Below are 57671 nucleotides of genomic sequence, written 5' to 3' on the forward strand. Positions count from 1 at the left end.
TATTAGCCCCAGTTTCCCAGGGTTATCCCCACGCCCAGGGCAGGTTACTCACGTGTTACTCACCCGTCCGCCGCTCTGCACACCGATCCGAAAACCGGCGCCATCGCTCGACTTGCATGTGTGAAGCGCGCCGTCAGCGTTCGTCCTGAGCCAGGATCAAACTCTCCAACAATGCATGGAAAAAATCAAACCCCAGCACAACCCACACCACACCCCACAACAGAGGCACAATGCGAGTTGATACTCAAAGCAAAAAAGACAAGAAACAAACACACACACGCGTGCACAAACACTGTTGAATTCTCAAAGAACACACCCACCACCCACGCGGCAGGTCATTGCTCCGAAGTCCGGCGAATGCTTGTTCACTCACCGACCAAGCGGAACATCGATCACTCTAGCATCGGAACAAACCGGCGTTTCAGGGGGGTCCCTTTTTAACATCCGGAAGACCGGCGCCATACCGATCGAGTCTAGATTGTACAAGCAACCACGGAGCTCGAATCAATCAGCCTCGAGCCCCCGTAAGGATGTCTGCCTTCGCATTCTAGCAGCCGGAAAACATCCCGGATCAACGGGGCCCGCACCCGGGCCCGATCGATCGGAAAGGTCAACGCTCAAGGATTAACGAACACTCCCGCAGCGCTGACGGGATTGAATCTACCCCACGACACAGCCGACGTCAAATCGGCCGCACTTACCACCCGCTGAAACGAACCAGCTGGTCAAACGCCTCACCGTTACGAGGAGAAGCTTATTAGACCAACTCGACTCCCGCAGTGTGACGCTTGCCACGACGAACCACCAACCAGGTGCCGTGCAGCAGGTCCGCCATGCCCGGTGCCCAGGTGTCGTCGAGTACCTTGGCGTTGTTGACGTAGGCCCCGCCCTCGGCGATGGTACGTCTGGCCGCCTTGCGTCCCGTGACCAGACCGCTCTCCACGAGCACATCGACGATCGTCGGCTCGTCGCTCAGTCTGAGTCGCGCGGTTGGTATCTCGGCCATCGCCGATTCCAGGGTGTCGGCGTTCAGCAGGTTCAGGTCCCCACCTCCGAACAACGCACGGCTGGCGGCAGCCACCTGCTCGGTAGCCGTGGCCCCGTGCACCAGGGTGGTCAGTTCCTCGGCAAGCCTGCGCTGCCCGAGACGTTGCCGCGGGCGCTCCACCGTGGCGAGTTCCAGCTCCTCGATCTCCGCACGGTCCAGGAAGGTGAACAACCGCAGGTACTTGCCCACATCGGCATCGGCGGTGTTGATGAAGTACTGGTACCAGGCGTACGGAGAAGTCAGCGCCGGGTCGAGCCAGAGATTGCCACCGCCGGTGGACTTGCCGAACTTGTTCCCCTCCGCGTCGGTGACCAGTGGTGTGGTCAGTGCGTGCGCACTCGCACCGTCCTGTCGGCGCAGCAGGTCGACACCGGCGATGATGTTTCCCCACTGGTCCGATCCGCCCAGCTGCAGGGCCGTGCCGTAACGACGGTTGAGCTGTACGTAGTCGTTGGCCTGCAGCAGCATGTAACTGAACTCGGTGTAGGACATCCCGTCGGATTCCAACCGTCGCTTGACGGTTTCGCGTGAAAGCATCGAGTTGAGCGAGAAATGCTTGCCCACGTCCCGCAGGAACGTCGTTACGGGCAGGTTCGCGGTCCAGTGGGCGTTGTTCTCCATGACGGCCCCGGTCTCCGAGTCGTCGAAGTCGACGAAGAGCCTGAGCTGTTCGCGGATGCCCTCGGTCCATTCGGAGATGACGTTCTCGTCGTGCAGACTGCGTTCGCCCACGTCACGTGGATCACCGATCAAACCGGTCGCACCGCCTGCCAGTGCGAGCGGACGGTGTCCGGCGAGCTGAAAACGACGCAGGGTCAGCAGCGGAATCAGATGACCAGCGTGCAGGCTCGGTCCGGTCGGATCGAAACCGGCATACAGTGTGAGTGGCGGTGAATCGAGATCACGACGCAACGAATCGAGATCGGTGGACTGCGCGATGAGACCGCGCCAGGAAAGTTCGTCAAGGATGTGCTCACTCACGCTGCCAGTTTGGCTCACGCGGACGACACGATGTCGACGACCCCCTGGAATTCGAGTCAGGAGTCACGGGACGACCGCCTCGTGCCGGGCGAGGATTCGCGTCAGGCGACGAAGAGCCGGTGGAGTCGGCACATTCCGCTCAGCTCCCGCTCGTGACCCTACGCCGACCACCACGTCGATAGGAACTCACGGCGGGCGAACCGTGCACCCAGGAACGCCAGGGCAGCTCCGTGGCAGTGGAAACCCCGACTCTGGGACCACTGCGCACGTCCTCGTCCTCCACGGCACACCCCCGCAGCAACCGGATCGGCGAGTCGGGACGTGTCAGATCCGCGCCGTTGCACTCACGAGTGATTCCCAGCACCCCCGCGAGTCGAGCCGGCCCGCTGGCCAGTGCGCTCTCCTTGCGAGCCGCGGGACGACGACTGCGTGCCAGTTCCGCCCCCTCGATGATCTCACCGGCCCGTAGGAGCACCGCCGCGGGCTGCCCGTCGGTCAGGCAAACCACGTTGACGCAGAAGTGCATCCCGTAGACGAAGTACACGTAGAGATGACCCGCCGGCCCGAACATGACCGCGTTCCGTTCGGTACGCCCGCGATAGCAGTGTGATGCCGGATCGTCCTGGCCGCGGTATGCCTCCACCTCGACGAGCCGGACGCGAACCACACCCTGGGGCGAGTTCGAAACCAACTCACAACCGAGCAGGAAACGCGCCACGCGGAGCGGGTCACGTGCTGTCTCGGAGCGTGTCACCTCAATCACGACGAGCACACTACCGGGTGCCGCGCGGCGGAGAACGAACCGGAGCCGTGCCGGACCGGGGAATCCCCGACTCCGATCCGGCACGGCGGGAGGTTCACCCGGGGTAGCGGGAGGATTCGCTGTCCAGCCACGCGCGGTGTCGTGCCACGTGCTCATCGACCCGCCGAGCCTGCTCGGCGACGCGATCGGGAGCCGTGCCACCGCGTGAGTCACGTGCCGAGACCGCTCCTCGAACCGTCAGCACCTCACGAACGGCCGGCGTGAGCTCGGGATGTGCCCGGGAGAGCTCCTGCTCGGTCAATTCGTCGAGCCCGACACCACGCGACTCCGCGAGCCGTACGCACTCGCCGGAGGCCTCGTGCGCGACGCGGAACGGGACACCACGCCGCACCAGCCACTCGGCGATGTCGGTGGCCAGCGTGAATCCCGCGGGTGCCATCTCGGCCATCCGCTCGGTGTGGAAGGTCAACGTGCCGAGCATGCCCGCCATGGCGGGCAGTACCAGTCGCAGCTGGTGAACCGAGTCGAACAGGGGTTCCTTGTCCTCCTGCAGATCCCGGTTGTACGCCAGTGGCTGTGCCTTGAGGCTGGTCAGCAGACCGGTGAGGTTTCCGATCAGTCTGCCCGACTTGGCGCGAGCCAGTTCGGCCACGTCGGGATTCTTCTTCTGCGGCATGATCGAACTGCCGGTGGCCCAGGCATCGTCCAGTGTGATGTAGCCGAACTCCGCCGTGTTCCAGACGACGATCTCCTCGGCGATGCGCGAGAGGTTCACGCCGAGCATGGCCAGATCGAAGGCCGCCTCCGCGGCGAAATCGCGCGACGAGGTGCCGTCCATCGAGTTGTCCACCCCGTGCTCGAACCCGAGCTCGCTCGCTACCGCGTCGGGATCCAGGCCCAGTGAGGATCCGGCCAGAGCACCGGAGCCGTAGGGCGAGACGGCGGTGCGCTCGTCCCAGTCACGCAGTCGGGCGACATCGCGCAGCAGAGCCTGGGAGTGCGCGAGCAGGTGATGAGCCAACAGCACGGGCTGGGCGTGCTGGAGATGAGTACGCCCGGCGAGCACCGCGCTCGGGTGGGCGGCCGCCTGCTCGCCGAGGGCATCTATCACATCGAGTACGGCCGAGACGATGCCGCGCACCGCGTCACGCAGCCACATCCGGAACTGAGTGGCCACCTGGTCGTTGCGGGAACGCCCGGCGCGGAGTTTACCGCCCAGTTCGGTCCCGACACGTTCGAGCAGCCCGCGCTCCAGGGCGGTGTGCACGTCCTCGTCATCCGGCTCGGGCAGAAACCGTCCGGTACGCACCTCGGTGGCGAGCGTGTCCAGCCCCGCCAACATGTCTTCCAGCTCGGACTCGGTGAGCAGTCCCGCACCGTGCAGCACTCTGGCATGGGCTTTCGAACCCGCGATGTCGTAGGGCGCGAGCGACCAGTCGAAATGTGTGGACAGACTGAGCGCGGCCATGGTTTCGGAGGGGCCGGAGGTGAACCGTCCTCCCCAGAGCATGGTCGGATCCGACCGATCGCTGTCGGTGGCGGAATCGTCTTGTCGGGACATGCGGTTCTTCCTCGGGAAACGCGAAGCGGCACGGACAGGGCTGGACGGGCACCGGGGCGATGCCCGTCACGGCGGGGACGTTCAGTGGTACTGCTCGCGCTTGGCGGCGATCTTGCTGGGCAGACCCCACAGCTGCACGAAGCCCTTCGCCAGTTCCTGGTCGAAGCTGTCGCCCTCGTCGTAGGTGGCCAGGTTGAAGTCGTACAGCGACTGCTCACTGCTGCGACCGGTCACCACCGCGCTGCCCGCGTGCAGGGTCATCCGGATCTGACCGGAGACGTGGCGCTGCGTGTCCGCGATGAAGGAGTCCAGCGAGGTCTTCAGCGGCGAGAACCACAGGCCGTCGTAAACGAGCTCGCCCCAACGCTGCTGAACCGTGCGCTTGAACCGCGCGAGATCGCGCTCCAGGGTGACGGCCTCGAGCTCGCGGTGAGCAGTGATCAGCGCCAACGCGCCGGGCGCCTCGTAGATCTCCCGGCTCTTGATGCCGACGAGCCGGTCCTCGACCATGTCGAGCCTGCCCACGCCTTGGGCGCCCGCACGGCGGTTCAGCTCGGTGACCGCCTGCAGCGGGGTGACGGCTGTCCCGTCGATCGCCACGGGAACACCCTGGTCGAAGGTGATGACCACCTCGTCGGGGTCGCGCGACTGCGTCGGATCGGCGGTGTACGAGTAGACGTCCTCGATGGGCGCGTTCCAGATGTCCTCGAGGAATCCGGTCTCGACGGCCCTCCCCCACACGTTCTGGTCGATCGAGTAGGGGGACTTGTTGCTGACGTCGATCGGCAGGCCGTGCCGTTCGGCCCAGTCGATGGCCTTTTCCCTGGTCCAGGCGAAGTCACGAACCGGAGCGAGTACCTTCATCTCGGGGGCGAGCGCTCCGATGCCGACCTCGAAACGGACCTGATCGTTGCCCTTGCCGGTGCAGCCGTGCGCGACGGTGTCCGCACCGTGTTGCCGAGCCGCGTCGGTCAGGTACTTGGCGATCAACGGCCTCGAAAGCGCCGAGACCAGCGGATACTGGTCCATGTACATCGCGTTGGCCTGCAGTGCGGGCAGGCAGTACTGCTCCGCGAACTCGGCGCGCGCGTCGGCGACCACGGCTTCGGCCGCGCCGCAGGCCAGCGCTCGCTTGCGCACCGTCTCCAAGTCCTCGCCGCCCTGGCCGACATCGACGGCCACGGCGACGACCTCGGCGTTGGTCTCCTCGGCGATCCAGCCGATGGCGACTGAGGTGTCCAGTCCGCCGGAGTAGGCGAGTACGACCCGGTCGCTCATGATCATGCTCCTAGTACCTGTTGTGCTGGCTGTTGTCGGGTGCCTGTTCGACCGCGGTGTCCGTTCAGTCCGTCGTGGCGGCCGACTCGGGCTGTTGTGCGCCGAGCTCGCGTAACCGCTCGGCGAGTTGTTCACCGGTGAGTGGTTCACGGGCCACGACCAGCAGGGTGTCGTCACCCGCGATAGTGCCCGCCACCTCGTCCATCGACGATCTGTCGATGGCGCTGGCCAGGAACTGGGCGGCGCCGGGCGGAGTTCGCAGCACCGTCAGGTTCCCCGATCCCTCCGCGCTGACGAGCAGTTCGCCGAGCAGCCTGCTCAACCGTGCGGTTCCGCCCTGCACCCCCTGGATCGGGCTGCCGTCCTCGGGAATGACGTAAACGGGTTGTCCCCCGTCGGGTGCCCGGAGTTTCACCGCGCCCAACTCGTCGAGGTCACGTGACAGGGTGGCCTGCGTGACGTCGATGCCGTCGGCCGCGAGCAGCCTCACCAGTTCGGTCTGGCTGCGGATCTCGGAGCCGGTGACGAGTTCGACGATGCGCGCCTGCCGCGCCACTCGTGTGCTCATCGTCGCTGCACCAACCAAGTCAACAGCGCCTTCTGGGTGTGCAACCGGTTCTCCGCCTCGTCGAACACCGCACTGGCGGGGCCGTCCAGTACTTCGTCGGTGATTTCCCATCCCCGGTGAGCGGGCAGGCAGTGCAGCACCGTGGTGTCGGATTTGCCGGTGGCCTCCAACAGAGCGGAGTCGAGCCGGAACGGCCGGAAGGGCCCGACCCGATCCTTGCCGTCGTTCTCCTGCCCCATGGAGGTCCAGGAGTCGGTCGCGACCACGTCGGCCCCGGCGACGGCTTCCCGCGGGGTGCTCAGCACGCGGCTGGAGCCTCCGGTCTCGACGGCACGCTTGTGCGCCGCTTCGAGCACCCACTGCTCGGGTTCGAAACCCTCGGGTGCGGCGATCCGGATGTGCATCCCGGCGGTCGCTCCACCGATGAGCAGTGAGTGGGCCATGTTGTTGGCGCCGTCGCCGAGGTAGGTCAGGGTCAGCCCGGCGAGGGTGCCGTGCCGTTCCCGGACGGTCTGCAGGTCGGCGAGCACCTGGCACGGGTGGAACTCGTTGGTGAGCGCGTTGACGACCGGGATGTCGGATGCCGAGCTCATCGCGTCGATGCGTGCCTGTGCGAAGGTGCGCCACACCACGACATCGACATAGCGGCTCAGCACTCGTGCGGTGTCCTCTATCGTCTCTTCGCGGCCGAGTTGCATCGTGCGTGCGTCGATCACGACCGGATGGCCGCCGAGTTGGACGATCCCGGTTTCGAGGGAGAGGCGCGTCCTGGTGGATGTCTTCTCGAAGATGACCGCTACCGACTTCGGGCCCGCCAGGGGTGTGTTGTCGGTTCGGCGGTGTTTGAACTCGTCGGCCAGGTCGAGGATCTCGCGCTGCTCGACGGGTGTGAGATCGTCGTCACGCAGAAAATGACGCGGCATCAGTTCTTCCCTTCTCCGCGGGATGCTTCGGAGAGCACCTCGGCGAGATCGCGGACGAAATCGTTGGCCCGCTGGCCGTCCAGGATCAGCGGGGGCGCCAGCCGCAGGGTGTCCGGACGGACGGGATTGATCAGGTAGCCGCGCTCACGGGCGCTTTCCACCGCCGCGGGAGCGATGTCGTCGTTGAGCTCGACGGCCAGCAGCAACCCGGCGCCGCGCACCTCGCTCACCGCGGGATGCTCGAGACGCTCGACGGCGGCGATGATTTCCTTGCCCAGCCGGGCGACGTGCTTCAGCAGCCCTTCGGACTCGATGGTGTCGATCACCGCCAGCGCGGCGGCGCAACAGACCGGGTTCCCGCCGAAGGTGGTGGCGTGCTGGCCGGGTTCCAGCAGGAAGGCCGCTCGCCCCACTCCGATGCAGGCGCCGAGTGGCAACCCGCCGCCCAGCCCCTTGGCCAGGGTGATCACGTCCGGCACGATGCCGCAGCGCTGGAAGGCGAACCAGTATCCGGTGCGTCCGATTCCGGTCTGCACCTCGTCGAGGACCAACAGTGCGCCGTTGCGGTCGGCGATCTCCCGCGCGGATCGCAGGTATCCCTCGGGAGGGACGATCACGCCGGCCTCGCCCTGAATCGGTTCGAGCACGATCGCGGCGGTGTGCTCGTCGACCGCCTCATCGAGAGCGGTGACGTCCCCGAAGGGCACGTGTGAGACTCCGGTGGGCAGCGGTTCGAAGGGCCGCTGTTTGGCCGGTTGTCCGGTCAGCGCCAACGATCCCATGGTACGGCCGTGGAAACCGCCGTCCGCGGCCACGATGTTGGGACGACCGGTGCGCCGGGCGATCTTGAAGGCGGCTTCGTTGGCCTCCGAACCCGAGTTGCAGAAGAAAACCCTGCCGTTGTCGCCGACCCACGCCAGTTGGAGCAACCGCTCCGCCAGTCGCAGTTCCGGCTCGTGGCTGTAGAAGTTGGAGACGTGTCCGAGTTTCGCGATCTGCTCGGAAACTGCCGAGGTGACGGCGGAGTGGGCGTGGCCGAGGGCGGCCACGGCGATACCACCGAGCAGGTCCAGGTAGGTGTTCCCCTCGGCATCGGTAACCGTGCATCCCGAACCGCTGACCAGCTCCACCGCCGGCGTGCCGTAGGTGGGCATGATCGCTTCCCGCCAACGATGCGCGGCAGCGGAATTGCCCTGTTCCTGGGAAGACATCAGGCATCGTCCTTTCGTTGGGTCGGCTCGCCGGGAACGACCATCGTGCCGATACCCTCGCTGGTGAACACTTCGAGCAGCACCGAGTGAGCGAGTCGCCCGTCGATCACGTGAGCCCGGGGGACGCCACCGGTCACCGCCTGTAGGCAGGCCTCCATCTTGGGAACCATTCCGGAGGACAGGTTCGGCAGCAGTTCCGTCAGTCGCGCGGTGTCCAGTCGCGAGACCAGTGAATCCCGGTCGGGCCAGTCGGTGTAGAGCCCCTCGACGTCGGTGAGCACGACGAGCTTCTCCGCTTCGAGCGCGACGGCCAGGGCTCCGGCGGCGGTGTCGGCGTTGACGTTGTGCACCACACCGTCGGCGTCGGGAGCGACTGTGGAGATCACCGGAATGCGGCCGGTCTCGATCAGATCGAGCACGGCGGTCGGCTCGACCGATTCGACGTCGCCGACCAGCCCGATGTCCACCGGTTCGCCGTCCACCACGGCGTTGCGCCTGCGGGCGGTGAGCAGGTGCGCGTCCTCACCCGACATGCCCACCGCGTGCGGACCGTGCTGGTTGATCAGTCCGACGAGCTCACGACCGACCTGGCCGACGAGGACCATCCGGACCACATCCATCGTTTCCGGTGAGGTGACCCGCAGTCCGCCCCGGAACTCACCGGGCATGCCGAGCCGGTCGAGCATCTCGGTGATCTGCGGACCACCGCCGTGAACGACCACGGGGCGCAGTCCGGCCAGCCGCAGGAAAACCATGTCCTCGGCGAATGCCCGCTTGAGCTTTTCGTCGGTCATGGCGTTGCCGCCGTACTTGACCACCACGGTGGCACCGCGGAACCGCTCCAACCAGGGCAGTGCTTCGGTCAGCACACCGGCCTTCGCGGCGGCCGTGCTCAACCGTTCGTCGTGGCTCGTGCTGCTCATGTGGAATACGCGCTGTTCTCTTCGACGTAGTCGTGGGAAAGATCCGTGGTCAGCACGGTGGCGCCGTGGTCACCGAGATGCAGGTCGACCACGATCTCGATGTCTCGTCCGGAGAGATCCACCGTGTCGCGGTCGGCGACCGGGGTCCCCCGGGAGTAAAGCGTCACGCCGTTGGCGATGATCTCCATGGCCGAGGCGTCGATCGTGACCGCGGAGCGCCCCACGGCCATGGCGATGCGTCCCCAGTTGGGGTCGGAACCGAACAGCGCGGCCGAGACCAGGTTGTCCTCGGCCACCAACCGGGCGATGCTCACCGCGTCCTCCTCCGACGCCGCTCCGCGGACCGTTATGTCGATCGCCTTGGTGGCGCCTTCGGCGTCGTGTTGCAGTTGTCGGACGAGATCGCCGCAGACTCGGGTCAGCAGCTCGGTGAACTCGGCCTCGGCAGGAGCGAGTTCGGAGGCTCCCGAGGACAGCAGCAGCACGGTGTCGTTGGTGGAGGTGCCACCGTCGACGTCGAGCCGTTCGAAAGTGCCGCCGCAGGCCTGCCGAAGGGCTCGTTGCAACGTCTCGCCTTCGACACCGGCGTCGGTGGTGACGACCGCGAGCATGGTCGCGAGGTTCGGTGCGAGCATTCCCGCCCCTTTGACCATGCCGCCGATCGACCAGCCGTCGGGGTGGGTGAGGCAGACCTGTTTCGGATGGGTGTCCGTGGTCAGTACGGCGCTCGCGGCATCGGTGCTCGCCAGTTCGGTGTCGTCCAGTCCGGTCACCGCGGTGTCGAGGCCCTCCAGCAGGGCGGGCATCGGCAGTCGTTGCCCGATGAGGCCGGTGGAGCAGACACCGATCTCGATCGCACCAGTACCGAGCAGTTCAGCGGCGCGTTCGGCGGTGGCATGGGTGTCCTGGAACCCCTCCGGGCCGGTACAGGCGTTGGCACCACCGGAATTGAGCACCACGGCACGCAACTTCCGCTCTCGCAGCACCTGTTCGGACCACAGCACGGGAGCCGCTTTGACCTGGTTGGTGGTGAACACCCCGGCGGCCTGCTGCCCGGGACCGTCGTTGACGATCAGCGCGAGGTCGAGGGCGGCGCCGGACTTGATACCGGCGGCAACACCGCAAGCCCGGAAACCGCGCGGACCGGTGACACCGTTTCGCCTGTCCGCGGCCATGTCGTGCACGCCGACGTCGGTCGTCTCGTGACTCGTACTCAATGTTCTCCCTCGAAGTGCTCGACCACGGTGTGCCCGGCTCGGCGCAGCGTGTCCACGGCGTCCGGAAGTGCGTTCTCCCCGACGAGGATCCAGTCGGTGTCGAAGGTCGACAGCGTGAACACGCTGATCTCGCGTTCCGCCAGCGGGGACAGCACAGCGGCCAGGACACCGGTCAACGAGAAGTCCAACGGCCCGGCTATCTCCAACGCCCGGAAGGGGCCCTGGACGATCAAGGCCTCGGAGAGCTCGGCGACATCCCGGTAGGCGAACACCAGCGTACGGTCGTTTCCGGTGACGAGCTCGGCGTTGACGGGTCCGGAGGCGGGAAGTTCGGGAACGGTTCCCGGTTCGGGCGTGGCCACGGCGAGGGGCTGTTCGTGCGCTCGCAGGGTTAGTGCCGTCACGGCGCCATCCCCGCTGTGGGAAGACCAGTGGTCTCGGGAAGCCCCAGGGCGAGGTTCATGCACTGCACCGCACCGCCTGCCGTGCCCTTCGTGAGGTTGTCCTCGGCACCGACGGCGATCAGGCTTCCGGCGTCGTCATCGACGGCGACCTGCAGGTGCACGGTGTTGGCCCCGAGCGTGGCCGAGGTCTGTGGCCACTGCCCTTCGGGCAGCACCCGCACGAAGGGTTCCGCCTCGTAGAGGCGTGTGTAGCTCTGCCGCACCCGAGCGGGCTCGACCCCTTCCCGGAGTCGCGCGTTGCAGGTGGCCAGGATGCCCCGCGACATGGGGGCCAACATCGGGGTGAAGGAGACACGCACGGCTTCGCCTGCCGCCGCTCCCAGATTCTGGATCATCTCCGGGGTGTGCCGGTGCGCCCCACCGACGCCGTAGACGCTGGCCGATCCCATGACCTCCGCCGAGAGCAGATGAGGTTTGAGCGCTCGCCCCGCCCCGGAGGTCCCGGTCGCTGCCACGACCACCAGGTCGGGCTCGACCAGCCCGTCGAGCAGGGCGGGCAACAACGCGAGCGTGGTCACCGTCGGGAAACATCCGGGTACGGCTATCCGGTCCGCCTTGGTGATTCGTTCCCTCGCCCAGGGCAGTTCGGGCAGACCATAGGGCCAGCTGCCGGGATGTTCCCCGCCGTACCAGCGCTGCCACGCCGCCGGATCCTCGAGTCGGTGATCCGCTCCGCAATCGATCACCAGGGTGTCGTGGAGCTGACCGGCCAACACGTCGGAGTGCCCGTGCGGCAACGCGAGGAAGACCACGTCATGACCGGCGAGCACCTCGGCGTCGGTCTCACGGAGCGTCCTGTCGGACAGCTCGGTGAGGTTGGGGTGATGTTCCCCGAGCGTACTGCCGACGTTTCCCCCCGCTGTGAGAGCGCCGATCTCGACCTCTGGGTGTGCCAGCAACAGACGCAACAGCTCCCCGCCCGCATAGCCGCTGGCACCGGCGACCGCCACTCGTACAACCATGCGAATGATTATGCACTCTTATGCAAAATCAATCAACAGGGGGTCCCCGAAGTACGAACGAGGGGCGGAGAGACGAAAAGCTCGGGGTGGGTGGCCGCCGTAGCGACCACCCACCCCGAGCTGAGTCACAGTCGGCCGTTCGAAGCCGACGTCGCGGGTATTTCCCGCGCCGAGGTGAGCCGACTCGGCACGAGTCCGCTGTGGTTAACCGCGCAGCACCGCTCCGAACCGCTGGTCGGCGGCGGCCACCGCGGCGTCCCGCACCTCGGTCGCCTCCTCCTGGGTCAACGTTCGGTCGGAAGCACGCAGCCGCAACGCGAACGCCAACGACTTCTTCTCGGCACCGAGCTTTTCACCGGTGAAAACGTCGAACAACCGGATGTCCTCGATGAGCTCGCCACCACCGTCGCGAAGCACTTCCCCGAGCTCGGCGGCCGGAACACCCTCGTCGACCACCAACGCCACGTCCAGCCGCACCGGTGGATAGGCCGAGATGTTCGGCGCGGGACGCCCGTCCGTCATCGGCAGCGCGTCGAGATCCAGCTCCATCGCACAGGTGCGTTTGGGCAGTTCGAGAGCCTCCACCACCTTGGGGTGCAACTCACCGGCATATCCGATGACCGTGCCGTCCACCTCGAGCGCGGCACAGCGCCCCGGATGCCACGGCGCCCTGTCCGCGGCGGAGACGGTCAACGACACTCCGGCCGTCTCGGCGACGAGTCTGGCCGCCGCCACGGCGTCCGACCAGTCCGCCTCCCGGCCGGAACCCCACCAGCCGGAACGCTCCCGCTGTCCCGCGAGCACCACACCGACGTGCTGGGGTTGCGCGGGCAACGCGGCGTGGAGCGCTGCCAACTGCTCGTCCGAGGGACGTTGCCGAACCCCGAGTTCGGGAACGGAGGGCTGATCCTGCTCGGGCAGCACCACCTGGCCGATGTGGAACAGCGCGAGATCACGCCTGCCGCGGGAAAGGTTGCGCTGCAATGCGTCGAACAGCCCCGGCAGCAGCGTGGTGCTGAGCAGCGCACGATCCGATTCGAGGGCGTTGACGGCTCGCAAGGTACGTCGACGCGGATCGTCCTCGCCGATTCCCAGGGCGTCGAGGGTGTCCTCACCGGTGAACGGGAACGGCAGCACCTCGACGCAACCGTCGTGCGCCAGCGCACGCGAGACCGCGCGCCTGCGGCGCTGGGTAGCGCTCAGTCCGCTCCCGGTGGGCGCCGCGGGAACGACGGACGGGATGGTGTGGTACCCCTCCAGTCGGAGTACCTCTTCGACCAGATCGGCCGGCTGTGTGAGATCGGGGCGCCAGGTCGGCGGCAGTGCGGTCACCACACCGACACCGTCATCGGATGTACCCACCTCGATTCCGCAGCCGATCTGGTTGAGCCGCTTGGCGGTGACACCACGTCCGTAGCGGACACCGGCGACCTGGTCCGGCAGTGCCAGCGGCATCGTCACCGGTTGCGGCTGCGGCGGTTCGCCCACATCGGTGCGCCCAGCGCTGATGGTCGCTTCCCCGTACTCGACGAGCAGTCTGGCGGCGCGTTCCGCCGCCACGGCGGCCACTGCGGGATCCACACCACGCTCGAAACGCTTGCCCGCCTCGCTGGGCAACCGATGCCTGCGGATCATGCGCGAGATTCCCGTGGGCTCCCAGTTCGCCGCCTCGAGCAGGACGTCATTGGTGTCCTGTCCGATCTCGGTACTGGCACCCCCCATGACGCCGGCGAGGGAGACGGGACCGGAGTCGTCACAGATAACGATGTCGTCGGGATCGAGGTCACGCCGCACGCCGTCCAACGTGACGAGGGACTCCCCGGCCACGGCTCGGCGCACGACGATGTCGCCGGACAGCTTGGCGGTGTCCCAGGCGTGCAGCGGCTGGCCGAGCTCGAGCATCACGTAGTTGGTGATGTCCACCGGCAGGGAGATGGACCGAATACCGGCCAGCGCCAGTCGTCGCTGCATCCACCACGGAGTCGGAGCCGTCGGATCGACCCCGGTCAGTCTGCGGAACACGAACCGGGAGCAGGCCGAAGCGTCCTCGATCCGCACCGTGCGGGAGGGGCGGTCGTCATCCGGGATGCCCCGGTTCGCGGGGTCCCCGAACGGCACGTCCAACGCGTTGGAGAGTTCCCGGGCGAGACCGCGCACCGAGAAGCAGTAACCGCGATCGGGCGTGATGGCCAGCTCGATCACCGAATCGTCCAGTCCGACGATCTCGTTGGCCGGGCTTCCGGGATCGGCGGAGCCGGGCGGGAGTACCAGAATACCGTCGTGGTCCTCGCCGATTCCCAGTTCCTTGGTCGAACAGATCATGCCCTCGCTGGTACGCCCGTAGGTCTTGCGAGCGCTGATCTCGAAATCGCCCGGGAGAACAGTACCGGGCAGTGCCACCACCACCAGCGAGCCGGCGCTGAAGTTGGTGGCGCCGCACACGATGCCACGAGTCTGTTGCTCACCGGTCTCGGACTTTCCGACCTCGACCCGACAGTAGCGGATGGGTTTTTTGAACTCGGTCAGTTCCTCGATCTCGGCTACCCGTCCGACGACGAGTGGGCCGATGATCGGGGTGAGTCGGGTGACCTCCTCGACTTCCAGCCCGATGTTCACGAACGCCTCGGCGAGTGTGTCGACGCTCGTGTCCTCGGACAGCTCAAGATGCTCGGCCAGCCAGGAAACCGGAATCCGCACTGGATCGCAGCCCTTCTCTCGATCATGTGGGGTCGGCGGTGCGGGCAAGAGCCCGGGCACCCGACCGGACTCAGTATTCGATGCCGAACGCCTCGGTGAACCGGACGTCACCCTCGACCATGTCGCGCATGTCGGGTATGCCGGTGCGGAACTGCAGGGTACGTTCCACTCCCATACCGAAGGCGAACCCGGTGTAGGTCTCGGGATCCACCCCGGAGGCGCGCAGCACGTTGGGGTGCACCATGCCGCAGCCACCCCATTCGACCCAGCCGGCGCCCCCCTTCTTCTCCGGGAACCAGACATCCATCTCGGCGGACGGCTCGGTGAAGGGGAAGAAGTTGGGCCTGAACCGCGTCCAGGTGTCCGGCCCGAACATGGCGCGGGCGAACGCGTCCAGCGTGCCCTTGAGATGCGCCATGGTCAGTCCCTGGTCCACCGCGAGCCCTTCGATCTGATGGAACACCGGGGTGTGGGTGGCATCGAGCGCATCCGTGCGGAACACCCTTCCGGGTGAAACGCGGTACACGGGCAGCTCGCTGGAGAGCAGGGCACGCACCTGGACCGGCGAGGTCTGGGTCCGTAGCACCAGTCCGGAGTCCTCCGGAGCGATGTGGAAGGTGTCCTGCATCGTGCGGGCCGGGTGGTCCTTGCCGAAGTTCAACGCGTCGAAGTTGAACCACTCGGCTTCCAGCTCCGGGCCTTCCGAAACGTGCCAACCCATCGCCACGAAGTCGTCCGCGACGCGTTCCATGAGCTGAGTGATCGGGTGCCGTGCCCCCGAAGGAACGCGATCGGTCGGCAACGTGACGTCGACGGCCTCCTCCTGCAGCACCCGCTCGTCGCGTTCGGCGCGCAGTTGCTCGTGACGGGCGTCGAACGCCTGTTGGATCGCCTGGCGCGTCTCGTTGACCCGCTTACCGGCATCGGCCTTCTCCTCCGCCGGCAACGATCCGATCTCGCGTCGCGCGGTCAGCACCGGAGAGCGCTCGCCCAGGTGCGCTGGCTTGACCGCGGCGAGTTCATCGAGATCAGCGGCGCCGTCGAAGGCTTTGCGAGCGTCGTCGACCGCGTTTTGCAACGTCTCCGGCGCGAGCGCGACGACCTCCTTCGGGTCGTACGGGTCGTTGGCTCCAGACATTGTCGCTGTGTAACTCCCGTATCCGACGGCCCGCCTGAGCGAACCGGTCTTGGCGTGTGAACACTGACTCCCTCGGAGAACAGTGTATGTGATTGGGTTCGGCGGAATCGCGAAACGACCCGTACGGGTGTCCGGGGAAACACCGCGGAACCAACTGGCCCGACGAACTCAGGGGTGCCGCGAGCTCCGGGGGACCGCCGAGCCGGGAGACAGTACGAGCGGCGGAGCGGTCACTCGACGTCCGGGCGAACGCGACGGGCCGAGGCGTACAGACAGACGGCAGCGGCGGTCGCCAGGTTCAGGCTCTCCGCTCGGCCGTAGATCGGCACGCGCAGCGTGACGTCCAACCGTTCACCGTACTCCCCGAGACCGTGCGCCTCGCTGCCGAACACCCAGGCGGTCGGCACGTCCAGCCTGCCGCTCTCCTCAGCGGTGTGCAGATCGGAGCGGGCCGCACCATCGGCTCCGACCAGCAGCAGTCCCGCTCCTCGACAGGCGGCCAATACCGTGTCGGCATCACGTTCCCGAGCCACCGGAAGGTGGAAAAGGCTGCCGGTGGAGGCCCGAACGGCCTTCCCGTTGTAGGGGTCGACGGTCTCGCCCGCGAACAGCACGGCGCCCGCACCGGCGGCATCCGCGACACGAAGCACCGTACCCGCGTTACCCGGGTCGGCGATGTCGAGCAGCACCACGACCAGGGAAGGCCGATGAGCCAGCACGGTAGCGGTGTCCGTCGCGGGCGCCTCGCAGACGGCGACCAGCCCTTGCGGGGTAACCGTTTCGGAAAGGCAGGCAGCCGCTCGTTCGGTGATGGTCCACAACGGCACTCCGCTCGCCGCACAGCGCTCGGCGATCTCCGGAACCCGTCGCAGTCCTTCGGAAGTGGCCAACACCTCGCGAACCTCGGTGCGAGGCCGCTCCGCCGTCCGCGAGTCCAGCGACTCGAGGACGGCGTTGGCACCTTCCGCCAGAAACATACCGGCACGTTCGCGCCCGGCACGCCGCGTGAGCTTACGAGCGGAAGCGACCCGTGCGGAACGTTCCGTCAACGACGAACGAGCCTTATCGGGGCTCGCCCGCCCTTCCGCGGGATCCGCACCGGTGTGCCGGGCGCCGGCTCGATCCAATCAGACCGTGCCTTCCGGGAGGCTGCTACGCGCCTGGTCACACAGCGCGGTAAAGGCCTGCGGATCGTTGACCGCCAGCTCGGCGAGCATCTTGCGGTCGACCTCGACCTCGGCGGCCTTCAGACCCTGCATGAACTTGTTGTAGCTCAGCCCGTTCTGCCTGCTGGCCGCGTTGATACGCATGATCCAGAGCTTGCGGAACTCGCCCTTGCGCGCCCGCCGGTCCCGATAGGAGTAGACCTGCGAGTGCAGCATCTGCTCCTTGGCCTTGCGGTAAAGGCGAGAACGCTGCCCGCGATAGCCCTTGGCGGACTCCAGAATCTTGCGGCGCTTCTTCTGCGCGTTCACCGATCGTTTGACACGTGCCATTGGTTCCGTCCTGATCGCATCGGGGGCGGAGCCCCGCCCCGGCGGATGAGGCTGTCACTGGTCCGAAGGGTGTGGCGGGTCAAGCTCCCGACCACACCCGTGACTGAGCGAAGCTCAGCGTCCCAGCATCTTGTTGACCTGCCGGGTGTCGTTCGGCGACACCTCGTCAGTGCCCTTCAATCGACGCTTCACCCTGCTCGACTTCTTTTCCAGGATGTGCCTACGGCCGGCACGCTCGTGGCGCAATTTGCCCGATCCGGTGACCTTGAACCGCTTGGAAGCGCCGCTGTGTGGCTTGTTCTTGGGCATTATCATCCTCTTTTCGTGCGAACGCCGGGCAGAATCCCGATGAGAATCCCGCCCGGCATGCGTTCCGGGTGATTCCACGACCTGATGCGTTCGGTGGCCCCGGTACCCGATTGCCGCGTTACGGTTATGACGCGTTCGCCTTGCTCTTGTTGCCTTTACCGGTTTTGTGCGGAGCCAGCACCATGGTCATGTTGCGGCCGTCCTGCTTGGGTTTGGCCTCGATGAAGCCCTGCTCTGAGACATCGTCGGCCAGCCGCTGCAACAACCGGAACCCCAGCTCGGGGCGGGACTGCTCGCGGCCGCGGAACATGATCGTCACCTTGACCTTGTGCCCCTGACCGAGAAAGCGCGAAACGTGACCCTTCTTGGTCTCGTAGTCGTGCGGGTCGATCTTGGGACGGAGCTTCTGCTCCTTGATGACGGTCTGCTGCTGGTTGCGGCGTGACTCGCGAGCCTTCTGCGCACTCTCGTACTTGAACTTGCCGTAGTCCATGAGTTTGCACACCGGCGGCTTGGCTTGCGGAGCGACCTCGACGAGATCCAACTCCGCTTCCTCCGCGAGCCGGAGTGCGTCCTCGATACGGACGATGCCGACCTGTTCACCGTTCGGTCCGACCAACCGGACCTCGGGCACACGGATGCGGTCGTTGATGCGCGTCTCGGAGCTGATGGGGTCTCCTCGGTTCGATGGTGTTTCTGTGCTGCACCGCGGCGTGAAGCTCGCCCCTAGAGCATGCAGCCGCCTCGCGGCATCCTGCCGGATCCGCGAGACCCTTTTACTCCAACCGATCGAACCGGTATGGCAATACCGCCTCATTCCGCCGTCGAACGGTGTTCTCGGCGGGATCGGGACCCGGCGGCCTGTGAACCGGCCACGCGGGTGGGAGCGGGGCTCCACTTTACCGCCCCCGAAAGGCCGGGGGCGTTGCGCGCATGTGAGAGTAACAGGCGTGACCGAGTCGCAGCCAACCGAGTCCCCCGAAACAGCCGCACCGCCGGACGGCGACCACTCCGGGGAGGGCCTCGATGCCACGGATACCCCGCACAACGTGCGCGAGCTGAGCAATGTTCCCAGCGTCGAGGTGATCAGCAGGGCCGCCGTGATGCTGATGTCGGCGGCGGCCGAGAAACTGGGCCTGGCCGAGGAGGACCCGGACGACTCCCCGGTGCGTGACCTCGACGAGGCACGCCGTCTGATCACTTCGCTGGCCGGCCTGATCACGGCCTCGGTGGAGTATCTCGGCCCCCATGCGGGAGCGCTGCGGGACGGGCTGCAGACGCTGCAACGTGCTTTTCGGGAAGCGTCCTCGGAGCCGGATCCGCCCGGTCAGGGCCCTGGTGAGAAATACACCGGCCCCGTTCACTGAACGGCTGTCCGGCCGGGCACCCCGAAGCTCTCGGGCGGCACGCCCGGGATCAGCGCAGACCGCTCAGCGTCGCCCGCACCGCCCGATGATCACTTCCCCTGGTGTCGACGACCTCCGCGTCGGTAACGCGCACACCCCTGGACAGCACGTGGTCGAGCCGTACGGCGGGAAACGCGTCCGGCCAGGTGAAACCGAAGCCTGCCGTGGCTTCACCGGCGACGCTCGGTAACCGCCGGGTGAGCGAACGCAACGCCCGGTCGGTGGTGGCGGTGTTGAGATCGCCGAGCAGGACCACGTCCTCGACGGCCTCACCCGCCACCGCCGTGGCGAGTTTCCGCAGTCCTCGGTCCCGCTGCTCCACCGAATCCGGACGCAGCGAAGGAAGATGGGCGACATAGACCGCTATCTCCCGCTGGGGAGCGTGTGCGACCGCTCGAACGGCACGGGTCCAGCCCAGGCCGAGGTCCACGGCTCGTACGTCCGACAGCCGGTAACGGCTCCAGAGACCGACGGTCCCCATCGTGATGTGGTGCGGATAGCGTTCCCGCAGTGCCTCGCTCGCCACCGAGCGGGTTCGCGATGTGATCTCCTGCAGTCCGACCAGGTCGGCATCGGTATGCGAGAGATCGCGCAGTGTGGCCTTGGGATCGCTGTTGCTCGCGTAGAGGTTCTGGGTGACGACCCCCACTCCTCCCGCCGCGTTCCGATCGTTCGCCGGAACGGCTGTTCCGAAGACGAGACCCCATATCAGTGCGGGCACGAGCAGCAGCACCGCGGCACGGCACCGCGACAGCAACGCGGGCAGCGCCACCAGCGGAACCGCTACTCCCAGCCAGGGCGCGAAACTGTCCACGAGGGTTCCGATCCCCATCGGATTGGGCAGCAGACGATGGCACAGCAGGAGAGCGCTGATTCCCGCGGCCAAGCACGCGACAACGGTCTCGCGTGCGCGCCAGGGCCGGAACAACGCGCTCAACGGTCCGAGCACGCTCGGACCCGCACCACGGGAGGGCGTGGTGCGGTCCGCGTCAAGGGCGTGTCGTGTGGCTCGCCGTACCATCCCGGACAGTCTGACGTGCCGAGCTTTGAAAAAGCTGAGAGCTACCGGGAAAACGACGTGGGAGAACGCCGGTCGGACGTCCGGGGAGACCCACCGCCGCGGCGAACGTTGTACCGGTGAACGGCACTACCGAGTCACTGCCCGCGCACTGCCAGCGCGTCGATCTCGACGAGCAGATTCGCGGGCAGCCCCACGTAGACCGTGGTTCGTGCCGGGTAGGGCTCCCCGACCACACGAGCGTAGGTCTCGTTCATCTCCGTGAAATGAGCCACGTCTGTGAGGTAGACCCGCAGCATGAGCACGTCCTCGACTCCCGCCTCCGCCTCGGCCAGGATGGCGAAAACGTTGCGCAGCGCCTGCTCGGTCTGCTCGGCCACGGAGTCCGACACCGGCTTTCCGGTGGCGGGATCAACACCCGTCTGTCCCGAGACCTGCACCAGGTTGCCCTTGCACACGGCCTGCGACAGCGGAACTCCCGCGGGCGGGGTCGGGGCCTTCGGGGTGGTCACGACGGTTCTGGACATTGGTATCCACCTTTCGAGAGAAATCAGCTGTCCGGTGGCTGCCAACCGAGTTCGACCGAGACACGGTCGCAGACACGGGACAGCTCACCGATCGATCCGAGCAGTTCGTCGAAGTCGAACAACACCTTCGGCGCCGACAACGAAACCGCGGCGACGATCTCGCCGCGAGGATCGCGCACTCCGGCGGCTATGCAGTGCACGAAGTCCTCGTGCTCGCCGCGGTCGACGGCATGGCCGGATCGTGACACCCGGTCCAGTTCGTCCAGGAACCGCTCGGGGTCGGTGATGGTGTTGTCCGTCAGCGCGGGGTAGTCCAGCGTGGCGGCGACCTCCCTGCGGGCGGGCTCGTCGAGTCCGGAAAGCAGCACTTTTCCCACCGCCGTGCAGTGCAACGGTGCGCGGGCACCGATGCGCGAGTACATCCGGACCGCATGGGTGCTGTCCACCTTGTCCACATAGACGACCTGATCGTCCTCGCGAACGGCCAGATGCACGGTGTGCCCCGTGCTCTCCCCGAGTTCGAGCAGGTGGGAGCGAGCCGTGTCGCGCACGTCGATCCCGTCCAACGCGCGGTCGGCCAGCTCGAACAGTGCGCTTCCGAGCCGATAGCGGTACGCATCGGATCGTTTGACGAACCTGTCGGCCTCCAATGAACGCAGCAGCCGCATGACGGTGGATTTGTGCACTCCCACCGCCTCCGAGAGCTGGTCGAGGTTGCGGGGCCCGTCGGCCAACTCGGTCAGCAGCGCGAGTCCACGCCGCAGGCTCTGGCTCATTCCGTGGTCCTTTTCGCTCTCGTCAACCGTTCCACCAGCCATCGATGCCACACCGCCCGGAGATTGCGCTGGGCATTCGGAAGGCCCCTCCGGCAGCGGTTCCGTTGACGGCCACCTTGCGAACTGCTAAACAACACTTTAGCAATATATGCAATATCTGTTGCATTAGGCGCAATTGGAGATCCGGTGCGAGCAGCGACGATGGATCGGACCGCGGTAGGTGCCCTCCGGGAAGAACGGCTCGACTGGCGGTTCAAGGCTGTGCCGTCCGAAGCCTTCGGGAGCACGATCACGGAATTCCTCCGAACGGAGCCGGAGATCACCGGGAGCGGATTCGTGGGTCCGCTGTTGCTGTTGGACCGTTCGGCGCTGGAACACAACCTGACGACGATGGCCGACTGGTGTGCCGCGCAACAGGTGCTGCTGGCACCACACGGCAAGACGACCATGGCACCACAGCTGTTCCAACGACAGCTCGACCACGGCGCCTGGGCGATGACCGCGGCCACCGTCAGCCAACTCCGGGTCTATCGCGCGTTCGGCATCACTCGGGTGCTGCTGGCCAACCAGTTGGTCGACGAATCGGGACTGCGCTGGCTGTCGGACGAACTCGACGAGGATCCCGGTTTCTCGTTCGGCTGCTGGGTGGATTCGGTGTCGAGCGTGCGACTTATGAGCGAGGTCCTGGCAGCGAAACGCGCGCGTCGGCGGGTCGACGTACTGGTGGAGCTCGGCGGTGAGAACGGCCGCACCGGGACCAGAACCGTCGCGGAATCGGTGGAGGTGGCGCGTGCGGTGTCGGAGAGTCCGGCGCTGCGGCTCATCGGTGTCAGTGGCTACGAGGGCGCGATCTCGCACGATCTCAGTGACGAGGATCTGACCGCGGTGGACTCCTATCTGGCTCGACTGCGGGAGTCGGTCACGCGGATAGCCGCGGCGGGAATGTTCGATCGAACGGAGGAGATCGTTGTCACCGCGGGCGGGAGTTCCTATTTCGACCAGGTGGCCGAGGCGCTCACGGCACCGTGGGAGTTGGATTCACCGGTACTTCCGGTGTTGCGGAGCGGTTCGTACATCACTCATGATCACGGCTTGTACCGCACCATGTCACCCTTCGGGCGGGCACACCGCCTCGCCGGACCGGAGCAGCCGTTCCGAGCCGCCATGCGAATCCTCGCCCAGGTGACCTCACGTCCGGAACCGGAACTGGCGCTGCTCACGTTGGGCAGGCGTGACGCCTCGTTCGACCAGGCCCTGCCACAGCCGCGAACCCTGTGGGCACGGGACGGCACCACGAGCTCTCTGACCGATTCGCGCGTCACAGAACTGGCCGATCAGCACGCCTTCCTGTCGGTCCCGGCCAGCTCGGGGATCTCCGTGGGCGACTGGGTCGAGTGCGGGCTGTCTCACCCCTGCACGACGTTCGACAAGTGGCAGCTCATACCGCTCGTGGACGACGGGAAGGTCGTGGATCTGGTGCGTACCTTCTTCTGAACGACTCCCCGTGTTCCCGGAAGCCGAACAGACGGCCGGCCCGGCGCGGCTTCCGGCAGGCGCGGCAACGGTGCCGCTCGGGCGAGCAGGTCGAACTTTTGCGGCGGTTCTCCCGCCGGGAAGCGGCACGGGACGCATCGCGTCGGTTATCCGCTCGACGGAAACCGAGAAGGTGTCGGGAACACGCCGGAACGGAGGCGAGGATGGACGAGATCCTGATTCGGGGCGCGGTGGTGGTAGACGGCAGCGGAGCACCGCCCTTCGAAGCCGACGTGACGATCGGAGGGGGGCGTATCTCGGCCGTCGACAGCCCCGGGACTCTGCGCGGCAGCCGCACCATAGCCGCCGAGGGTATGGTGCTTTCCCCCGGATTCGTCGACATGCACGCGCACTCGGACCTGCTGCTGCTCACCGATCACCGGCACACCGCCAAGGTGGCGCAAGGGGTGACCACGGAGGTGATCGGCCAGGACGGGCTTTCCTACGCTCCCGTCGACGATCGAACGCTGCGGAACCTGCGTACCCAGCTGGCGGGTTGGAACGGCGATCCACCCGACTTCGACTGGAACTGGCGTGGCGTGGGCGAGTACCTGGATCGCATCGACCGAGGGGTCGCCACGAACGCCGCCTACCTGGTTCCGCACGGCACACTGCGGATGCTGTGTGTGGGCTCGGAAAACCGTCCCCCTTCGGAAACCGAACTGGCACGGATGCGCGACGAGCTGGCGCGGGGGATGTCCGAGGGGGCGTTCGGCATGTCCTCCGGCCTGACCTACGCACCCGGCATGTACGCCACGACCTCCGAACTCACCTCGCTGTGCGAGGTGGTCGCCGAGTACGGCGGCTACCATTGCCCGCACCACCGCAGCTACGGCGCCGGCGCCCTTGCCGGTTACGAGGAGATGATCCGGATCAGCCGGCAGTCCGGCTGCGCGTTGCACCTCGCACACGCGACGGTGAATTTCGACGTGAACCGGGGCCGCGCCCCCGAACTGCTGGCGATGTTGGACCAGGCACTGGACTCGGGAGTCGGGATCACGATGGATTCCTACCCTTACCTGGCGGGGTGCACCTCACTGCACGCACTGCTTCCCAGCTGGATGTTCAGCGGTGGCGTAGAGGCAACGTTACGAAGGCTGTCCGATCCGGACAGCAGGAGCCGTGTGCTGCGTGAGATGGAGGTAGAAGGCTCCGACGGTGCGCACGGTGTACCGATCGACTGGAGCGCCATCGAGATCAACGGGGTACGGCACCCGGACAGAACCGGTCACCTGGTCGGGTGCGACATCGCGACGGCGGCCGATGCCGAAGGGGTACCTCCGGGGGAGCTCTACCTGGACACCCTGCTGTCGGACGAACTGGGCAGTTCCTGTCTGATGCACGTCGGTCACGAGGAGAACGTGCGTGCCATCATGCGACACCGAATGCACACCGTCGGCAGCGACGGCCTGCTGATCGGTGAACGGCCACATCCCCGCGGGTGGGGGACGTTCCCGCGTTATCTGGCGCGATACGTGCGGGAGCTCGGGTTGCTCGATCTCCCGGAGTGCATCCGCCACATGACCTCGGCGCCGGCACTCCGACTCGGGCTGTCCGACAGAGGACTCGTACGGCGGGGCATGGTCGCGGACCTCGTGCTGTTCGACCCGGATGAGATTCGCGACAACGCGACGTTCGAACGACCGCGTGCGCGACCCAGCGGAATCAGCCACGTAATGGTCAACGGTGTCCCCGTGCTCGAGCACGGGGAGCGTAACGACGCGACACCGGGACGAGCGCTGCGACACGGCACCGGGGGAACCGCCTGAGAGAGGGCTCCTCCGCTCCCCTCCCCCGCGAGCGCTGTCCGGAGGGGACCGTTCCAGCTGGTGATCCGAGCGGTGCATCCGGCCCCGGTCAAGAGGTTGTCCGGAATCCGCCACCGTGAATTTTGGTCTAGTCCACCGTCGGGAGCTGGGGCAGACTGAGTCGGCGAAGATCGGCGCAAGAGTTCACCCGAGCGGGAGGACGCCGGTGTTCGGACCGAGGCGGGGCCTCCGCTCGATCCCGTCGGTTCTCGACGGAGCACCCCGCGAGAAGACGAAGCGCAGCGGACCGGAGCGAGCGTGCTCCGGGCACCGCGGGGAAACAGGAGAGTCATGTCGACGAACGCACTGAATCGGCGCACGTTTCTGGTCTCGTTGGGGGCGGCGGGGGCCGCGGCAGCCGCTCTGCCCACGGCGGCCACGGCACGTACCGGAGGTGATCGCAGGCCCGCCTACCTGGGCAGCTTCAGCTGGACCGACCCCCCGGGCAGGGGCCTCGACGTCGCTTCCCACGACCTGAGTTCGGGACAACTGCGACCGATCCGCTCGGTCGGTGGAGTACCCGACGCCTCGTGGTTGGCGTTCTCACCCAACCGGCATGTGCTCTACACGACCAACGAACTGGTCCCGGACGGTACCGTGACGGCGCTCAGCCTGTGGGATCCGCGGAATCCACGGATCATCAACACACGCTCCAGCCGAGGCGCCGGGCCGACGCATCTCAGCGTGCATCCCAGCGGCCGGTTTCTGCTGACGGCCAACTACACCGACGGCACTGTCGCGGTTCACCGGTTGGAGGTGGACGGCAGCGTCGGGGAATCGACGGATCTGGTTCGGCACACCTCCGAACTGCGCGCGCCCCACGCACATCAGGTCATCACCGATCCGAGCGGACGCTGGGTCGTGGCGGTCGATCTGGGTGCGGACGCGGTCTTCACCTATCGGCTGGACACCGCGTCAGGCGAGCTGCACCGAAACCAACGGCTGTCCACTCCAACGGGCAGCGGGCCTCGCCACCTTGCCTTTCATCCGGACGGCAGGCACGCCTACCTGCTCAACGAGTTGGCCAGCACGGTGACGGTACTGCGTTGGGATGCAGCGGCGGGAACTTTCGAGCTGGGCGACAGTGTCAGCACCCGTCCACCGGACGCCGCGGGGGAGAACTATCCGGCGGAGATCGTCGTCACTCGCGACGACGACTGCTACGTCACCAATCGGGGCGATAACACCATCGCTCACTTCAAGGTGAGCGACCGGGGAACACGATTGCACCTGACAGGCACGACCGATACCGGTGGGGACTGGCCTCGGCACTGCACTTTGGACCGGACTCGACGTTGGCTCCACGTGGCCAACCAGAACTCGGGAACGGTCACCAGGTTCTCGCGCGACAGTGCGACGGGCTCGTTGAGCCCGGTGGTCGACACCGTGGAGGTTCCAGGTGTCGCCGTGGTGGCGCTGTAGCACACCGGTGGCGGCGGTCCGATCCCCGACGGCACCGAGTTGTCCCGCCTCGGCGGGGAGGACGGCGGCGAAACCTCCCTCCTGCTCTCCCGCCGGGCGGCTCGGGGCCTCCCGTTGCGCCACGTCACACCGAGCGGCCCGGGCGAGAGCACCCCGAGACATCCCGCCGCGGTGACGGGGGGAGTGCGGAAGACAACGTCTGTTCCACCGTGAGCCCACCGCGCCCCCGGAAGAAGTTGTCTCCTTTTACAGGTCTAAACCTTGTGTCCACTCAGTGGCCCACTTAGCATCGAGCACATTGCACAGAACAGAACAGACGTTGCATTCAACGCAACGGAGGTGTCATGCGGTTCTGGAAATTAGCCACCGCCGCGATCGTGGCGACGTTGCTGGTGGGATGCGGGCCACCCCAGGTGGATCAATCGAACTCCGGTGCGGACAGCCGCACCGGAACCCTTCGGGTGTGGCTGTTCGACGAGGCCAACCGCGACCCGAAGGAAAAGGTCGTCAACGCCGCGGTGGAGGAATTCGAGAAGAACCACCGGGACGTCACCGTCGAAGTCCGCTACATCGCGGTGGACACGCGATCGGAACGCTTCACCGGCGCCTTCAATGACCCCTCCAGCGCCCCCGACGTGGCGGAGTTCGGCAACACCGACCTCGCCAGTTACGTCACGGCAGGCGGAATGTCGGATCTCACCGGCATGATCGAGGACTGGCCCGCGGCGACCGACCTTTCCGACTCGGTGCTCGATACGGCCAAAGTCGACGACAAGGTCTACGGAGTGCCCTGGTTCACCGGCGTGCGGGCGCTGTACTACCGCACCGACGTGTTCGACGAGCTGGGACTCGAACCACCACGCAGTCTCGGCGAGCTCGTCGAGACCGCTCGCAGGATCCGTTCGGAACGGCCGGACATGTACGGTATCGCCGCGGGCGGCAAGTACACCTACGCGATGATGCCGTTCATCTGGGCAGCCGGCGGTGAACTCGCCGAACGCGGGAACGGATCGTGGCGGTCCGCCATCGACAGCGAGGCCTCCCGCCGTGGCGTACGCACCTACACCAGCCTGCTCGATCCGGCGATCTGCCCACCGGACCAGTGCGCGCAACTGACCGGCACCGAAAGCGTCCAGGCGTTCGCCGGGGGCAAGGCGGCCATGGCCATCGGCGGGGACTTCAACCGGACCGCCGTCAACGAGGGTGCCGCCGGGGAAAAGTACGACGTGGTGCCACTTCCGGGGCAGCGAACCGGTTCGATCGCGCCCGCCTTCGCGGGTGGCAACCTGCTCGGGGTGCTGCGGTCCTCGGACCATTCCACCCTCGCGCAGGAATTCATCAAGGTGCTGGCGGGCAAGAAGTACCAGCGCCGGATGTACGAGGCGATGAGTTATCTGCCCACCTTCGAGGACGTGCAGGACAAGGTGGCAGCCGACGATCCGGCCATCGAACCGTTCATCGAGACGCTGCAGGCCGGAACCCGTTTCGTTCCGAGCACACCGGCGTGGTCCGAGATCGACGCGCAGGAGATCCTGCCGACGATGGTGCAGCGGATCGCCACCGGCGAGGAGGTCCGTCCGGCCACCCGGCGGGCGGCCCAACGGATGAACAGCGCATTCGGCGACCGGTAGGAGTTCGTCGACTCGGTTTCAGCGGTGCTCGCTCGGACCCCTCGCGGGCGGACCAGGAGGGGCCGTTCGACTCGGCCGCACCGAAGGCCCCGCACGACAGCCACATCCGAGCGGGCACCGCGAGACCTGACAGCGCACCGCGGGGAAGCCGGCCACCACCCGATCCAGAAGGTTCCAGCCGATGACAGCCGAGCTGACCACCGAATCCGATCCGAGAACGCCGCCAGGGAGCACTGAAGCACGACACGGACACCGCCGGCGTCGCTCCGGGGACAACGGACAGGCCCGCGCCGCGGTGCTCTATCTGGCCCCCGCGGGTGTGCTGCTGATCGCGGTGATGGCCTACCCGCTGTACCAGCTGGTGCAGCTGTCGCTGTACGAGTACGGACAGGCTCAGGCGAGCGGTGGGGCACCGCTGGAGTTCCTCGGACTGGGCAACTATGCGACGCTGCTCAGCGACAGCCGTTTCTGGATGGTGCTGGTCAACACCTGTGGGTTCGCCGCGGTCTGCGTACTGGGCAGCCTGGCGGTGGGGATCGCGCTGGCCGTACTGGCCGGCAGGGTCCGCTGGCTTCCCCGCACCCTGCTTTTCCTCGCGGCACTCGGTGCCTGGGCGACCCCGGCGGTTGCCGGTTCGACAGTGTGGCTCTTCCTGTTCGACCAGAACTTCGGGTTGGTGAACGAAGTGCTGAGCGGGCTCGGTTGGCAGGGCATGGCGGGGTTCTCCTGGACCTACGACCGGTTCACCGCGTTCGGCCTGGTGGCCGGTGAGGTCATCTGGTGCTCGTTCCCGTTCGTGATGGTGACGATGTACGCGGGCATCAAGGCCATACCCGGCGAGATCGTCGAGGCCGCTTCGCTGGACGGGGCCTCGGCCTGGCGCACCGCTCGAAGCGTGCTGCTGCCGATACTACGACCGCTTTTGATCATCGCCACCATTCAGTCGATCATCTGGGATTTCAAGATCTTCACACAGATATACGTGATGACCGACGGCGGCGGAATCGCGGGACAGAATCTCGTACTCAACGTCTACGCCTACCAGGAGGCGTTCGCCGGATCGAATTACGGACTCGGGTCGGCCATCGGAGTGGTGATGACCGGGTTGCTGTTGCTGATCACGGTGATTTACCTGTGGGCACAACGAACTACGGGGGAAAACACATGACAACAGCGGCACGCGCCCCGAAACGGGGGCTCATCGGCCGCGTGCTGCCGGGAAAACGCCCCGGGAGAACACTGGCCGAGATCACGACGGTGCTCGTGGCGGCTACCATCGCCTTTCCGCTCTACTGGATGGTGCTCACCGCCTTCAAACCGGACGGGCAGATCCAGTCCACCGATCCGCGTCCGTGGACGCTCTCGCCCACGCTGGAAAACTTCCGGCAAGTGTTCACCGTGGACGATTTCGGCAGGTACTTCCTGAACAGCGTGATCGTTGCCGGGGTCGTGGTGCTGATCTCGCTCGTTATGTCGTTTCTGGCCGCTGTGGCACTTACACGGTTCCGTTTCCGCGGTCGGACCGTGCTGCTGATCATGATTCTGGTGGCGCAAATGGTCCCGGTTGAGGCACTGACCATTCCGCTGTTCTTCCTGATGCGTTCGGTCGGTTCGGTGGCCCCCTGGTTCGGGTTGAACCACCTCGGCTCGTTGATTCTGGTGCACCTGGCCTTCAGCCTGCCGTTCGCGATATGGATGCTTCGCGGCTTCGTCGCCGCGGTTCCGGTCGAGCTCGAAGAAGCCGCCACACTGGACGGAGCGGGCAGGTTCCGATTCACGTGGCAAGTACTCTTTCCCCTGGTCGCCCCAGGACTTGTGGCGATGAGCGTGCTGTCTTTCATCCACGCGTGGAACGACTTCCTGTTCGCCAAGACGTTCATCATCTCGGCGACGGAGAACCAGACACTCCCGTTGGCGATCCTGGTCTTCTTCAAACCGACGGGCAACGACTGGGGCGCCATCATGGCGGGATCCACCCTGATGACGATTCCGGTCCTGGTGTTCTTCGTGTTCGTACAACGCCATCTGGTCTCCGGCATAGCAGGGGCGGTGAAAGCGTGAGCAGCAAGACCTCTCCCCTTCCGTTGGACTCGGTGGTTCCCCGGCCCACGGTGGTGCGACCTGGCCGGGGCAGCTTCGTGCTGGACGGCGACACCACGCTCGCGGGCGACTCCGCCGCGTGCGACTGGTTTCGCCGACACGTGGGCGCGGCTGTCGGACTACCGTTTCGCGAGTCCGAGCACGCCGACATCACGTTCCTGACAGCCCCGGAGGAAATCGACGCCCCCGAGGGATACCGGCTCGACATCACCGAGCACGAAATCCGGATCCGTGCCCACGACGAGGACGGTGCACACTACGCGGCCCAAACCCTGCGGCAGCTGCTGGGAGCCGACGCGTGGCGCGCGGCACCGACGCGACGGGGACCGTGGCGATTACCCTGCGGCGAGATAGAGGACCGACCCCGGTTCTCCTGGCGTGGCTGTCATCTTGATCTCGCGCGGCACTTCATGCCCAAGCGAGAGGTGTTGCGCTTCGTCGAACTGCTGGCGGCGCACAAGCTCAACGTGCTGCACCTGCACCTGACCGACGATCAGGGATGGCGGATCGAAGTCCCCGGCCTGCCCCGGCTCACCGAGGTAGGGGCCTGGCGAAAGGGTTCACAGCTCGGTGCCGGCCCCGAAGCGGGACACACCGAACGCCCGCACGGGGGCTACTACACCGGAGCGGACCTGGCGGAGATCGTCTCCTACGCGGCCGAGCACCGGATCACCGTCGTCCCCGAGATCGACGTACCGGGCCACTGCCAGGCTGCCATCGCCTCCTACCCGGAACTGGGCAACGAACCACACCGGCAGTTGGACGTGTGGACCGGTTGGGGGATCAGCGAGCACGTACTCAACGCGGAGGAAAGCACGGTGGAGTTCTTCTGCCGTGTGTTCGACCACGTGATCAGCGTGTTCCCCTCTCCCGTCATCTGCGTGGGAGGTGACGAGGTACCGACCGGTGAGTGGGAGCGCAGCCCACGGTGCGTGCGGCGCAGCAGGCAGCTCGGACTCTCGGAACCCGCGAAGCTGCACGGCTGGTTCCTGCGCCGGATCATCGAACACCTGCACGCCAGTGGCAGACGAGCGATCGGCTGGGACGAGATGCTCGATTCCGGCGAATCGCTGCCTGCCGGTAGCATCGTCGCCTCGTGGCGTGACGAGCAGGGCGGAGTCCGGGCTGCCAGGGCGGGGTACGACACTGTCATGTGCCCCGAGCAGCGGGTGTACCTGGACCATCGACAGGCAGCTGGCTCCGAGGAGCCGGTTCCGGTCGGATTCGTGAGCACTCTCGAGGACGTCTACTCCTACGATCCGGTACCGGCCGAGTCACCGAGTGCGTTGTCCCGGCGTGTGCTGGGAACACAGGCACAGGTGTGGACCGAGCACCTCGACTCGCCGTCCAGGGTCGACTACGCCGCCTTTCCCAGGTTGTGTGCGTTCGCCGAGGTCGCCTGGTCGTCTACCACCGTCCGGGACTTCTCGGACTTCCGGACTCGGTTGACCACGGAGCATCTCGCACGGCTGACGGCGTTCGGAGTACAGTTCCGGCCGCTGCAGGGACCACTGCCCTGGCAACGACGCCCGGGCGTACCCGGCAAACCGCGCTGAGCGGACCGCCGATCGACGCCACCACGGTAAGGCCTCAGTCGGTGGGGCGATCACCGATCGCCTCAGGTGTCCCGTCCGGCCGGCTCACCTTGCTGCCTGAGCCCCCCGTCCGCATCGGAAGGGCGTGAATCCCGCGAGTCCTCATCGCTTGTGTGGGCGAGTCCCGCCTCGGAGTCCGCGTAGTACGGCCGAGGGGCCCGGGAACTCAGTACCACACGGCCGGTCTCGGCCGTCGCGCCGAACTGACGGCTCTGCCCCACGTAAATCCCCACCGGGATTTGAACGGCGACCAGCAGGCACAACGAAAGCAGTGGCAGTGTCCACGATCCGGTGAGATCGCGCAGCGCACCGGTGAGTATCGGCCCGGTGGCGGCCACCAGATACCCGGCCGTCTGCGACATCGCCGCCAGCGCGGCGGCTCCCCTCGCGTCAGCCGCGCGCAGGACGACGAGCATGAATCCGATCCCGATCGTGCCGCCGAGTCCCACACCCAGCACCAGCACCCAGAGCAGTGCACCGCTTCGTGGTGACAGGGTCAGCCCGAGCAGCCCGATGAGCAACATGGCGGGGAAGCTCGTGGTGATCCAGACCTGACGGCTGCTGCGAGCCGCCATTATGGGTGCCGCCAGTGAGAAGGGGATCCCGACGAGATTGGCCAGTGAAAGCATCTGGCCACCGGTCGTGGGGTCCATACCGTTGTCGGTGAGTATCTTCGGCAACCAGGCGATGACGGTGTAGAACGTCAGTGACAGCAGGGCGAAGAAGCCGGTGACACCCCATCCCAACGGACTTCGCCAGGCTTGTCCGCCCCGGGCGTCACCGGTGGTGTCCGCCGTGGAACCCGTCGGATCACGGTGTTGGGGGAGCCAGAGCACAACGGCAAGCACCGCGGGAACGGCCCACACCGCCAGTGTGGCGCGCCAACCGAGGCCGGTGAAATGCTGCCAGGGAATCGTCAGTCCGGCTGCCGCCGCGGTACCGATACTGATTCCCATCGTGTACAGCCCCGTCATGACGCCGCTCTGCGCGCCGAAACGTTTCTTGATCACCGTGGGAAGGAGTACGTTTCCGCCGGTAATGGCGATACCCACCAGTATCGTTCCACCGAACAACCCGGCGGAGGCCGGAACCACTCGCAGCAGGATTCCGGCGAACAGCAACAGCAGCGCCACCGCTATGGTGCGTTCCTCGCCGTAGCGCCTTCCCAATCGTGGCGCGGTGGTGGACAGCAGCACGAAGCACAGTAGCGGAACCGTGGTGAGTAGCCCGGTAGCGGTGTTCGACAAACCGGTATCCGACTGGATCTGTCCCACCAATGGTGCCACCGAAGCTATCGCGGGACGCAGATTGATCGCGACGATCAATATTCCGGATGCGGACAGCAAAAACGAGAGGATGTTGATCTTGTTCCTGTTCGAAACGCCGGAGCGGTTCCCGGCGGATCCAGTAGTGTCATTCAACATGAATCACATTTCATTTTCCGGGAATTGCGAAGCGACATTACCAAATGAATTTTCTTCACAGAACACCCAGAACAAAGAAAACAGCCGGTCAACGCTTTATCATTCTTTCGAGCGACCGTAGATAGAGGGAAAATTTATTCCGAAATCAACGATTTACCTCGAGAGCGAAACATCCGTCGAAGACAATCAAGATCATCATTTGGAGCCGAAAATACGAATTATGCCGCTCCATTATTCGTGTTTTCGGGGAGGCCGATCCCACCGCCGGAAACCGGCACCCGAACACGGGGAACACGACGTCCCGTTACCGCACCGGCGGTGGGGCCCAAGAAGATCATTTTCACCCCTTCGGCATTCCGAAACAGACGACGGAAAACCGGAGGATAACCGCGAATCAGGCTTGGAGTGCCAGCGGTGGAAATCCTCAGGGAACGACGCGTGCCAACACGGTGCGGAAGGCGTCACGATGCACGCTGGCAGGATCCCGCGCGAGGTAATGCCCGATCTCCCGGACGAACCCCTCGGGGGTCATGGGAGGAGCGGGAGCGCTCGTCGGTGACTCACTCGCCGTGATCTCACCCGCTCGACTCGGATAGAGCACGAGCGCGCCCACGACCTCGATGTCGTCGAGCAGTTCCCGGTAAGCGGCGATGCCTTCCGCGAGCCTGGTTCCCCCACCCCTGAACTTGCCCCCGTTCCGACGCAGCGTGCCGTCGGCATCGGCGGTGTAGTGGCCGGGCAACCACATCTTCGATTCGATCAGAACCAGCCGCTTGCCGCACAACACGGCGTGGTCGATGTCCGCGAAGACCGAATCGGGCCAGGACAGCCCGTGGAAGACCTTGGCCCCCGGCAGTCTGGTGAAGTAGTCGGCCAATAACCCCGCCGTGAAACGCTCACCGTACTCGCCACGTATCCCCTCGGGTTGGCCGAAAACCACGGAACGGCCGAACTCGGACAGAAAGACCCGGTCCTCCGAGGCCGGGGGTAGATACTCGGGAACGTGGCGGTACACCCCCGCCACAGCCACGGCGGGCATCAGCCACAGCACCAGCATCAGGGGCCAGGCATCACTGATCAACACCACGGGCAACAACAACGCCCACCCACCGATGGTGGTGAGCACTTCACCACGGCTGTACGTGGCACGGGGGAAGTAACGCACCGGCTGGTCGGGGTTGACCTCGGTCCACCACTGCAGCCGTGCCACGTCGGGCTCGGGAACGGGAGGTACGAAACTCGGGTCGGCACCGAAATCCCGCCTGTCGGTGTCCCGCGAACGACGGCGACGGGCGGTAGGAGCGCCACTGTTGTCACGCCCACCGGCGTCGACGGTGTCGCCACGATCGTATGCCGCGCGACGCACCGGATCGCTGAGAGTCTCGTAGGCCTCCTGCAACGAGCGGAAAGTGCCCGCCGTGCCCCCGGCGTCGGGATGCATCACACGGGCAAGCGACCGATAAGCCGACTTGATCTCCGCGGCGGAGGCTTCACGAGTCACCCCGAGCAGCTCGTAGTAGTCGACCCCGCTCACGCTGTCGTGCCCACCTTCCGTTCCGACACTGTGACGATGCGACCGCGCTCGGATGGGCGTCCCGGGGATCGTCGAACGAGAGGCGTTTCCCCTGCGGGTGCACACCGACACGCGGGGAAAGAGAGTACACAGTAGTCGATCTCGACCGGGGTCCGGTTCCCGATGCCCCGCTGCGCCGGAAGATCCGCGGAAAGCGATCCTCCGGCGTGCGTATCAGTGCTCGGCCAGCGCCGGCGCCAGGAACCGGCCGGTGTAGCTCCCCTCGACTTCGGCCAGCTGTTCCGGGGTCCCCTCGGCGACCAGCGTGCCACCACCGTTACCGCCCTCGGGCCCCAGATCGAGCAACCAGTCGGACATTTTGATCACGTCGAGGTTGTGCTCGATCACGACCACGGTGTTCCCCTTGTCCACCAGACCGTTGACCACACCGAGCAGCTTGCGGATGTCCTCGAAGTGCAGTCCCGTGGTCGGTTCGTCGAGAATGTAGACGGTCCGGCCCGTCGAGCGCTTCTGGAGTTCGCTGGCGAGCTTGACCCGCTGTGCCTCGCCACCGGACAGCGTGGGCGCGGGCTGGCCGAGACGTACGTAGCCGAGTCCGACGTCCACCAGCGTCTTCAGATACCTGTGAATCGCGGTGATCGGCTCGAAGAACTCGGCGGCGTCCTCGATGGGCAGGTCGAGAACCTCCGCTATGGTCTTGCCCTTGTAGCGAACCTCGAGGGTCTCCCGGTTGTAGCGAGCCCCCTTGCAGACCTCGCAGGGGACGTAGACATCGGGCAGGAAGTTCATCTCGATCTTGAGGGTTCCATCGCCGGCACAGGCCTCACAACGTCCCCCCTTGATGTTGAACGAGAACCTGCCTGGTTGGTACCCGCGAACCTTCGCCTCCGTCGTGGCCGCGAACAGCTTCCGGATCCGGTCGAAAACCCCTGTGTAGGTGGCCGGGTTGGAACGGGGCGTACGCCCGATCGGGGATTGATCGACCTGGACGAGCTTGTCCACGTTGTCGATCCCCCTGATGCGCTTGTGCCTGCCGGGAACCGTGCGGGCACCGTTGAGCTTATTGGCCAACGAGGAGGCCAGCACGTCGTTGACCAGAGTCGACTTGCCGGAACCGGAAACGCCGGTAACGCCTATCAGACAGCCCAGCGGGAACGATACGTCGATCTCCCGGAGGTTGTTCTCCCTGGCCCCGACCACGGTCAGTTGGTTCTTGGGGTTCCTGGGCCTGCGCTCGGTGGGGAGCTCGATGCGCTTGCGCCTGGCCAGGTAGTCACCGGTCAACGACTTCTCGTTGGTGAGCAGCTCGGCGACCGGGCCGGCGTGTACGACACGTCCGCCGTGCTCACCGGCTCCGGGGCCGATGTCGACCACCCAGTCGGCGCTGCGCACCGTGTCCTCGTCGTGCTCGACCACGATCAGGGTGTTGCCGAGGTCACGCAGCCGGTTCAACGTGTCCAACAGGCGGTGGTTGTCGCGTTGATGTAGCCCGATCGAGGGCTCGTCGAGTACGTAGAGGACTCCGACCAGCCCGGAACCGATCTGGGTCGCCAGCCGAATCCGTTGTGCCTCACCACCGGAGAGCGTGCCCGCGGGTCGATCCAACGAAAGGTACTCGAGCCCGACGTCGAGCAGGAAACCCAGCCTGGCCTGCACCTCCTTGAGGACTCGTCCGGCGATCATCTGTTCCCGCTCGCCCAGCACCAGCCCGTCGAGAAACGACGAACACTCCCGCACGCTCAGCGAACTCACCTGGGCTATGGACATCTCCCCCATTTCGGGGTTGTGCACGGTGACGGCCAGGATCTCCGGTTTGAGCCGAGTACCCGCGCAGGAGGGACAGGGCACATCGCGCATGTAGCCCTCGTACTTCTCCCGCGCGTAGTCGGACTCGGTCTGGTCCAACCGGCGTTCCAGGAAGGGGATCACACCCTCGTAGGCGGCGTAGTAGGAGCGCTGCCTGCCGTAGCGGTTCCGGTAGCGCATGTGGATCTGGTCGGTGCTGCCGTGCAGCACGGCCTTTTTGACCTTGGTGGGCAACCGGTTCCACGGGGTGTCCATCCGGAAGCCGACCGACTCCGACAGCGCCGTCAGCATACGGGTGAAGTACTCGGCGGTGTTGCCTCCGGACCACGGCGCGATAGCCCCCTCGGACAACGAGAGATCCTCGTCGGGGACGATGAGTTCCGGATCGACCTCCTTGCGGATACCGAGCCCGGTACAGTCCGGGCACGCTCCGTAGGGGGAGTTGAAGGAAAAGGCCCGTGGTTCCAGCTCCTCCACTCCGAAGGGGTGACCGTTCGGGCAGGCGAAGTTCTCGGAGAACTTGCGTTCCCGCTGGGCGTCGTGCTCCTCGACATCGACGAACTCCAGCGCTACCAGCCCGTCGGCCAGCCGAAGCGCGGTTTCCACGGAATCGGTGAGTCGCTGCTTGGCCTCGGGCTTGACGGTCAGCCGATCCACGACCACGGCGATGTCGTGCTTTTCCTGCTTCTTGAGCGTCGGGGGCGACTCGAGCGGATATACGGTGCCGTCCACACGCACGCGTGCGTAGCCCTGTGTCTGCAGCTGCTCGAACAGGTCGACGTACTCGCCCTTGCGTCCCCGCACCACCGGAGCCAGCACCTGGAACCGGGTACGCTCCGGCATCGCGAGAACCTGATCGACGATCTGCTGCGGAGTCTGCTTGCTGATGGGATCCCCGCACTCCGGGCAGTGCGGTTTGCCCGCCCGGGAGAACAGCAACCGCAGATAGTCGTGGACCTCGGTGATGGTGCCGACGGTCGACCGGGGGTTCTTGCTCGTGGACTTCTGATCGATGGACACGGCGGGGGACAGTCCTTCGATGAAATCGACGTCCGGTTTGTCCATCTGCCCCAGAAACTGTCTGGCATAGGCCGACAGCGACTCCACGTAACGGCGCTGCCCCTCGGCGAAGATGGTGTCGAAGGCCAGACTCGACTTGCCGGACCCGGACAGGCCGGTGAAAGCGATCAGGCTGTTACGCGGCAGGTCGAGGTCGATCCCGGTGAGATTGTGCTCACGAGCGCCGCGGACGACTAGGCGGTCAGCCACTCGAAGATCCCTTCACAAAGTATGTGGTCTGCGGATGCACGTCGTGATGCGGCGGCCGCCGTTGTCGCCGCTTCACCACGATCCCGCCCGCGCGGCTCCCGATACCCGAACAACCGCCGCTCGGTGGGCGCGGGGCGCGGTTCGCGCCCATGCTATTGCAGCGGGACGACAATACGGCTCGACGCGGTCCACCCCGAACGGGGACCCGGACACCTCCGCACGCGGCGAACAACGTCGCGAACGAGACGAGCATTCCGAACCGGCCCCGGGCCGGGGAACAACCACGCGAACTTCACTCTGGTGAGTGATATATGCATATCGACCCCAGCCACCAGCGGGTTCCGCGCCGACTTCACGGCCCCACGAGACTACCGCCACGGGTGCGGGGGCGCCTATCCTCGTCCAAAGCCGGTACTACCACCCCGCCCCGATGACTCGGGACGACGACATCGAGGCCGCATAAAGGCGGGGAAGCATGACCGACCTCGAGCATGAGGAATACGCCGACGGTGAAGTGGCTCGGCGACACCTTCGCCGAAAAGAGCTGCTGACAGCCGTACAGCAGGCCACTGCCGGGTTGCTGACCACGGTGGAGGCAATGGACGACGCTTCCGTACACGAGCCCAGTCTGCTGCCCGGTTGGAGCAGGGCACACGTGATCTCGCACCTGGCCCGCAACGCCGACGGGTGCGTCAACCTGCTGACGTGGGCACGCACCGGTGTCGAACACGCCATGTACGCCAGCAGACAGGACAGGGACGCCGACATCTCCGAGGGCAGCCTGCGAAACCACCGACTGCTGCTGGAGGACGTGGCGGCAGCCTCGGGGCGGCTGGCGGAGGCTTTCCGAACGCTCCCGGAACCGGCGTGGTACACCGAGGTGGAAGTAGCCCCGGGAAAGTCGATCCCCGCGCACCGGATACCACGGATCCGCCTGTTCGAGGTACGGGTGCACTCGGTGGATCTGAATCACGGCTTCGGATTCGACGACATACCGCGCGAGGAGATCGAATGGCTGCTCAACGACGCCGTCCGGCAGTTCGGCGGGCGCCCCGATGTCCCTCCGCTCTCCCTCGAGGTCGAGTTCACCGACGGGAGTAGCAGTGTGTGGCGGCTCGGCACCCCGAACTCACCGGAGCACCGGGTGCGGGGCACTCCGGGAGCTGCCCTGGGATGGCTGCTGGGCAGAACCGGCGCCCAGCAGCTGGCGGGGGACCCTCCCGAGTTGCCGCCGTGGCTGTGACCACCCACCGAGCGGGCCAACGGGTTCGGCCCGGCCGGAACCTCGGCGAACCGGGACGACGAAGCCCTACTAGGCTCACCGCCGTGGAGATCCAGGAACACTACACCGGACACGTGCAGCCGGGCGGTGCCGCCGCGCGGCGGAGGCTGGACGCACTGACCGTCACCAAGATTTCCGTAGGGCGGATGGACAACAACGCGTACCTGCTCACCTGCAGGCGCACCGGGGACGCGTTGCTGATCGACGCGGCCGACGATCCGGAGCGGTTGACCGACCTGCTCGGCCACGACGAGGACCGTCCGCGACTGCGCACCATCGTCACCACACACCGGCATCCGGACCACTGGCAAGCGCTCGGTTCCATCGCCGGTCAGACCGGTTCCTACACCGTGGCTCACCCTCTGGACTCGGAACCGCTTCCGGTCCCTCCCGACCGGGAGGTCGAACACGGCGAAACCATCCAGGTCGGCGAGTCCGCGCTGGAGGTCGTGCACCTGCGGGGACACACGCCTGGTTCGATCGCGCTGCTCTACCGCGACCCGGTGGGGCACCCACACCTGTTCACCGGGGACTCGTTGTTTCCCGGCGGGGTCGGCAAGACACGGACACCGGAGGACTTCCGCTCGCTGCTCGACGACGTGGAGAACCGGGTCTTCGGCGTTCTCACCGACGACACGTGGTTCTACCCCGGCCACGGTGACGACTCGACCCTGGGGAACGAGCGTCCGAAACTGTCCGAGTGGCGGGCACGCGGCTGGTGAGCACCGCTCGGCCGACGAGCCGACGGACGAGGCTCGCCCATCGCGGGTTCCGGCCGGCCGAGAACACCTCGACCGGCCGCGCTCCCGAACGGTCGCTCCCCGTCGAAACGTACCGGATCCGACGACACACCGACGCCGAGCGCGGCGGGCGAGGAACTGGTCCCGCACAGTGGGAACGTGCTCCGCGCCACCGTCATCGTGCTGAGCCTGTTGCTGGCCGCACCAGAGGTCCTGCCGTCACCGCGACCGACGGCGTCCCCGGGATCGGCAGCGGGTTGTAGGCAACCGAGTCCCCACTTACGGGTGATGCAGTACAACATCCATTCGGGCCGTGACTCCCAGGGGAGGCTGAATCCGCGACGGACGGCTTCGGTGATCGAGCGCTCGGGAGCCGAGGTGATAGCCCTGCAAGAAGTGGATGTGCACTGGTCACGGCGCAGCGCTTGGCGCGACCAGGCGAGGGGGCTGGCGAGCAGGCTGGGGATGCGCGCGTTCTTCGCGCCGATCTACACTCTTCCCCCGCCACGACCGGGGTATCCGAAACGACGGTTCGGCCTGGCGGTACTGAGCGAACACCCCGTGCTCGCCGCGACCAACCACCGGATGACCAGGCGGAACACTCAACACTCCTCCGAGACCACCGTCAGGCTGCCGGGATTTCCCGAAGTGGTCGTGGACATCAACGGAACCGCCGTGCACGTTTACGCGGCTCATCTGGACTACCGAGAACGCCCTCGAACGCGACGGATCCAGGTGAGGGAGATCGCGACCGCCCTGGATCGGGACGATCCGGGTACGCCCCGACTGCTGCTCGGGGATCTCAACGCTACCTCGCGAGCACCGGAACTGGCTCCGCTCTGGAAGCGTCTTCGCGACACGACGGGACACACCGGCGCGCCGACCTACCCGGCGCGACGACCGCGGATGCGGCTCGACCACATAGCGGTGTCCGGGGAGACGGAGGTCGTTTGTTCGACGACGGTGGCCAGCACGGCCTCCGATCACCTTCCGGTGGTCGCGGAACTGCGAATCCCGAGCTGAAACAGTTCGGTTCTCCGCCCGGGTCACGGAGTCCACGACACCTCTCGGGAACCCCCGTTCGTGTGACGTTCGGCGACGGATATCCCACCGCGACACGCTTTGGCGATCCTGTGCCTGCGTCGAATCCGCTGCAACAATCCGAGGGGACGGGACTTTTCGCCAGGTGTCCCCTCCACGTGCGAGATTTCGAGACCGCCACGCCGCAGCGAACCGGAGAACCGCCAACTTTCCCATCTTTCGAGGTCGGTACTGGTGTAGTCGTACCCGAACACCATTCCCGCTCCCCCATCAGAGGGCAAAGCATCATCCAATGGGGTGAGTTCCATACGGCCGGAGCCGCGCTCACCGAGCGCCACGGTGCTTACCGCGGCGGTCTCCGGCCCGTGAATCAACAACGCGTTTCGCGCGGGATCGTCACGGCGGGCGGATTCGACGACACGGTTCACTCCGGACAACTCCACGACCACTCGCGGCATCCACCACCAGTTCTCGCGGCGGAGCAACAGGCTGTCGACGAGCGCACGCGAGGGCGGGTACTTGCGCAGCTCCTGTTCGAGCAGCTGTTCGCCGAACAACGAACCCGACAGATCATCGATCACCCGAACAGGGCCGAAAGCCACTACGCCCCCCTGCCCCGTTCGCAGCGAACGTCCGTCCGTAACGGCGAAACCGACCTCGGTCGCCTCCGCCAACAGTCGAACGGTCGCACGATGGGAGTACGGCAGCGCCACACACGGCACCTCACCACGCAGCAACGGTGTCACGGCGATCCCATTAGGACGCCCCACCGAGTCCACCCAGCAGAGTTCGCCGGTCAGCGCCTTTCGCCACACTGAACGAATTTGCCGCAACGACTCTGTCCTTTCAACCTGGTGTGTGACCCCTGAATGGGAGATACTCTCCGTGGGTGGCTTATACCACGTTGTCGGACGCCGCAGCCACGCCGGAGGAGTGAGACATGCCCGCGATCGTTCCGGCCCTGGTGGTTCTGGGGATCTTCGCGCTCGGATACCGCTACTACTCGGCTTATCTGGCACGCCGCGTGTACGGTTTGGACCCCGAGTTCGTGACACCGGCCCACCAGAGGGGGGACGGAGTCGACTTCGTACCGACGAACAAGCACGTACTGTTCGGACACCACTTCACCTCGGTAGCGGGTGCCGCTCCGATCGTGGGACCGGCCATCGCGGTGTTCTGGGGATGGGGACCGGCACTGCTGTGGATCACTTTCGGAACCATCTTCGCGGCGGGTGCACACGATTTCGGTTCACTGGTGGTCTCAGTACGGCACCGGGCCGAGAGCATCGGAACCCTGGCTCGTGACGTGATCAGCAGAAGAGCTCGCACACTGTTCCTGTTGATCATTTTCTTCCTGCTGACACTGGTCAACGCCGTGTTCGCCGTGGTCATCGCCAACCTGTTCGTGGCCAATCCGGCTGCCGTGCTGCCCGTGGTGCTACAGGTGCCACTGGCCATCGGGATCGGCCAGTACGTCTACCACACCAGGTCCTCGGCGTTCCTGCCATCGATCATCGGTGTGATCGTGTTGTATCTGACGATCCTGCTCGGCATGGCCTTTCCCGTCTCGCTGGATCCCCTAGCCGCCACGCTCGGGGCGGAGCCCAGGACGCTGTGGGTCGTCTTCCTGTTCGCCTACACCTTCGTCGCCTCGCGACTTCCGGTGTGGGTGTTGCTACAGCCCAGGGACTACATCAACTCGCACCAACTGTTCATCGGGCTCGCCGTGATCCTGCTGGGCGTCGTGGTCGGCTTCGACCGGATAGTCGCACCCGTGATCAACGACGTACCCGCCGACTCGCCGAGCTGGTTCCCGTTCCTGTTCGTGACCATCGCCTGCGGGGCGGTGTCGGGTTTCCACAGCCTGGTCTCCTCGGGCACGTCCTCCAAACAGCTGGGCAGGGAAACCGACGCCCGATACATCGGATACATGGGGGCCGTGGGAGAAGGATCGCTCGCGGTCGCCGCGGTGCTCGCGGTTACCGCGGGAGCGGTGGGCTCGACCGTCGAGTGGAACAATCTCTACGCCAGCTTCGCCACTGCCTCCGACGGGGCGACCCAGAACTTCGTACAGGGTGTGGCCGGATTCGCGAACAACCTGGGATTGCCGATCAGCGTCGGCTTGGTGTTCGCAACGATCATGGTGATCAGTTTCGCCGCCACCACGATGGACACGGGCGTACGGCTACAGCGTTACGTGGTGCAGGAGATCGGCGAGATCACCCGGGTTCGCCCGCTGGCACGCAACATGACACTGGCCAGCACGGTTGCCGTGGTCATCCCGCTGGCCATGGCATTAATGCCCGGCGGAGGCGAAAAGGGCTACACCTTCGGAGTTCTCTGGCAACTGTTCGGCACCACCAACCAGCTCACGGCTGGGCTCGCGCTGGCCGTGGTGGCGGTGTGGGTGACCAAGAACAGGCGAAATCCGCTGGCGGTGCTGCTGCCGCTGCTGTTCCTGCTGGTGATGACCACATGGGCGCTGGCGCTGAACCTCGTCGAGTTCGTCACGCAGGGTCAGTGGGTACTCGCCCCGCTGGACGTGATCATCTTCCTGCTGGCGGTGTGGCTGATCGTGGAAGCGGCAGTAGCGCTGCGCAGAGCTGTGCGCAGTCGCGGTGAAACCACCGATCCCCATCATTACGCCACGGAAAGCTGATGTGACGGGCTCCGACGGCAGGAATCCGTCACCCGCCCACCCCGCTGGGCGCCCGTGGGGACGCCCGCTCGGGACGGACTCGGCGCGCCGGGACGCCAGAACGGAATCGATTCGGCCGATCGGGTGTCGTTCCCTAGCACGGTTCTCCGGAGTGTCGTGAACGAGCCAAGGGGAAGCCACACCACCTGACCAGCATGTTCGCGACACACCCGGTTGGCGCGAAGTCACCCGATCCGACCGGCCAGGCTCCCGAACCGGGCGGCCGCCCTGTGATCAACTGTTGAACGCCGGAGGTGGCATCGATCACACTCCAATGATCGTGGGAACTCCACACACGCCCACCCCGACCGGTCGGACAACACCCGACCGCCGAAGACAGGAGCCGGTGTGCCCCGACGATCATCCGAGTCCACCCCTGTTTCCCGACCGCGGGAAACGAACGAACCAAGGGCCCGCCAACGCGCGGCGATACGTCCCGTGCTGTGGCGTGTGCATTTTCTCGGCGGACTACTGGCCGCCCCGATCTTGTTCGCCATGGCGATTACCGGGATTCTGTACGCCTGGAATCCGCAGCTGGAACACATGCTGCACCGGCAGGCCCTCAGCGCGACCGCCGAAGGCCCGGCACGACCACTGAGCGAACAGATCTCCTCGGCGCGCGAAACACGGCCCGAACTGCGATTATCCTCTGTGACCCCTGCCGCTCCGGCCACTCCGGCGGGCGAGGAGACAACGGCGGTGACCCTGGTACCGGAAACAGCCGAACAGAACAGGTTCGAAAAGCCGAAAGACGCGGTGACGGTCTACGTCGATCCGGCTTCGGCCGAAGTCACCGGTAGTATAACCGAATCGAACCGGCCGGACGAATGGCTGCGTAATCTGCATTCCAACTTCCGAATAGGGAAATTCGCGGAACCGATATCCGAACTGGCCGCGAGTTGGCTGCTGGTATCGATAGTCACCGGACTCGTGCTGTGGTGGCCCCGCCACAACCGGACTCTCGCCAGAAACTTTCTGTTCCGGAAGCCGGGACGCCCCCGGTGGCGTTCGCTGCACGGGCTCGTCGGAGTCGCCGCCGCCGCTGGGCTGGTGCTACTCATAGTCACCGGCCTGACCTGGACGACCTACGCGGGTTCCTGGGTCGACGTGGCACGAAGTCAGTTCGACTCGGACTCACCCGAGGTGTCCACGGTGTTGCACCCGACCACGGACAGCGGGGAGGCCGGTAGGTCCCTAGTAGACGAATCAGGCACGGCCGGGGTGACGACGGCCGGAGCGGACCGGGTGGCAACCGCGGCGCGGGAGGCGGGGCTGAACGGAGTCGTGGTACTCGAGCCGCCCGACTCCCCCGGACACGCGTGGAAAGCCGAGGAGGACGACAGCCGGTGGCCGGTGAACCCGACAGCACTGGCCGTGAACGGCGACACCGGTGAGATCGTCGACCGGGTGGAATGGGCGGAGTACCCGCCGCTGGCCAAGGCCACCTCGCTGGGGATCGACTTTCACCAGGCCCAGTTGTTCGGGCTGGCCACGCAGCTGCTGTTGACCGCGCTCGCGGTCGCGTTGCTGGTGCTGATCATCGCGGGCTATCGGGTCTGGTTGTTGCGCAGACCCTCCGGCTCACTCGGTGCGCCACCGCGCCTGGGATCAGTGGTGCGCAACGCCCCACTGCCGATACTGTTCGGATTCGCACCGCTCATGGTGCTGCTCCCCTTACTGGGCATCACACTGCTGGGATACCTGGCCGCCGAGCGAGCGGTGCGCGCGATCCGAACCAGCGGGAAGTAGCACCCTGCTCCGGGGCTGGTCGCGGGCGGTCGGGTCGGTCGTTCGGCCCGACCGTGGTTCCCGCCCACCGGGGGCGGGTATTCCGCCCGTCCGCGCCGCTCGCGCGCGACCGGTCCGGAGCAGTGCCGTTCGGGCGTCCTCCCGAGCGTGACAATGTGGCCCCGACACACTTCGGAGTCCGCGGCTGTGTCGAATCATCACATCGATCACGTCGAGATCCGCGGCTAGCCTGATCCGACATGACGACGGAGTTTCCGGAGCCTTCCACCGGTTTCGCCGATCTCCACGGCTCGACCGCGCTGGTCACCGGCGCGGGAAGCGGAATCGGGTTCGCCTGTGCGAAGCGACTGGCAGCGGCGGGCTGTCTGGTACACGTACTGGATCACGACGAACGGGCCGCGACGGCGGCCGCGAACAAGATCGACGGCCGGACACACGTACTGGACCTGCGGGAGGAGTCGGGAATCACACGATTGCCGACCGAGGTGGACATCCTGGTCAACAACGCCGGGATTCAGCACGTGGCGCCGATACAGGATTTCCCCACCGACGTTTTCACACAGATCCAGCGGGTCATGGTAACCGCCCCCTTCCTGCTGATGCGCCACTGCCTGCCGCACATGCACGAGCGGGGATGGGGGCGCATCGTCAACATCTCCAGCGTCCACGGAGTGCGGGCCAGTGCGGGCAAGTCGGCGTACGTGGCCGCCAAGCACGCGTTGGAAGGTCTGAGCAAAGTGGCCGCGCTGGAAGGCGGTCCGCACGGTGTCACCAGCAACTGTGTCGATCCCGGCTACGTGCGAACCCCGTTGTTGGAAGGCCAGCTCACCGCCCAGGCACGCGAGAACGGCATCCCCGAGCACGAGGTGGCCGACCGGGTCTTCCTGCGACACAGCGCGATCAAAAGGCTCATCGAGCCGGACGAGGTAGCCACAGTGGTCGGTTGGCTCTGCGGGCCGGGATCCGACTACCTCACCGGCGCCTCGATACCGATCGACGGAGCGTGGACCGCGCGGTGAGCCCCATCCGGCTCCGGTTCCGCCGCACCACGTACCGATTCCCGTCCCCCCCCGGGCAACCCGGGGTATCCGCACAACTCGTGTCCCGGCACAACAGGAGTGAGACATGAACGTGACACGATCCGATTCGCCCTCCGGAACCTCACTGGCCCGGATCGTCGGATCGAGCATGATCGGCACCACTGTCGAGTGGTACGACTTCTTCCTGTACGGCTCGGCAGCCGCGTTGGTGTTCAACACGGCTTTCTTCCCCACCGAGGACAAGCTGATCGGTACGCTGCTGGCGTTCTCCAGCTTCGCGATCGGCTTCGTGTTCCGCCCGCTGGGTGGCCTGGTGTTCGGTCACTTCGGCGACCGGCTGGGACGCAAGAAGCTGCTGGTGCTGAGTCTGTTGCTGATGGGGGGTGCCACCTTCGCGGTGGGGCTGCTTCCCACTTTCGGGGCGATAGGCGTCGCGGCCCCCATCCTGCTGACCCTGCTGCGGGTGGTGCAGGGATTCGCCCTGGGCGGTGAATGGGGCGGAGCGGTGCTCATCGTGTCCGAGCACACCGACAGCGCACGACGCGGCTTCTGGGCCTCCTGGCCGCAAGCGGGTGTACCGACCGGCAACCTGCTTGCCACCGCGGTGCTGGCCGTGCTGTCAGCGGTGCAGTCGGATGAAGCCTTCGAGACGTGGGGTTGGCGCATCCCGTTCCTGCTCTCGGGACTGCTGGTGCTGGTTGGGCTGTGGATCCGACTGTCGGTCAGCGAGTCGCCGGTGTTCCTGGAGGCCGCCGACAAGGCGCAGCGGCGAAGCATCCCCGAGCAACCGCCCATCGTTCGGGTGCTGCGCGAGCAGTGGCGGGAGGTGCTGATCGCCTCGGGGGCACGCTTCGTCGAGAACGTCTGCTACTACGTGATCACGGCATTCGTGCTGACCTACATAACCGAACAGTTGGAGCTGTCCGAATCGATCGCGCTCAACGCGGTCCTGGTCGCCTCGGTGGTGCATTTCGTGGTCATCCCGATCTGGGGTGCGCTGTCCGATCGGTACGGCCGCAGAGGGATCTATCTGATCGGTGCCGTGGGAACCGGTTTCTGGATCTTCGCGTTCTTCCCGCTGCTCGGAACCGGGTCGTTCGCCCTGATCGCACTCGGGGTGACGGGCGGGCTGATCCTGCACGCGGCCATGTACGGTCCGCAGGCCGCTTTCATGTCCGAGCTGTTCGGCACCCGCGTCAGGTACTCGGGCGCCTCGATCGGCTACCAGCTGGCATCCGTGATAGCGGGCGGGCTGGCTCCCACGGTCGCCACCGGCCTGCTGGCCGCCTTCGACAGCTGGGTACCGATCGCGATCTATGTGGCCCTGGGCGCGGCAGTGACCTCCGTGGCCATTCTGTTCGCCACCGAGACGCGGGGAAGCTCGCTGCACACCGAGAGCACGCCGGAAACCGAAATCGCACGTTAAAGGACGGGGGAGCGGCGATGTCAGCGGGGAGCTCGTACCAGCGGGACCAGGAAGCGGCGGCGGAAACCGAACCGCGTTCGTCCCTCGGTTGCCGCCGGGACTGCTCCGAGCCGATCATGACGAGCATGCTCACCTGCTCGGATTACCTACTGAACCTGTTCGAACTGCTCGCGGGCGACGGCACCAGTGAGCAGCTCGCACAGGTACCGGTGGAAGCGCGTACTCAGCTCCCCGCCCGGGATCTGCACCGCGTGGAGCGGGCGGGGAAGCTGGCGCTACGACTCCGCAACACCCTCGACGAACGGCGCCGCCACGAGTCGGAACTGGCCGCCCTGTTCGACACCGCGGGGGACCTGGCGCGGGTCCGGGACCCCGACGCGGTGTTGCGGGCGATCGTGCACCGCGCGCGGATGCTGCTGGGGAGTCACGTGGCTTATCTCAGTCTCAACGACTCCCGGGCGGGTACCACTTACATGCGGGTCACCGACGGGTGCGTCTCGGCACTGTTCCAGCAGGTACGGCTCGGGATGGGAGAAGGTCTGGGCGGACTCGTGGCCCAGACCGCCCGGCCCTATGCCACTCCCTCCTACTTCGAGGACGAGCGGTTCACGCACACCGACGACATCGACCGCGCCGTCGGTGACGAACGGCTCGTGGCCATCCTGGGGGTTCCGCTGTCGGTGGGTGGCTCGGTGATCGGAGTGCTCTACGCCGCGGACCGGTCGACACGCGACTACTCGCACGACGAGATCGCGCTGCTGTCCTCACTGGCCGACCACGCCGCTATCGCCATCGACAACTCACGACTGCTGGAGGAGACGCGGCACGCGTTGGTGGAGCTCAACACCGCGCACGAGACCATCCGTGAGCACAACTCGGCGATGCGACGTGCCGAACGAGCCCACGACCGCCTCACGGATCTGGTACTGCGCGGCGGAAGCCTGGAGGACATCGCGGAAGCCGTGGCAGACGTGCTCGGGGGCGGTATCGTGGTGCACGACGAGGACGGCACCGAGCTGGCGTGCGCCGCGACGGACTCGTTGCCGTGGCCCGGCCGGGCGGTGCGGCAGTCCCGCAACAGCGGAAGATCGGTGCCGTGGCGGACGAACCTGGTGTGCGCGGCGCTGGCCGGTCCCGAGCTGCTCGGCAGTCTGACACTGGTGGGCTGTCACGAACCCGCCGATGCCGATCGGCGGTTGTTCGAACGCGCGGGTGTGGTTACCGCACTGGTGCTGTTGCTCCGACGCAGAACCGCCGAGGCGGAGGAACGCGTGCGGGGAGAGCTGATCACCGAGCTGCTCGGCGCGGGGGAACGCGCGCGCGGTGGCCTGTCGGCCAGAGCGAGACGGGTCGGCTTCGATCCCGAGGGCAGCAAAGTGGTTCTGGTCTCTCGCTGCGGAAACGCGGATCGCGAGCGGCTGGCTTCCACGGCCTCGCGCTATGTCGGGCAGCACAGCGGGCTCGCGGGTACCCATGGCGACCATCTGGTTCTCGTGCTTCCCGGTACGGATGCGGGAAGCGCGGCCCAGCACGCCGCCCGAGCGCTCGGCACGGGCACGGCACGTCCGGTCACGGTGGGCGGTTCCGGACCTGTGGAGGGGCTGGATGGAATCGCGGGCAAGTACGAGGAAGCGTGCCGCTGCCTGGAAGCACTGCTCGCGCTGGGCCGCGCGGGCGATGGGGCGGCCCTGGCGGAGTTGGGATTCCTGGGGGTTTTGCTGGGGGACCGTGGTGATCTCTCCGGTTACGTACGTCGAACCGTCGGGGCGGTACTGGACTACGACTCCCGCAAAGGCACCGATCTGGTGAAAACGCTGCGAAGCTACTTCGAGCACGATACCGGTCTCAGTAGAACGGCTCGAGCGCTGCACGTGCACGTGAACACGGTCGCCCAACGGCTGGAGCGGGTATCAGCGCTGCTCGGGCCGGACTGGCGGTCTCCCGAACGCGGCCTGGAGATTCAGCTGGCGCTGCGGTTGCATCGGCTCTCCGGCGGCGAGAGGTAGGACTCCTACCCTGCCGCGGCAACCGGCCCTGCCGCGGCAACCGGCCCTGTCGCGGCAACCGGCCCTGCCGCGGCAACCGGCCCTGCCGCGGCAACCGGCCCTGTCGCGACAACCGGCCCTGCCACGACAGCTCTACGGAAAACACCGGGGAACCGGGGCGCGGTCTTCGAGAGCTGATCTGTCCCGTTACGGGAGCAGTCCGAGGCGAGTTCAGCTCCGAATCCCGGACATGAACCGTGCGAGTCACCAACATCGGCTGGGTGGTGCTGTTGCCGTACTCATCGCCCTGCTCGCGGTGGCGGCAGCCCTGACGGCGGGACATCTGGTCGCCGCGCTGACCGAACCGCTCGCCTCCCCTTACCTGGCGGTGGGCAACACGGCGATCGATCTGGCACCGCAGCCGGTGAAGGAACTGGCGATCGAGCTGTTCGGCACCGCCGACAAACTCGCGCTGCTGGTGGGCATGGGGATCGTGATCGCCGCACTGGCGGCGGTGGGTGGACTGGTGTCACGACGGACCCCGCTGCCCGGGATGACGATGATCACCGGCTTCGGTCTGCTCGGTATGGCCGCCACCGTGTCCCGCTCCAGCCTGGACCCACTGGCCCTGACAGCTCCCGTGACAGCCGCGCTGGTGGGGGTGGGTGCCTTTGCCTGGCTGCACCGCACTGCCTCGGTGAAGCCCCAGGGCGACGAGCCGACGTCGGCACAATCCGGACGAGACGCCGAGAGGGAGGACGCCGAACGGGAAGAAACGACCACGGAAGGCGCGGCCGGCGGACGCAGGCGCTTCCTGATCTCGGGAGTCGCGGTCGCTCTCGCTTCGGGGGCAGCGGGTACTGTCGGACAGCTGCTGAGCGGGGCACGTCGGGTCAGCAGGTCCCGGCAAGCCATCGGAGCACTGGAGCCGGACGTCGCGGCACCCCCGGTTCCGGTAGGAGCGGATTTCGCGGAATCGGGAACACCGACCTTCATCACGCGCAACGAGAACTTCTACCGGATCGACACGGCGTTACGTGTGCCGCGGGTACCCGCTTCGGAGTGGGGGCTGCGAGTACACGGCATGGTCGATCGGGAGTTGAACCTCACCTTCGACGATCTGATGAACCGACGACAGCTGCAGAAACCGATCACGATGGTCTGCGTGTCCAACCCGGTGGGCGGCTCCTACATCTCGACCGCCGAGTTCATCGGAGTGCCGGTCCGCGACATCCTGGCGGAGTCAGGGGTACGGGACGGTGCGGAACAGGTGCTCAGTACCAGCGTGGACGACTTCACCGCCGGAACCCCGATCGACGCGCTCACCGATCCGAACCGGGACGCGCTGCTGGCGGTGGGGATGAACGGCGGGCCGCTGCCCACCGAGCACGGCTTCCCGGTCCGCATGGTCACACCGGGGTTGTACGGCTACGTCTCGGCGACCAAGTGGGTGACCGATCTCGAAATCACCACCTGGGACGCTCGTACGTACTGGGAAAAGCGGGGGTGGGCGGAACGCGCACCCGTCAAGACCCAGTCACGCATCGATCGCCCCAAGGGCTTCGAGAAGACACCGGCGGGCAGGATCACCGTGGCGGGCATCGCATGGGCACCGCACACCGGGATCGAGCGTGTCGAGGTGCGAGTCGACCAAGGGGCCTGGCGAGCGGCGGAGCTTTCCGCCGCCGTCAACACGGACACCTGGCGCATGTGGCGGATCGAGCTGGATCTCCCGCCCGGCGGCCACAATGTGGAGTCCCGAGCCACCGACCGCTCGGGCTACACCCAGACCGCGAAACGTGTTCCCACGGTTCCCGACGGAGCCACCGGTCGGCACTCGATCTTTTTCACCGCCGAGTGACGCTGGCCACCCGAAAAACGGAAGAAAATTCGCCGATCCACCAATCGACACCTCACCCGACTCCGAATGCCGGGAAGAAATACTTCGGGGCCACCCCGGAAGCGAAACGAAGGGAAACGACCGATTCCGATGAACAACACGCGAGTGAAAACCGCCGTTACCGGCGCCGTGGCTTCCATGGCCCTGTTGTTGTCCGCATGCGGCGGAGGAGCCGAGAGCGGCGACCAGAATCAGAACGAGCAGAACCAGTCCGCACAGTCGCAGCAGAGCGGGGACCAGTCCGGGCAGGACCAGTCCGGGCAGGACCAGTCCGGGCAGGACCAGTCCGGGCAGGACCAGTCCGGGCAGGACCAGTCCGGGCAGGACAGCATGGGCGAGCAGGGCGTGACCACGGTCGACGACATCTACGGCCCGGCCGCCTCCAAGGTGCCGACCGACCCCAGCAACGAGGGGTCGGCCAAGGGCATGGTCGATGATCCCGTGGGTACGGCCGCCAGCAACAATCCGCTGCTGACCAGTCTGACCAAGGCGGTGAAGACGGCGGGGCTGGTCGACACGCTGAACAAGTCGGACGCCAGCTACACCGTTTTCGCACCGGCCAACTCGGCCTTCGAAAAGCTGGATCCCGCCACGCTGGAGGCGTTGCTCAACGATCCCGCCAAGAAGGAGCAGCTGACCAGCATTCTCACGTACCACGTGGTTCCCGAGCGGATGAACGCCGAGGAGCTCGGAAAGGCGGGCGAGGTCAAAACGGTAAACGGAAAGACCGTTCCGATCAGTGGCAGTGGTGAGAACATCAAGATCGACGGGGCGAACGTACAGGTCGGGAACGTTCCCACCGCCAACGCCACGGTGTTCGTCATCGACGAGGTGCTGATGCCTCCGAAGCAGTGATCGGTGCAATTCACTCCAGGACTTCGGATCGGTGGATCGCGAGTTTTCACCGATCCGAAGAATCCTTTTCGCACCCTTCGCACCCGCTTCCCCTCTCCGGGAGGGCCAGCCTTTTCGTAAGCCGACCGATGTCTTCGTCGTCGGCCCGCCACCGAAAACAATTCCCGACCCCGATCGCGTGCCGTACGAACGGCCCCCACCCCGCGGCAGACGTCCTGAGCCGGTGGATGGACAATCACACACCGTTGTCGCAGTAGTCGTCCGCTCGGGAGGTACGAGTGCGGGTCCTGATCACCGGAGGGGCCGGGTTCATCGGCTCCCACGTCGCCGAACGACTCACGACCGCCGGACACCAGGTCAGACTGCTCGACAATCTGCTGCCCAGCGCCCACGGAACCTCCGCGCGGGAAGCGCACACCCACGCGGCGGACCTCGTTGTCGGTGACGTGCGGGACCCCGAGGTGATCGGGCCCGCACTGTCCGGGATCGACGCGGTCTGTCACCACGCGGCGATGGTCGGGCTGGAAACCGGCCCGGCGGACACACCCGCCTACGTCGAACACAACGATCTGGGAACCGCGCGGTTGTTGTCGGCCATGACCGAACGAAGGGTCGAGCGGCTCGTGCTCGCCGGATCGATGGTTGTTTACGGGGAGGGGCGCTATCACTGCGCCGTTCACGGCGTCGTACGTCCGGGTCCGCGCGCCACCGAGGACCTGGACCGCGGCGTGTTCGAACCCCGTTGCCCCCACTGTGGCGGACTGCTCGAATCCGGGCGGGTACCGGAGGACGCACCGACCGATCCGCGCAATGTCTACGCCACCACGAAACTCACCCAGGAGCACCTGGTCGCTTCCTGGGCACGTCAGACCGGCGGACACGCCACGGCGCTGCGCTACCACAACGTGTACGGCCCGCGCATGCCACGGGACACCCCGTACGCCGGCGTCGCCGCGCTGTTCCGTTCGGCACTCGCACGCGGCGAGGCTCCCCGCGTGTTCGAGGACGGCGGGCAGCGCCGTGACTTCGTGAACGTGCGCGATGTCGCCGAGGCGAACCTCGCGGCGCTCGAACATCCTCCGCACGGTTTCGCCGCTTACAACGTGTGCTCCGGTGAGCCCCGCACCATCGGCGAAATGGCACGCGAGCTCGCCACTGCCACCGGCGGACCCGACCCCGTGGTCAGCGGACAGTACCGGCTCGGCGACGTGCGCCACATCGTCGCGGATCCGGAGCTGACCGCGAAGGAGATCGGCTTCCGCGCCCGGATCGGCTTCACCGAGGGGATCACCGAGTTCGCCAACGCGGCCCAACGCGGCGCATCCGACTGAACCAGGGAACTCGCGGCCGTGCGCCGCTACACGGCGCCCTCCCGTTCGACGCTCGCACGCAACGCCGCCGCGAATTCCGATTCGGGAATCGATTCGGCCACGCGATGCGCGTCCGGCACCGTGTCCACGTCGGAGAGTTCAACCAGTTCGTGGACCCGGAGTCCACGTTGTTCCAGGGCCGCTCCGGTCAGTTCCCCGGTCTCCGGTCGTGACATCGGGACGTAACCGAGCACTTCCGCGTCATGCGGTTCGCGCAGGCCGAGCGCCCACCACCCGCCGTCCAGAGCCGGCCCCAGGACCGCTTCCGGCCCCTCGCGGGAGCGCAGCGGCGCGGCCGACTCGGCGAGCAGTTCGGGAGTGACCTGCGGTGTGTCCATCCCGATCTGCAACACGGGCGAGCCGGGATAACGTTCCGCCACCTCGGCGTGGGCCGCGGCCAACCGCTCGCCGAAATGTCCCCCGCGCTGCCAGACCAGATCCATGTCGGCCATGGCGTCCGCGATCGCGTCACGACGGCAGGCACGCTCTACCTCACCTGTCCAGGCGATCACCGGATGAATCCCGGGGATACCGCGAACCGCGGTCAGCGTGTCCAACAGGCTCGCGGCGGCCACAGTGGCTGCCTGTTCCGGGGAAAGCGGTGGTGTGAGGCGTGTCTTGGCCAGCCCGGTCTCGGGAGCCTTGGCCACGACCAGTACGACCGTCGGATTCATCGCAGCACCTTGATCATGTCGCGTACCGCGCGAGCGGTTCCCTTCATCGAGCCGGACACCTTGGATCTCGTACCGCTTGTACGGGGGGAGTACCGGACCGGTAGTTCGCGTACTCGCCAGCCCGCACGTCCCGCTCGCAGCAACAGCTCGAGCGGATAGCCGAACGCGCGGTCCTGGATGTCCAGGTCGAGCAGTTTCACACGATCGGCGACCCGAACCGGAGCCAAATCGTGCACGGGCAGTCCGTTTCGACGGATCAGTGCCGCGATGGCGGCATTGCCCACCCTGACGTGCCACGCCATCGCCGAGCGTACGGTCGGCACCCGCTTCCCCACCACGAGATCGGCTTCCCCCTCGACCACGGGATTGATCAGTGCGGGAAGTTCGGTCGGCTCCACGGAACCGTCCGCGTCGAGTACGCAGATGACCCTGCCGCACGCGTGCGTCAGCCCGGTGTGCACGGCCGCGCCGTAGCCCGGCCTGGACTCGTGGACGACTCGTGCGCCGTGCCGGGCCGCCACCTCCGGCGAGCCGTCGGTGGAACCGTTGTCCACCACCAGGACGGGTACGGCAAGCCCCTCGACGATCGAGTCCAGTACCGCGGGCAGGGCCGCGGCCTCGTCGAGGCAGGGCAGCACCACCTCGACGTCGGCGGTTTCGTTCAGCGGTGGCCTGGGCATGGCTCCGAACTCCGGGTGGGACTCACTCGCACGATCGTGCCTGATCACTGTGGCTGACTCCTTTCGCGTGACACACGTTCGCTCGTCGCCGCTGGTGGCGACGGCCGGGCTTACTGCCGCACACTGCCACCGAACACTGTTCGTAGGCCGCCGGAGAAGGGGTTGGTGGCGAGCGAGGATCCGCGTCCTGGGGCGGCCGACCGTGGAAGCCGCTCGGAGCGAGGCAACCGGTGATCCATCGACTCGTCGCCCCTCGTCGGCAAGAGCCGGTGATCCCGTCACGATGGCACAACCGTGTATATCGTTCGGAGCACGCGCCCGTCCGCCTCAACCCGAAGACCTCACCCGAAGAAGTGATATCGCGAATTTGAAGGGATCCGAGTGGATTTCTAGACTGAGCCAAGACGAGCGGTTCGCCGTGAGAACCGACTTCTCTCCGATCACCTCTAAGGAGCGACCCGCATGCGGACAGTCACCGGCCCCACCGAGCGTGTTGTCGTCGTGGGCGCGGGACTTTCCGGATTGACCGCTGCGCTGCACCTGCTCGGAGCGGGACGCGAGGTGACACTCGTCGAGGCTGAGGATTTCCCGGGAGGCCGTGCGGGGCGGCTGGACATCGCGGGATACCGCATGGACACCGGACCGACCGTGTTGACCATGCCGGAACTTCTGGACGAGGCGCTGGCGGCGGTGGGTGAATCGGTACAGAACCGGCTGGAGCTGATACCGCTGGATCCGGCCTACCGCGCACGGTTCGCGGACGGTTCGAGTATCGATGTTCGTACCGACGCGGCGGCCATGGAACAACAGGTACGGGAGTTCGCGGGTCCCGACGAGGCAGCGGGTTACCGCCGGTTACGACAGTGGTTGAGCAGGCTCTACTCGGTACAGTACGAGACCTTCATCAATGCCAATTTCGACTCTCCGCTGAATCTGCTGGACCCGAATCTCGCCCGGTTGGCCGCGGTGGGCGGTTTCGGGGGGCTGCACCGCGGGATCGGCCGGTTCCTGCGGGACGAACGACTGCGACGCGTCTTCTCGTTCCAGGCCTTGTACGCGGGGGTCGCACCGCACAACGCGCTTGCCGCGTACGCGGTGATCTCCTACATGGACACGGTACGGGGCGTGTACTTCCCACGCGGCGGTATGCGAGCGGTGCCGGACGCGTTGGCCGCGGCGGCCGCCGGTGCGGGAGCGGTGTTCCGGTACGGCAGCTCGGTGACGGACCTGGAACGTCGTGGACAACGGATCACCGCTGTGCACACCGAGCACGGTGAACGCATTCCGTGTGACTCGGTGGTGCTCACTCCCGATCTTCCCGTCTCCTACCGGTTGCTGGGTCGTGCTCCGCGACGTCCCGTACGACTGCGCGCGGCTCCCTCGGCGTTGCTGATACACGCCGGGACGAACCGGGATCAGCCGGAACTGAGTCACCACACGCTCTCGTTCGGACAGGCGTGGAAAGGCACCTTCGACGAGTTGACACGTCACGGGAAGCTGATGAGCGACCCTTCGGTACTGATTACGAATCCCACTCGCAGCGACCCCTCACTCGCACCGGCGGGCAAGCACCTGCACCACGTGCTGGTTCCCTGCCCCAACCTGGACCTCGCCCGCCCCGATTGGGACGCCATCTCGAACGGCTACGCGCGAGAAGTGATCGACTCACTGCAGCACCGGCTCATGCCCGGATTCGAATCCTCGATGGAGGTCAGCCGCATAGTTACACCGGCGGACTGGGCGGCGCGGGGGATGCTCGCCGGCACCCCGTTCAGCGCGGCGCACACGTTCGCCCAGACCGGCCCCTTCCGCCCGAGAAACCTGGTCAGCGGCATCGAGAACGCGGTCCTGGCGGGCTGCGGAACCACCCCGGGCGTAGGGGTTCCCACCGTGGTGTTGTCCGGCAAGCTGGCAGCTCACCGAGTCACCGGGAACGGCCGAGGTGGGCGGGGAACTCGCCGTGCACCGGGCGTCGGATCGGCCGCACGATGAGCGAGCGGGAGCTGGACGCGGCCGGTATCCACTCGCCGGGGCTCCGGGCCGCCTATCGCCGGAGTCGTGAGCTCAACGCGAGACACGGGCGTACCTACTTCCTGGCCACACGGCTGTTGCCGCCGTCGCGCCGTCCGGCGATACACGCGTTGTACGGTTTGGCACGGGAAGTCGACGACATCGTCGACGAGCCACGGGGATCCCTCGAGCAACGGACCCGGCATGCCCGGATCGACGACCTGTGGGCGGAACTGGACCGGGGATTCGCGGGTGAGCGAAGCGAGCTCGCGGTGGTCAGGGCGGTGGTGGACACCGCGAACCGCTACGGGCTCGAACAGCGGCACTTCAACTCCTTCATGGCTTCGATGCGGCAGGACCTGACCGTCGCCGGGTACCGGAACCGCGCGGAACTGGACGAGTACGTCCATGGCTCGGCCGAAGTCATCGGTTTACAGGTGCTCCCCGTGCTGGGGACCCGGTGCCCGCCGGAGGAAGCGGCTCCTTACGCGGCGGCACTGGGAAACGCGTTCCAGCTCACCAACTTCCTGCGCGATGTCGGTGAGGATCTGCGCAAGGGACGCGTGTACCTGCCCGCCGACGAGCTGCTCGCTTTCGGCGTCGACGAGCCGAGACTGCGGCGCTGCCTGGAGACGGGGAAAGCGGATCGAAGGGTTCGCAGCGCACTCGCCGATCAGATCGCCCGTACCAGAGCGATCTACCGGTATGCCGCCGAAGGGATCGAAATGTTGGATCCGATCTCACGTCCGTGCATCGCCACGGCCTACACGCTCTACGGTGAGATACTGGATCGGATAGTGGAATCGGGGTACGACGTGTTCGCCAATCGTGTC

At 66.3% G+C, this 57671-nt stretch carries 48 protein-coding genes and 1 rRNA gene (1 of these 49 running past the window's edge); 22 read left to right on the top strand and 27 right to left on the bottom strand.

The window, feature by feature from the left end; all coding sequences use genetic code 11:
* From BM150_RS17695 to infC, 18 genes are all read right to left on the bottom strand, one after another.
* Window positions 1–172: ribosomal RNA gene (locus BM150_RS17695) — 16S ribosomal RNA — on the bottom strand; the annotation flags it as partial.
* Window positions 173–757: 585 nt separating this feature from the next.
* Complete coding sequence (tyrS, locus tag BM150_RS17700) at window positions 758–2029, bottom strand: tyrosine--tRNA ligase (RefSeq protein ID WP_092928436.1); 1272 nt, start codon at window positions 2027–2029, stop codon at window positions 758–760.
* Between the two features lie 139 nt (window positions 2030–2168).
* Complete coding sequence (locus BM150_RS17705) at window positions 2169–2783, bottom strand: DNA-3-methyladenine glycosylase (protein ID WP_425427431.1); 615 nt, start codon at window positions 2781–2783, stop codon at window positions 2169–2171.
* A gap of 103 nt (window positions 2784–2886) precedes the next feature.
* A complete protein-coding gene (gene argH / locus BM150_RS17710) occupies window positions 2887–4353 on the bottom strand; it encodes an argininosuccinate lyase (RefSeq protein ID WP_092928437.1) in 1467 nt (488 codons plus the stop codon).
* Between the two features lie 81 nt (window positions 4354–4434).
* Window positions 4435–5631: an argininosuccinate synthase gene (locus BM150_RS17715; protein ID WP_092928553.1), complete on the bottom strand. Its 1197-nt coding sequence runs from the start codon at window positions 5629–5631 to the stop codon at window positions 4435–4437.
* Window positions 5632–5695: 64 nt separating this feature from the next.
* Window positions 5696–6199 carry an arginine repressor gene (locus BM150_RS17720; protein WP_092928438.1) on the bottom strand — a complete coding sequence of 168 codons (504 nt, stop codon included), beginning with the start codon at window positions 6197–6199 and terminating at the stop codon, window positions 5696–5698.
* On the bottom strand, window positions 6196–7122 hold the full coding sequence (gene argF, locus BM150_RS17725; protein ID WP_092928439.1) for an ornithine carbamoyltransferase: 927 nt from the start codon (window positions 7120–7122) through the stop codon (window positions 6196–6198). The genes BM150_RS17720 and argF overlap by 4 nt, the downstream gene beginning before the upstream one ends.
* Window positions 7122–8333: an acetylornithine transaminase gene (locus tag BM150_RS17730; protein WP_092928440.1), complete on the bottom strand. Its 1212-nt coding sequence runs from the start codon at window positions 8331–8333 to the stop codon at window positions 7122–7124. The genes argF and BM150_RS17730 overlap by 1 nt, the downstream gene beginning before the upstream one ends.
* Entirely contained in the window at window positions 8333–9256 is a 924-nt protein-coding gene (gene argB, locus BM150_RS17735; RefSeq protein WP_092928441.1) for an acetylglutamate kinase, read from the bottom strand. Before argB ends, BM150_RS17730 begins: the two co-directional genes overlap by 1 nt.
* Window positions 9253–10431, bottom strand: coding sequence for a bifunctional glutamate N-acetyltransferase/amino-acid acetyltransferase ArgJ (gene argJ / locus BM150_RS17740; RefSeq protein ID WP_092928554.1), 1179 nt, complete (start codon window positions 10429–10431; stop codon window positions 9253–9255). Before argJ ends, argB begins: the two co-directional genes overlap by 4 nt.
* A 38-nt stretch (window positions 10432–10469) precedes the next feature.
* Window positions 10470–10877 carry an ACT domain-containing protein gene (locus BM150_RS17745; RefSeq protein WP_092928442.1) on the bottom strand — a complete coding sequence of 136 codons (408 nt, stop codon included), beginning with the start codon at window positions 10875–10877 and terminating at the stop codon, window positions 10470–10472.
* Window positions 10874–11899 carry an N-acetyl-gamma-glutamyl-phosphate reductase gene (gene argC / locus BM150_RS17750; protein ID WP_092928443.1) on the bottom strand — a complete coding sequence of 342 codons (1026 nt, stop codon included), beginning with the start codon at window positions 11897–11899 and terminating at the stop codon, window positions 10874–10876. The genes BM150_RS17745 and argC overlap by 4 nt, the downstream gene beginning before the upstream one ends.
* A gap of 204 nt (window positions 11900–12103) precedes the next feature.
* The gene (gene pheT, locus BM150_RS17755; RefSeq protein WP_092928444.1) at window positions 12104–14596 is read right to left on the bottom strand and encodes a phenylalanine--tRNA ligase subunit beta; all 2493 of its coding nucleotides are present in this window, start codon (window positions 14594–14596) and stop codon (window positions 12104–12106) included.
* 70 nt (window positions 14597–14666) lie between these two features.
* Window positions 14667–15734 (bottom strand): phenylalanine--tRNA ligase subunit alpha, encoded by a 1068-nt coding sequence (pheS, locus tag BM150_RS17760; protein ID WP_092928445.1) that lies wholly within the window; start codon window positions 15732–15734, stop codon window positions 14667–14669.
* A 230-nt stretch (window positions 15735–15964) separates the two neighbouring features.
* Window positions 15965–16783 (bottom strand): TrmH family RNA methyltransferase, encoded by an 819-nt coding sequence (locus tag BM150_RS17765; protein ID WP_425427429.1) that lies wholly within the window; start codon window positions 16781–16783, stop codon window positions 15965–15967.
* A 78-nt stretch (window positions 16784–16861) separates the two neighbouring features.
* The gene (gene rplT / locus BM150_RS17770; protein WP_092928446.1) at window positions 16862–17230 is read right to left on the bottom strand and encodes a 50S ribosomal protein L20; all 369 of its coding nucleotides are present in this window, start codon (window positions 17228–17230) and stop codon (window positions 16862–16864) included.
* Window positions 17231–17344: 114 nt separating this feature from the next.
* Window positions 17345–17539, bottom strand: coding sequence for a 50S ribosomal protein L35 (gene rpmI, locus BM150_RS17775; protein ID WP_092928447.1), 195 nt, complete (start codon window positions 17537–17539; stop codon window positions 17345–17347).
* Window positions 17540–17663: 124 nt separating this feature from the next.
* Window positions 17664–18278: a translation initiation factor IF-3 gene (gene infC, locus BM150_RS17780; protein WP_092632001.1), complete on the bottom strand. Its 615-nt coding sequence runs from the start codon at window positions 18276–18278 to the stop codon at window positions 17664–17666.
* Between the two features lie 211 nt (window positions 18279–18489).
* Between infC and BM150_RS17785 the strand changes: the two genes are divergently transcribed.
* A complete protein-coding gene (locus BM150_RS17785; protein ID WP_245755575.1) occupies window positions 18490–18906 on the top strand; it encodes a DUF1844 domain-containing protein in 417 nt (138 codons plus the stop codon).
* Window positions 18907–18955: 49 nt separating this feature from the next.
* On the opposite strand, the gene BM150_RS17790 is transcribed toward BM150_RS17785, so the two are convergent.
* The 3 genes from BM150_RS17790 to BM150_RS17800 all read right to left on the bottom strand — a co-directional run bounded on the left by BM150_RS17790 (window position 18956) and on the right by BM150_RS17800 (window position 21266).
* On the bottom strand, window positions 18956–19966 hold the full coding sequence (locus BM150_RS17790; protein WP_092928448.1) for an endonuclease/exonuclease/phosphatase family protein: 1011 nt from the start codon (window positions 19964–19966) through the stop codon (window positions 18956–18958).
* A 134-nt stretch (window positions 19967–20100) separates the two neighbouring features.
* The gene (locus BM150_RS17795) at window positions 20101–20490 is read right to left on the bottom strand and encodes a RidA family protein (RefSeq protein WP_092928449.1); all 390 of its coding nucleotides are present in this window, start codon (window positions 20488–20490) and stop codon (window positions 20101–20103) included.
* 23 nt (window positions 20491–20513) lie between these two features.
* Window positions 20514–21266, bottom strand: a complete 753-nt coding sequence (locus tag BM150_RS17800; RefSeq protein WP_092928450.1) for an IclR family transcriptional regulator — start codon at window positions 21264–21266, stop codon at window positions 20514–20516.
* A 201-nt stretch (window positions 21267–21467) separates the two neighbouring features.
* On the opposite strand from BM150_RS17800, the gene BM150_RS17805 reads away from it, so the two are divergent.
* The 7 genes from BM150_RS17805 (at window position 21468) to BM150_RS17835 (ending at window position 31316) form a co-directional block, all read left to right on the top strand.
* Window positions 21468–22760: an amino acid deaminase gene (locus BM150_RS17805; protein ID WP_175496903.1), complete on the top strand. Its 1293-nt coding sequence runs from the start codon at window positions 21468–21470 to the stop codon at window positions 22758–22760.
* 203 nt (window positions 22761–22963) lie between these two features.
* Window positions 22964–24568 (top strand): N-acyl-D-amino-acid deacylase family protein, encoded by a 1605-nt coding sequence (locus BM150_RS17810; protein ID WP_092928452.1) that lies wholly within the window; start codon window positions 22964–22966, stop codon window positions 24566–24568.
* A 330-nt stretch (window positions 24569–24898) separates the two neighbouring features.
* On the top strand, window positions 24899–26029 hold the full coding sequence (locus BM150_RS17815; RefSeq protein ID WP_092928453.1) for a lactonase family protein: 1131 nt from the start codon (window positions 24899–24901) through the stop codon (window positions 26027–26029).
* A gap of 344 nt (window positions 26030–26373) precedes the next feature.
* Window positions 26374–27660, top strand: coding sequence for an extracellular solute-binding protein (locus BM150_RS17820; protein ID WP_092928454.1), 1287 nt, complete (start codon window positions 26374–26376; stop codon window positions 27658–27660).
* A gap of 181 nt (window positions 27661–27841) precedes the next feature.
* Window positions 27842–28828 (top strand): carbohydrate ABC transporter permease, encoded by a 987-nt coding sequence (locus BM150_RS17825; protein ID WP_092928455.1) that lies wholly within the window; start codon window positions 27842–27844, stop codon window positions 28826–28828.
* Window positions 28825–29721: a carbohydrate ABC transporter permease gene (locus BM150_RS17830; protein ID WP_092928456.1), complete on the top strand. Its 897-nt coding sequence runs from the start codon at window positions 28825–28827 to the stop codon at window positions 29719–29721. Before BM150_RS17825 ends, BM150_RS17830 begins: the two co-directional genes overlap by 4 nt.
* Window positions 29718–31316, top strand: coding sequence for a beta-N-acetylhexosaminidase (locus BM150_RS17835; protein WP_092928457.1), 1599 nt, complete (start codon window positions 29718–29720; stop codon window positions 31314–31316). Before BM150_RS17830 ends, BM150_RS17835 begins: the two co-directional genes overlap by 4 nt.
* A 62-nt stretch (window positions 31317–31378) precedes the next feature.
* On the opposite strand, the gene BM150_RS17840 is transcribed toward BM150_RS17835, so the two are convergent.
* Window positions 31379–32602 (bottom strand): MFS transporter, encoded by a 1224-nt coding sequence (locus BM150_RS17840; RefSeq protein WP_245755576.1) that lies wholly within the window; start codon window positions 32600–32602, stop codon window positions 31379–31381.
* Here BM150_RS17840 and BM150_RS24550 point away from each other — a divergent pair.
* Window positions 32592–32900: a hypothetical protein gene (locus BM150_RS24550; RefSeq protein WP_217641745.1), complete on the top strand. Its 309-nt coding sequence runs from the start codon at window positions 32592–32594 to the stop codon at window positions 32898–32900. The genes BM150_RS17840 and BM150_RS24550 overlap by 11 nt on opposite strands.
* Before the next feature lie 303 nt (window positions 32901–33203).
* Here BM150_RS24550 and BM150_RS17845 read toward each other — a convergent pair whose 3' ends face one another.
* Both BM150_RS17845 and uvrA read right to left on the bottom strand, forming a co-directional pair.
* Window positions 33204–34313 carry a J domain-containing protein gene (locus BM150_RS17845; RefSeq protein ID WP_092928459.1) on the bottom strand — a complete coding sequence of 370 codons (1110 nt, stop codon included), beginning with the start codon at window positions 34311–34313 and terminating at the stop codon, window positions 33204–33206.
* Window positions 34314–34526: 213 nt separating this feature from the next.
* Entirely contained in the window at window positions 34527–37388 is a 2862-nt protein-coding gene (uvrA, locus tag BM150_RS17850) for an excinuclease ABC subunit UvrA (RefSeq protein WP_092928460.1), read from the bottom strand.
* Between the two features lie 475 nt (window positions 37389–37863).
* On the opposite strand from uvrA, the gene BM150_RS17855 reads away from it, so the two are divergent.
* The 3 genes from BM150_RS17855 (at window position 37864) to BM150_RS17865 (ending at window position 40433) form a co-directional block, all read left to right on the top strand.
* Complete coding sequence (locus BM150_RS17855) at window positions 37864–38631, top strand: maleylpyruvate isomerase family mycothiol-dependent enzyme (protein WP_092928461.1); 768 nt, start codon at window positions 37864–37866, stop codon at window positions 38629–38631.
* An 83-nt stretch (window positions 38632–38714) separates the two neighbouring features.
* Window positions 38715–39392, top strand: a complete 678-nt coding sequence (locus BM150_RS17860; protein WP_092928462.1) for an MBL fold metallo-hydrolase — start codon at window positions 38715–38717, stop codon at window positions 39390–39392.
* A 306-nt stretch (window positions 39393–39698) separates the two neighbouring features.
* Window positions 39699–40433 carry an endonuclease/exonuclease/phosphatase family protein gene (locus tag BM150_RS17865; protein WP_092928463.1) on the top strand — a complete coding sequence of 245 codons (735 nt, stop codon included), beginning with the start codon at window positions 39699–39701 and terminating at the stop codon, window positions 40431–40433.
* Between the two features lie 23 nt (window positions 40434–40456).
* On the opposite strand, the gene BM150_RS17870 is transcribed toward BM150_RS17865, so the two are convergent.
* Window positions 40457–41266: a hypothetical protein gene (locus BM150_RS17870; protein WP_217641733.1), complete on the bottom strand. Its 810-nt coding sequence runs from the start codon at window positions 41264–41266 to the stop codon at window positions 40457–40459.
* 125 nt (window positions 41267–41391) lie between these two features.
* Between BM150_RS17870 and BM150_RS17875 the strand changes: the two genes are divergently transcribed.
* From BM150_RS17875 to BM150_RS17910, 8 genes are all read left to right on the top strand, one after another.
* Window positions 41392–43110, top strand: a complete 1719-nt coding sequence (locus BM150_RS17875; RefSeq protein WP_092928465.1) for a carbon starvation CstA family protein — start codon at window positions 41392–41394, stop codon at window positions 43108–43110.
* 489 nt (window positions 43111–43599) lie between these two features.
* Window positions 43600–44898, top strand: a complete 1299-nt coding sequence (locus BM150_RS17880) for a PepSY-associated TM helix domain-containing protein (protein ID WP_281243729.1) — start codon at window positions 43600–43602, stop codon at window positions 44896–44898.
* Between the two features lie 239 nt (window positions 44899–45137).
* Complete coding sequence (locus tag BM150_RS17885) at window positions 45138–45917, top strand: 3-hydroxybutyrate dehydrogenase (protein ID WP_092928467.1); 780 nt, start codon at window positions 45138–45140, stop codon at window positions 45915–45917.
* A gap of 106 nt (window positions 45918–46023) precedes the next feature.
* Entirely contained in the window at window positions 46024–47364 is a 1341-nt protein-coding gene (locus BM150_RS17890; RefSeq protein ID WP_092928468.1) for an MFS transporter, read from the top strand.
* 116 nt (window positions 47365–47480) lie between these two features.
* Window positions 47481–49370: a helix-turn-helix domain-containing protein gene (locus tag BM150_RS17895; protein WP_092928556.1), complete on the top strand. Its 1890-nt coding sequence runs from the start codon at window positions 47481–47483 to the stop codon at window positions 49368–49370.
* A gap of 229 nt (window positions 49371–49599) precedes the next feature.
* Window positions 49600–51210 carry a molybdopterin-dependent oxidoreductase gene (locus BM150_RS17900; RefSeq protein ID WP_092928469.1) on the top strand — a complete coding sequence of 537 codons (1611 nt, stop codon included), beginning with the start codon at window positions 49600–49602 and terminating at the stop codon, window positions 51208–51210.
* A gap of 129 nt (window positions 51211–51339) precedes the next feature.
* Complete coding sequence (locus tag BM150_RS17905; RefSeq protein ID WP_092928470.1) at window positions 51340–52104, top strand: fasciclin domain-containing protein; 765 nt, start codon at window positions 51340–51342, stop codon at window positions 52102–52104.
* A gap of 278 nt (window positions 52105–52382) precedes the next feature.
* A complete protein-coding gene (locus BM150_RS17910; protein WP_092928471.1) occupies window positions 52383–53435 on the top strand; it encodes an NAD-dependent epimerase/dehydratase family protein in 1053 nt (350 codons plus the stop codon).
* A 26-nt stretch (window positions 53436–53461) separates the two neighbouring features.
* Here BM150_RS17910 and BM150_RS17915 read toward each other — a convergent pair whose 3' ends face one another.
* Both BM150_RS17915 and BM150_RS17920 read right to left on the bottom strand, forming a co-directional pair.
* Complete coding sequence (locus BM150_RS17915; protein ID WP_092928472.1) at window positions 53462–54148, bottom strand: TIGR04282 family arsenosugar biosynthesis glycosyltransferase; 687 nt, start codon at window positions 54146–54148, stop codon at window positions 53462–53464.
* Window positions 54145–54828: a glycosyltransferase family 2 protein gene (locus BM150_RS17920; RefSeq protein WP_092928557.1), complete on the bottom strand. Its 684-nt coding sequence runs from the start codon at window positions 54826–54828 to the stop codon at window positions 54145–54147. The genes BM150_RS17915 and BM150_RS17920 overlap by 4 nt, the downstream gene beginning before the upstream one ends.
* A gap of 462 nt (window positions 54829–55290) precedes the next feature.
* On the opposite strand from BM150_RS17920, the gene crtI reads away from it, so the two are divergent.
* Complete coding sequence (crtI, locus tag BM150_RS17925) at window positions 55291–56820, top strand: phytoene desaturase family protein (protein ID WP_092928473.1); 1530 nt, start codon at window positions 55291–55293, stop codon at window positions 56818–56820.
* Window positions 56817–57671, top strand: partial view of a phytoene/squalene synthase family protein gene (locus BM150_RS17930; protein WP_092928474.1) — the 5' portion only. 132 nt of this gene lie beyond the right edge of the window; 855 of the gene's 987 nt are visible here — the first part of the coding sequence; the start codon lies at window positions 56817–56819; its stop codon lies off the right edge, out of view. The genes crtI and BM150_RS17930 overlap by 4 nt, the downstream gene beginning before the upstream one ends.

The organism is Actinopolyspora alba, from assembly GCF_900112765.1.
Lineage (GTDB): Bacteria > Actinomycetota > Actinomycetes > Mycobacteriales > Pseudonocardiaceae > Actinopolyspora > Actinopolyspora alba.

Excerpts from the sequence above, each read along its gene's own strand:
- BM150_RS17915 (WP_092928472.1), bottom strand. The coding sequence starts at position 54,148 with ATGAATCCGACGGTCGTACTGGTCGTGGCCAAGGCTCCCGAGACCGGG.
- BM150_RS17730 (WP_092928440.1), bottom strand. The coding sequence starts at position 8,333 with ATGTCTTCCCAGGAACAGGGCAATTCCGCTGCCGCGCATCGTTGGCGG.
- BM150_RS17855 (WP_092928461.1), top strand. The coding sequence starts at position 37,864 with ATGACCGACCTCGAGCATGAGGAATACGCCGACGGTGAAGTGGCTCGG.
- BM150_RS17810 (WP_092928452.1), top strand. The coding sequence starts at position 22,964 with ATGGACGAGATCCTGATTCGGGGCGCGGTGGTGGTAGACGGCAGCGGA.
- rplT (WP_092928446.1), bottom strand. The coding sequence starts at position 17,230 with ATGGCACGTGTCAAACGATCGGTGAACGCGCAGAAGAAGCGCCGCAAG.
- BM150_RS17790 (WP_092928448.1), bottom strand. The coding sequence starts at position 19,966 with ATGGTACGGCGAGCCACACGACACGCCCTTGACGCGGACCGCACCACG.
- BM150_RS17885 (WP_092928467.1), top strand. The coding sequence starts at position 45,138 with ATGACGACGGAGTTTCCGGAGCCTTCCACCGGTTTCGCCGATCTCCAC.
- BM150_RS17820 (WP_092928454.1), top strand. The coding sequence starts at position 26,374 with ATGCGGTTCTGGAAATTAGCCACCGCCGCGATCGTGGCGACGTTGCTG.
- BM150_RS17875 (WP_092928465.1), top strand. The coding sequence starts at position 41,392 with ATGCCCGCGATCGTTCCGGCCCTGGTGGTTCTGGGGATCTTCGCGCTC.
- BM150_RS17830 (WP_092928456.1), top strand. The coding sequence starts at position 28,825 with ATGACAACAGCGGCACGCGCCCCGAAACGGGGGCTCATCGGCCGCGTG.
- BM150_RS17920 (WP_092928557.1), bottom strand. The coding sequence starts at position 54,828 with ATGCCCAGGCCACCGCTGAACGAAACCGCCGACGTCGAGGTGGTGCTG.
- BM150_RS17715 (WP_092928553.1), bottom strand. The coding sequence starts at position 5,631 with ATGAGCGACCGGGTCGTACTCGCCTACTCCGGCGGACTGGACACCTCA.
- rpmI (WP_092928447.1), bottom strand. The coding sequence starts at position 17,539 with ATGCCCAAGAACAAGCCACACAGCGGCGCTTCCAAGCGGTTCAAGGTC.
- BM150_RS17720 (WP_092928438.1), bottom strand. The coding sequence starts at position 6,199 with ATGAGCACACGAGTGGCGCGGCAGGCGCGCATCGTCGAACTCGTCACC.
- BM150_RS17900 (WP_092928469.1), top strand. The coding sequence starts at position 49,600 with ATGAACCGTGCGAGTCACCAACATCGGCTGGGTGGTGCTGTTGCCGTA.
- BM150_RS17800 (WP_092928450.1), bottom strand. The coding sequence starts at position 21,266 with ATGAGCCAGAGCCTGCGGCGTGGACTCGCGCTGCTGACCGAGTTGGCC.
- argF (WP_092928439.1), bottom strand. The coding sequence starts at position 7,122 with ATGCCGCGTCATTTTCTGCGTGACGACGATCTCACACCCGTCGAGCAG.
- BM150_RS17865 (WP_092928463.1), top strand. The coding sequence starts at position 39,699 with ATGCAGTACAACATCCATTCGGGCCGTGACTCCCAGGGGAGGCTGAAT.
- argH (WP_092928437.1), bottom strand. The coding sequence starts at position 4,353 with ATGTCCCGACAAGACGATTCCGCCACCGACAGCGATCGGTCGGATCCG.
- BM150_RS17895 (WP_092928556.1), top strand. The coding sequence starts at position 47,481 with ATGACGAGCATGCTCACCTGCTCGGATTACCTACTGAACCTGTTCGAA.
- crtI (WP_092928473.1), top strand. The coding sequence starts at position 55,291 with ATGCGGACAGTCACCGGCCCCACCGAGCGTGTTGTCGTCGTGGGCGCG.
- BM150_RS17795 (WP_092928449.1), bottom strand. The coding sequence starts at position 20,490 with ATGTCCAGAACCGTCGTGACCACCCCGAAGGCCCCGACCCCGCCCGCG.
- BM150_RS17805 (WP_175496903.1), top strand. The coding sequence starts at position 21,468 with ATGGATCGGACCGCGGTAGGTGCCCTCCGGGAAGAACGGCTCGACTGG.
- argJ (WP_092928554.1), bottom strand. The coding sequence starts at position 10,431 with ATGGCCGCGGACAGGCGAAACGGTGTCACCGGTCCGCGCGGTTTCCGG.
- argC (WP_092928443.1), bottom strand. The coding sequence starts at position 11,899 with ATGGTTGTACGAGTGGCGGTCGCCGGTGCCAGCGGCTATGCGGGCGGG.
- BM150_RS17905 (WP_092928470.1), top strand. The coding sequence starts at position 51,340 with ATGAACAACACGCGAGTGAAAACCGCCGTTACCGGCGCCGTGGCTTCC.
- BM150_RS17825 (WP_092928455.1), top strand. The coding sequence starts at position 27,842 with ATGACAGCCGAGCTGACCACCGAATCCGATCCGAGAACGCCGCCAGGG.
- BM150_RS17815 (WP_092928453.1), top strand. The coding sequence starts at position 24,899 with ATGTCGACGAACGCACTGAATCGGCGCACGTTTCTGGTCTCGTTGGGG.
- pheS (WP_092928445.1), bottom strand. The coding sequence starts at position 15,734 with ATGTCTGGAGCCAACGACCCGTACGACCCGAAGGAGGTCGTCGCGCTC.
- BM150_RS17890 (WP_092928468.1), top strand. The coding sequence starts at position 46,024 with ATGAACGTGACACGATCCGATTCGCCCTCCGGAACCTCACTGGCCCGG.
- argB (WP_092928441.1), bottom strand. The coding sequence starts at position 9,256 with ATGAGCAGCACGAGCCACGACGAACGGTTGAGCACGGCCGCCGCGAAG.